The 57,147-nt window shown below is 66.2% G+C and carries 52 protein-coding genes and 2 pseudogenes (2 of these 54 only partly in view); 23 read left to right on the top strand and 31 right to left on the bottom strand.

Features of this window, described 5'->3' with window-relative positions:
- Positions 1–502 carry the end of a urocanate hydratase gene (hutU, locus tag XCC_RS08235; RefSeq protein WP_011036759.1) on the top strand. The gene continues 1,166 nt to the left of window position 1, outside the view, so 502 of the gene's 1,668 nt are visible here — the last part of the coding sequence; its start codon lies off the left edge, out of view; the stop codon is at positions 500–502.
- Positions 503–676: 174 nt separating this feature from the next.
- Positions 677–1,414 (top strand): hypothetical protein, encoded by a 738-nt coding sequence (locus XCC_RS08230; protein ID WP_012438658.1) that lies wholly within the window; start codon positions 677–679, stop codon positions 1,412–1,414.
- 220 nt (positions 1,415–1,634) lie between these two features.
- On the opposite strand, the gene XCC_RS08225 is transcribed toward XCC_RS08230, so the two are convergent.
- The 6 genes from XCC_RS08225 to ligA form a co-directional block, all read right to left on the bottom strand.
- The gene (locus XCC_RS08225; RefSeq protein ID WP_011036757.1) at positions 1,635–4,106 is read right to left on the bottom strand and encodes a membrane-bound PQQ-dependent dehydrogenase, glucose/quinate/shikimate family; all 2,472 of its coding nucleotides are present in this window, start codon (positions 4,104–4,106) and stop codon (positions 1,635–1,637) included.
- Between the two features lie 192 nt (positions 4,107–4,298).
- Positions 4,299–6,998 (bottom strand): DNA gyrase subunit A, encoded by a 2,700-nt coding sequence (gene gyrA, locus XCC_RS08220; protein WP_011036756.1) that lies wholly within the window; start codon positions 6,996–6,998, stop codon positions 4,299–4,301.
- A gap of 209 nt (positions 6,999–7,207) precedes the next feature.
- Positions 7,208–8,272 carry an S-methyl-5-thioribose-1-phosphate isomerase gene (gene mtnA, locus XCC_RS08215; RefSeq protein ID WP_011036755.1) on the bottom strand — a complete coding sequence of 355 codons (1,065 nt, stop codon included), beginning with the start codon at positions 8,270–8,272 and terminating at the stop codon, positions 7,208–7,210.
- A 47-nt stretch (positions 8,273–8,319) separates the two neighbouring features.
- On the bottom strand, positions 8,320–9,006 hold the full coding sequence (locus XCC_RS08210) for a DUF3011 domain-containing protein (RefSeq protein WP_012438660.1): 687 nt from the start codon (positions 9,004–9,006) through the stop codon (positions 8,320–8,322).
- 111 nt (positions 9,007–9,117) lie between these two features.
- Positions 9,118–10,092 carry an EF-P lysine aminoacylase EpmA gene (gene epmA / locus XCC_RS08205; protein ID WP_011036753.1) on the bottom strand — a complete coding sequence of 325 codons (975 nt, stop codon included), beginning with the start codon at positions 10,090–10,092 and terminating at the stop codon, positions 9,118–9,120.
- Entirely contained in the window at positions 10,089–12,590 is a 2,502-nt protein-coding gene (gene ligA / locus XCC_RS08200; protein ID WP_011036752.1) for an NAD-dependent DNA ligase LigA, read from the bottom strand. Before ligA ends, epmA begins: the two co-directional genes overlap by 4 nt.
- 186 nt (positions 12,591–12,776) lie before the next feature.
- On the opposite strand from ligA, the gene XCC_RS08195 reads away from it, so the two are divergent.
- Positions 12,777–13,901, top strand: a complete 1,125-nt coding sequence (locus XCC_RS08195) for a pyridoxal phosphate-dependent aminotransferase (protein WP_014507402.1) — start codon at positions 12,777–12,779, stop codon at positions 13,899–13,901.
- Between the two features lie 181 nt (positions 13,902–14,082).
- On the opposite strand, the gene zipA is transcribed toward XCC_RS08195, so the two are convergent.
- From zipA to XCC_RS08160, 8 genes and pseudogenes are all read right to left on the bottom strand, one after another.
- Entirely contained in the window at positions 14,083–14,817 is a 735-nt protein-coding gene (zipA, locus tag XCC_RS08190) for a cell division protein ZipA (protein WP_011036750.1), read from the bottom strand.
- Between the two features lie 56 nt (positions 14,818–14,873).
- Positions 14,874–18,377: a chromosome segregation protein SMC gene (gene smc, locus XCC_RS08185; RefSeq protein ID WP_011036749.1), complete on the bottom strand. Its 3,504-nt coding sequence runs from the start codon at positions 18,375–18,377 to the stop codon at positions 14,874–14,876.
- A gap of 178 nt (positions 18,378–18,555) precedes the next feature.
- Positions 18,556–18,840: a hypothetical protein gene (locus XCC_RS22395; RefSeq protein ID WP_225443929.1), complete on the bottom strand. Its 285-nt coding sequence runs from the start codon at positions 18,838–18,840 to the stop codon at positions 18,556–18,558.
- Between the two features lie 94 nt (positions 18,841–18,934).
- A pseudogene (locus XCC_RS22390) lies at positions 18,935–19,303 on the bottom strand (alpha/beta hydrolase); the annotation flags it as partial.
- A 576-nt stretch (positions 19,304–19,879) separates the two neighbouring features.
- The gene (rplI, locus tag XCC_RS08175) at positions 19,880–20,329 is read right to left on the bottom strand and encodes a 50S ribosomal protein L9 (protein ID WP_005991240.1); all 450 of its coding nucleotides are present in this window, start codon (positions 20,327–20,329) and stop codon (positions 19,880–19,882) included.
- Between the two features lie 292 nt (positions 20,330–20,621).
- Positions 20,622–20,852: a 30S ribosomal protein S18 gene (rpsR, locus tag XCC_RS08170; RefSeq protein WP_005991243.1), complete on the bottom strand. Its 231-nt coding sequence runs from the start codon at positions 20,850–20,852 to the stop codon at positions 20,622–20,624.
- Positions 20,853–20,863: 11 nt separating this feature from the next.
- Entirely contained in the window at positions 20,864–21,298 is a 435-nt protein-coding gene (gene rpsF, locus XCC_RS08165; RefSeq protein ID WP_011036747.1) for a 30S ribosomal protein S6, read from the bottom strand.
- A 348-nt stretch (positions 21,299–21,646) separates the two neighbouring features.
- On the bottom strand, positions 21,647–21,985 hold the full coding sequence (locus tag XCC_RS08160) for a HesB/IscA family protein (RefSeq protein ID WP_014507399.1): 339 nt from the start codon (positions 21,983–21,985) through the stop codon (positions 21,647–21,649).
- A gap of 188 nt (positions 21,986–22,173) precedes the next feature.
- Here XCC_RS08160 and asnS point away from each other — a divergent pair, with 188 nt between their 5' ends.
- The 13 genes from asnS (at position 22,174) to XCC_RS08095 (ending at position 34,556) form a co-directional block, all read left to right on the top strand.
- A complete protein-coding gene (asnS, locus tag XCC_RS08155; RefSeq protein ID WP_011036745.1) occupies positions 22,174–23,568 on the top strand; it encodes an asparagine--tRNA ligase in 1,395 nt (464 codons plus the stop codon).
- Between the two features lies 1 nt (position 23,569).
- Positions 23,570–23,824 (top strand): hypothetical protein, encoded by a 255-nt coding sequence (locus tag XCC_RS08150; protein WP_012438668.1) that lies wholly within the window; start codon positions 23,570–23,572, stop codon positions 23,822–23,824.
- Positions 23,821–24,126, top strand: coding sequence for a hypothetical protein (locus XCC_RS08145; protein WP_011036743.1), 306 nt, complete (start codon positions 23,821–23,823; stop codon positions 24,124–24,126). Before XCC_RS08150 ends, XCC_RS08145 begins: the two co-directional genes overlap by 4 nt.
- Complete coding sequence (locus tag XCC_RS08140; RefSeq protein WP_011036742.1) at positions 24,123–24,458, top strand: hypothetical protein; 336 nt, start codon at positions 24,123–24,125, stop codon at positions 24,456–24,458. The genes XCC_RS08145 and XCC_RS08140 overlap by 4 nt, the downstream gene beginning before the upstream one ends.
- 1 nt (position 24,459) lies before the next feature.
- Positions 24,460–25,098 carry an FMN-binding negative transcriptional regulator gene (locus tag XCC_RS08135; RefSeq protein WP_011036741.1) on the top strand — a complete coding sequence of 213 codons (639 nt, stop codon included), beginning with the start codon at positions 24,460–24,462 and terminating at the stop codon, positions 25,096–25,098.
- 93 nt (positions 25,099–25,191) lie between these two features.
- On the top strand, positions 25,192–25,854 hold the full coding sequence (gene can, locus XCC_RS08130) for a carbonate dehydratase (RefSeq protein WP_011036740.1): 663 nt from the start codon (positions 25,192–25,194) through the stop codon (positions 25,852–25,854).
- A 75-nt stretch (positions 25,855–25,929) separates the two neighbouring features.
- Positions 25,930–26,460 carry a 3-hydroxyanthranilate 3,4-dioxygenase gene (locus XCC_RS08125; RefSeq protein ID WP_011036739.1) on the top strand — a complete coding sequence of 177 codons (531 nt, stop codon included), beginning with the start codon at positions 25,930–25,932 and terminating at the stop codon, positions 26,458–26,460.
- Between the two features lie 62 nt (positions 26,461–26,522).
- Complete coding sequence (locus XCC_RS08120; protein ID WP_011036738.1) at positions 26,523–28,652, top strand: FUSC family protein; 2,130 nt, start codon at positions 26,523–26,525, stop codon at positions 28,650–28,652.
- A 32-nt stretch (positions 28,653–28,684) separates the two neighbouring features.
- The gene (gene kynU, locus XCC_RS08115; RefSeq protein WP_011036737.1) at positions 28,685–29,956 is read left to right on the top strand and encodes a kynureninase; all 1,272 of its coding nucleotides are present in this window, start codon (positions 28,685–28,687) and stop codon (positions 29,954–29,956) included.
- Positions 29,957–30,005: 49 nt separating this feature from the next.
- The gene (locus tag XCC_RS08110) at positions 30,006–31,376 is read left to right on the top strand and encodes an FAD-dependent oxidoreductase (RefSeq protein WP_011036736.1); all 1,371 of its coding nucleotides are present in this window, start codon (positions 30,006–30,008) and stop codon (positions 31,374–31,376) included.
- A 366-nt stretch (positions 31,377–31,742) separates the two neighbouring features.
- Positions 31,743–33,188: an exodeoxyribonuclease I gene (gene sbcB, locus XCC_RS08105; protein ID WP_011036735.1), complete on the top strand. Its 1,446-nt coding sequence runs from the start codon at positions 31,743–31,745 to the stop codon at positions 33,186–33,188.
- The gene (locus XCC_RS08100) at positions 33,185–33,871 is read left to right on the top strand and encodes a DUF2461 domain-containing protein (protein WP_011036734.1); all 687 of its coding nucleotides are present in this window, start codon (positions 33,185–33,187) and stop codon (positions 33,869–33,871) included. The genes sbcB and XCC_RS08100 overlap by 4 nt, the downstream gene beginning before the upstream one ends.
- A 112-nt stretch (positions 33,872–33,983) precedes the next feature.
- Positions 33,984–34,556, top strand: a complete 573-nt coding sequence (locus tag XCC_RS08095) for a DUF2939 domain-containing protein (RefSeq protein WP_011036733.1) — start codon at positions 33,984–33,986, stop codon at positions 34,554–34,556.
- 36 nt (positions 34,557–34,592) lie between these two features.
- Here XCC_RS08095 and XCC_RS08090 read toward each other — a convergent pair whose 3' ends face one another.
- The 10 genes and pseudogenes from XCC_RS08090 to XCC_RS08050 all read right to left on the bottom strand — a co-directional run bounded on the left by XCC_RS08090 (position 34,593) and on the right by XCC_RS08050 (position 44,472).
- The gene (locus XCC_RS08090) at positions 34,593–35,336 is read right to left on the bottom strand and encodes a transferase (RefSeq protein WP_011036732.1); all 744 of its coding nucleotides are present in this window, start codon (positions 35,334–35,336) and stop codon (positions 34,593–34,595) included.
- Positions 35,333–36,298 (bottom strand): 5'-nucleotidase, encoded by a 966-nt coding sequence (locus XCC_RS08085; protein WP_011036731.1) that lies wholly within the window; start codon positions 36,296–36,298, stop codon positions 35,333–35,335. Before XCC_RS08085 ends, XCC_RS08090 begins: the two co-directional genes overlap by 4 nt.
- Positions 36,299–36,498: 200 nt before the next feature.
- Positions 36,499–37,275, bottom strand: a complete 777-nt coding sequence (locus XCC_RS08080) for an NAD kinase (RefSeq protein ID WP_011036730.1) — start codon at positions 37,273–37,275, stop codon at positions 36,499–36,501.
- A gap of 211 nt (positions 37,276–37,486) precedes the next feature.
- Positions 37,487–39,622 (bottom strand): bifunctional 23S rRNA (guanine(2069)-N(7))-methyltransferase RlmK/23S rRNA (guanine(2445)-N(2))-methyltransferase RlmL, encoded by a 2,136-nt coding sequence (gene rlmKL / locus XCC_RS08075; RefSeq protein ID WP_011036729.1) that lies wholly within the window; start codon positions 39,620–39,622, stop codon positions 37,487–37,489.
- Positions 39,619–39,814: pseudogene (locus tag XCC_RS22760) on the bottom strand (hypothetical protein). Before XCC_RS22760 ends, rlmKL begins: the two are co-directional and overlap by 4 nt.
- On the bottom strand, positions 39,793–41,406 hold the full coding sequence (locus tag XCC_RS08070) for an ATP-binding cassette domain-containing protein (protein ID WP_011036728.1): 1,614 nt from the start codon (positions 41,404–41,406) through the stop codon (positions 39,793–39,795). The pseudogene XCC_RS22760 and the gene XCC_RS08070 overlap by 22 nt, the downstream one beginning before the upstream one ends.
- 365 nt (positions 41,407–41,771) lie before the next feature.
- Positions 41,772–42,731, bottom strand: a complete 960-nt coding sequence (locus XCC_RS08065; RefSeq protein ID WP_011036727.1) for an SAM-dependent methyltransferase — start codon at positions 42,729–42,731, stop codon at positions 41,772–41,774.
- A gap of 174 nt (positions 42,732–42,905) precedes the next feature.
- Complete coding sequence (locus tag XCC_RS08060; RefSeq protein ID WP_011036726.1) at positions 42,906–43,412, bottom strand: GNAT family N-acetyltransferase; 507 nt, start codon at positions 43,410–43,412, stop codon at positions 42,906–42,908.
- A 44-nt stretch (positions 43,413–43,456) separates the two neighbouring features.
- A complete protein-coding gene (locus XCC_RS08055; RefSeq protein ID WP_011036725.1) occupies positions 43,457–43,984 on the bottom strand; it encodes an alpha/beta hydrolase in 528 nt (175 codons plus the stop codon).
- A complete protein-coding gene (locus XCC_RS08050; RefSeq protein WP_011036724.1) occupies positions 43,981–44,472 on the bottom strand; it encodes an MOSC domain-containing protein in 492 nt (163 codons plus the stop codon). Before XCC_RS08050 ends, XCC_RS08055 begins: the two co-directional genes overlap by 4 nt.
- Before the next feature lie 23 nt (positions 44,473–44,495).
- Between XCC_RS08050 and XCC_RS08045 the strand changes: the two genes are divergently transcribed.
- The gene (locus XCC_RS08045; protein ID WP_011036723.1) at positions 44,496–45,071 is read left to right on the top strand and encodes an N-acetylmuramoyl-L-alanine amidase; all 576 of its coding nucleotides are present in this window, start codon (positions 44,496–44,498) and stop codon (positions 45,069–45,071) included.
- Between the two features lie 9 nt (positions 45,072–45,080).
- Here XCC_RS08045 and XCC_RS08040 read toward each other — a convergent pair whose 3' ends face one another.
- From XCC_RS08040 to XCC_RS08025, 4 genes are all read right to left on the bottom strand, one after another.
- Positions 45,081–46,031, bottom strand: a complete 951-nt coding sequence (locus XCC_RS08040) for a DUF1684 domain-containing protein (protein ID WP_011036722.1) — start codon at positions 46,029–46,031, stop codon at positions 45,081–45,083.
- Between the two features lie 73 nt (positions 46,032–46,104).
- Positions 46,105–46,992: a sulfurtransferase gene (locus XCC_RS08035; protein ID WP_011036721.1), complete on the bottom strand. Its 888-nt coding sequence runs from the start codon at positions 46,990–46,992 to the stop codon at positions 46,105–46,107.
- A complete protein-coding gene (locus XCC_RS08030; protein WP_011036720.1) occupies positions 46,989–47,786 on the bottom strand; it encodes a CoA pyrophosphatase in 798 nt (265 codons plus the stop codon). Before XCC_RS08030 ends, XCC_RS08035 begins: the two co-directional genes overlap by 4 nt.
- A 90-nt stretch (positions 47,787–47,876) precedes the next feature.
- Positions 47,877–48,575: an FKBP-type peptidyl-prolyl cis-trans isomerase N-terminal domain-containing protein gene (locus XCC_RS08025; RefSeq protein ID WP_004429231.1), complete on the bottom strand. Its 699-nt coding sequence runs from the start codon at positions 48,573–48,575 to the stop codon at positions 47,877–47,879.
- A 164-nt stretch (positions 48,576–48,739) separates the two neighbouring features.
- On the opposite strand from XCC_RS08025, the gene XCC_RS08020 reads away from it, so the two are divergent.
- Genes XCC_RS08020 through nth form a run of 3 tightly spaced genes read left to right on the top strand, consistent with a single transcriptional unit; the run spans position 48,740 to position 50,581 of the window.
- Positions 48,740–49,522, top strand: a complete 783-nt coding sequence (locus XCC_RS08020; protein ID WP_011036719.1) for an enoyl-CoA hydratase/isomerase family protein — start codon at positions 48,740–48,742, stop codon at positions 49,520–49,522.
- 10 nt (positions 49,523–49,532) lie between these two features.
- Positions 49,533–49,901 carry a hypothetical protein gene (locus XCC_RS08015; RefSeq protein WP_011036718.1) on the top strand — a complete coding sequence of 123 codons (369 nt, stop codon included), beginning with the start codon at positions 49,533–49,535 and terminating at the stop codon, positions 49,899–49,901.
- Positions 49,898–50,581 carry an endonuclease III gene (gene nth, locus XCC_RS08010; RefSeq protein ID WP_011036717.1) on the top strand — a complete coding sequence of 228 codons (684 nt, stop codon included), beginning with the start codon at positions 49,898–49,900 and terminating at the stop codon, positions 50,579–50,581. Before XCC_RS08015 ends, nth begins: the two co-directional genes overlap by 4 nt.
- A gap of 202 nt (positions 50,582–50,783) precedes the next feature.
- Here the strand turns inward: nth and XCC_RS08005 are convergent, their stop codons facing one another.
- From XCC_RS08005 to XCC_RS07995, 3 genes are all read right to left on the bottom strand, one after another.
- Positions 50,784–52,343 (bottom strand): SulP family inorganic anion transporter, encoded by a 1,560-nt coding sequence (locus XCC_RS08005; protein ID WP_011036716.1) that lies wholly within the window; start codon positions 52,341–52,343, stop codon positions 50,784–50,786.
- Between the two features lie 12 nt (positions 52,344–52,355).
- A complete protein-coding gene (locus XCC_RS08000) occupies positions 52,356–53,036 on the bottom strand; it encodes a carbonic anhydrase (RefSeq protein ID WP_011036715.1) in 681 nt (226 codons plus the stop codon).
- A 111-nt stretch (positions 53,037–53,147) separates the two neighbouring features.
- The gene (locus tag XCC_RS07995) at positions 53,148–53,468 is read right to left on the bottom strand and encodes a hypothetical protein (protein WP_029628989.1); all 321 of its coding nucleotides are present in this window, start codon (positions 53,466–53,468) and stop codon (positions 53,148–53,150) included.
- 339 nt (positions 53,469–53,807) lie between these two features.
- On the opposite strand from XCC_RS07995, the gene XCC_RS07990 reads away from it, so the two are divergent.
- The 3 genes from XCC_RS07990 to pstS (XCC_RS07980) all read left to right on the top strand — a co-directional run.
- Positions 53,808–55,058 carry an OprO/OprP family phosphate-selective porin gene (locus XCC_RS07990; protein WP_011036714.1) on the top strand — a complete coding sequence of 417 codons (1,251 nt, stop codon included), beginning with the start codon at positions 53,808–53,810 and terminating at the stop codon, positions 55,056–55,058.
- Between the two features lie 191 nt (positions 55,059–55,249).
- Positions 55,250–56,269: a phosphate ABC transporter substrate-binding protein PstS gene (gene pstS, locus XCC_RS07985; RefSeq protein ID WP_012438693.1), complete on the top strand. Its 1,020-nt coding sequence runs from the start codon at positions 55,250–55,252 to the stop codon at positions 56,267–56,269.
- Between the two features lie 177 nt (positions 56,270–56,446).
- Positions 56,447–57,147: the 5' portion of a phosphate ABC transporter substrate-binding protein PstS gene (gene pstS / locus XCC_RS07980; RefSeq protein ID WP_011036712.1), read on the top strand. Its footprint extends 391 nt past the window's final position; the window shows 701 of its 1,092 coding nt (coding positions 1–701); it begins with the start codon at positions 56,447–56,449; the stop codon falls past the right edge of the window.

Raw genomic sequence — 57,147 nt, 5'->3', positions numbered from 1 at the left:
CCGCTGGCTGGACATGGCCGCTGAAAAGATTGCCTTCCAGGGCCTGCCCGCGCGGATTTGCTGGGTTGGTCTGGGCGACCGCCATCGGCTCGGCCTGGCCTTCAACGCGATGGTGCGCAGCGGCGAGCTGAAGGCACCGGTGGTGATCGGCCGCGATCATCTGGATTCCGGCAGCGTGGCCTCGCCCAATCGCGAAACCGAGGCGATGGCCGATGGCTCCGATGCCGTCTCCGATTGGCCCCTGCTCAACGCCCTGCTCAACACCGCCAGCGGCGCCACCTGGGTCTCGCTGCATCACGGCGGCGGCGTCGGCATGGGCTTTTCGCAGCACGCCGGCATGGTCATCGTCTGCGACGGTAGCGAAGCAGCAGACAAGCGGATCGAACGCGTGCTCTGGAACGACCCGGCCACCGGCGTGATGCGCCATGCCGATGCGGGATACGCCATCGCCGTGGAGTGCGCGAAGGACCAAGGCCTGGATTTGCCGGGCATCTTGAGCTGAGCCTTGGCCGCGCTGACAGCGCCACGCGCTGTCAGTAGGCCGAAGCCACACGTAAGTCTCTAATTGGCGGTTGCCGCAAAGGCCGCGGCACCGCGCATCGAGCATCTTCAAGCGAAAGCGCTCAAGTCTGCCGATTCCTGGCCGACAAGATATGCATCGTTCCGAGGAGCCTCCATGGGCATCCTGATCTACCTGGTGCCTGCCTTCGCACTCTGGGCGCTCATCGCCACGGGGTTGGCGTTCGTGCGTGGGCGCCAGCTCACTGCCGAGTACGGGCAGCACGCCAGCACCCAGGACAGTCTTGCGCGCTATCAGGCGGCGCTGTCGCAGCTGAAAGCACGTGCGGCGGCGACCACGCTGGAGCTGGAGTCCCTGCAACGCAGCTACACGGTGTTGAAGCAATCGCTCGATCAGCAGGAACAGAATGCCTCGGCGCAGCAGTCTTCAGACACGCCCGACCAGGTGATTCCGATGGTGATGGTGCAGCGCCTGGATATCGCTGCGGAAATCGGCACGCTGTTTGCGCATGTCGCGCGCGTGGCACGCAGCCTGCGCCGTTACAGCGCTTACAGCCGCGGCCACAACGCGCCCGAACCCAGCACTGCACGCTACGACCTGCATTGGCTGGCCGATTGTCTGCACAGCTTCGACCAGATCGGCCATGCGCTGCTGCGTGGCAATGTGGCTGCGCTGATCACGGCGTGCCAGGATCTGCTGTCGATGTACGAGCACTACCTCAAGGATGGTTCCGGCTATAACAGCCGCGATACCTTCCAGCGCCTGAGCAGCGACATACCGCTGTCAGAGGCCACCGACGCCATTCGCTCGATTATCGTCAAGGCCACGCTGGCGCAGGACGTGCAGGATGCCGTGAAGGAAGAGCAAGACAGTCTTGCAAGTGCTGTGAACTGAGTGCCTGGGTTGAGTGCCTGAGGCGCGTGCGGCGCGGAATGTGGGACGTTTGCTTTCTTACAAAGCAGTCGCGCCGGCCATTCGTATCGTGCCTTGAATTGAGCGCTCGGGCTGACTATTCGAGCTGCGAGTCTGGACGGGTTGCGAGGAATGCGTGCTAAAGAAACGCGCCGCAAGCGGCGCGTTTCTGATTCACAGATCCATTGAACCGCGTTGCCGCTTACCGCTGCGGCAACGCGTAGGCCACCAGGGCATCGCCTGCCGGTGTTTCCATGAAGTGGTGACCGGCCGCCATGATCACCAGATACTCGCGGCCGCCGTACGCGTAGACCATCGGATTGGCCTGGCCACCGGCCGGCAGCTTGGCGTGCCACAGCTCCTTGCCGGTGGCCAGGTCGATCGCACGGATCAGGTCATCGGTTGCGGCGGCAATGAAGATCAGACCACCCGCAGTGACCACCGAGCCACCGTTGTTCGGCGTGCCGATTTCGATCGGCAGGCCGGAGCGAATCCCGAACGGCCCGTTGCCGCGCGCACTGCCAAAGGGACGGTCCCACAGGGTCTTGCCGCTCTTCAGATCGATGGCGCGAATGCCGCCATAGGGTGGCTGCTTGCACAGCAGCTTGGTGAACGGCAAACGCCAGCCGGCGTTGACGTTTACCGCGTAGGGCGTGCCGGCCTGCGGGTCGCCGGCGCCTTCGGCACCACCGGCATCGCCACGCACCTGATCGCGCGGAGCCCAGCCCAGTTTGTCCGCCTTGGCGCGCGGCACCAGGATGTTGTAGTTGGGCATGTCGTTGTAGTTGGCCACGATCACGCCACGGTGCGGATCCACCGCCACGCTGCCCCAGTCCGAGCCGCCGTTATAGCCGGGGTATTCGATGGAATGCCGGTCGGCTTCGGGCGGCGTGTAGATGCCCTTGTAGCTCGCCTTGCGGAACTGGATACGGCACACCAGCTGATCGATCGGGGTCATGCCCCACATGTCGCGCTCGGTCAGATCCGGCTTGCGCAGCGTGTGATACAGCGAGAACGGCTGGGTCTTGGAGCGCATCTGCGGCTCCACACCACCGCCGGGCACGGCGCGCTCTTCCACGCCAACCAGCGGCTCGCCGGTGCGACGGTCCAGCACGTACAACTCGCCCTGCTTGCTCGGCAGCAACACGGCCGGCACGTTGACGCCATCCTTGGGGAAATCGATCAGGCTGGGCTGCGAGCCGAGGTCGTAATCCCATGCGTCGATATGCGTGGTCTGGAAATTCCACACCGGCTTGCCGGTGGTCACATCCAACGCCACCAGCGAGGTGGCATAGCGGTTTTCCGGCGGCGTGCGCGAGCTGCTCCAGTAGTCCGCGGTGGAATTGCCCATCGGCAGATACACGTAACCCAGCTGCTCGTCGGCCGCTGCGGTGGTCCACATGTTGGGGGTGCCGCGCGTCCAGGTCTGGCCAGGCGGCGGTGCACCATTCCATTCGGGATGGGTCATGTCCCAGGCCCAGCGCAACTGGCCGGTGACCGCGTCAAAGCCCTGGATCACGCCCGAGGGCTCATAACGCTTTTGCCCGTCAAGGACCTGATGCCCGATGACCACCACGCCGCGCACGATGGCCGGCGGCGAGTTGATCGAGATGTAGCCCGGTGGCGTCTCGCCCATGCCGACGGTGATGTCGACCTGACCGTGAGTGCCGAAGTCCGCGCATGGTGTCCCGGTGCGCGCATCCAATGCAATCAGGCGCCCATCCAGCGTGCCTTCGATCACGCGCGTACGGCACAGCGCAGGCGCCGTCGCCGCCTGCGAAGCGGCTGCGTCATTTGCGGCCGGCGCCGCCGTCGGCACTTCGTAATACGACACCCCGCGGCAGGCCGCGGTGTATGGAATGGCCTCGTCCTTGACCTTGGGGTCGTAGCGCCAGCGCTGCTTGCCGGTGGAGGCGTCCAGCGCGATCACCTGATTGCGCGCGCTACACAGATACAGGCTGTCGCCGACCTTCAACGGTGTGGTTTCGGCGCCCCAGCGCTTGGTCGGCACATCGCCGGTATGGAACACCCACGCCTGCTGCAGCTGGCTGACATTGTCGCGATTGATTTGGGTGAGTGGCGAATAGCGCTGCCCAGCCTGGCTGCGTCCATATGCGGCCCAGTCGTCATCGACCGGCGCATTGGCGGGCTGTGCCGGCTGTGCGCCATCGGCGGGGCGATTGACCACACCTGCGGCGATGCCTGCCACCTGCGTCAATGCACCCTCGGCCTCGGTGATTCCGAACGGCACGAAGGCCAACGCAAAGGCCACCACAAACACCACTGCCAGTCCGCCAGCCACGCTGCGCGAGACGGCGCGCGACACCGGGCGCTCGAGCTTGGGCAACAGCAGCGCCAGCACAAACGCCAGGCCCACGATCAACCCGAGCCGCGGCACCCAGCGCCAGTAATCACTGCCCGATTCCCACCACGTCCACAGCAGCGTGGCGGCCACGACGGCGGCAAACCACCACGCGCCGGCATTGCGGCCGCGGAACAGCAACACGCCAGCGATCAGCATCGCCAGGCCTGCCGGTGCGTAATACCAGGATCCGCCCAGCGTGGCGAGCCACGCACCACCTGCCAGCAGCACCAGCCCCAGCAGCACAATCACGCCTCCCAGAATCGCCAGGGCCCAATGGCCGCGACGGGAGGGACGAAGCAATGTCGACATCAGTAGTTCCTCTTTGCATCTGCGGCCAACGCAACGTTGCCGCACCGCGAACTACCTTCGACCCGTTTTTGTGAAAGACCTGCGTTCTTTGCTGACATGTTCTGTCAACAATGCGTTACAGCCAAACACCGCAAAAAAAAACGCCGGCAATGCGCCGGCGTTTTTCATGACTGCACACATCGCACCGCGCGATCAGCCCTCGGCAGGCGGCGCATCGCTGGTGATTGCAACCGCCTCGTCCACCACATCCTCGGGCTCTTCCAGCGAGGCATCCAGGCGTTCGACGGCCTGCAGTTTCTCGCCCTTGGACAGCCGGATCAGCGTCACGCCCTGGGTGTTGCGGCCCACGCGCGAAATCTCCGAACCACGCGTGCGCACCAAGGTGCCACCATCGGATATCAGCAGCACTTCATCGGTGGAACCCAGCAGCACCGCACGCACCAACTTGCCGTTGCGCTCGGTGGTCTGGATACCGATCACGCCTTGCGTGCCGCGTCCCTTGCGCGGGTATTCGGCCAGCGGCGTGCGCTTGCCATACCCGTTCTCGGTGGCGGTCAGGATGTAGGCCACATCGCCGTTGTCGGCGACATCGATCACTGCCGGCTCGGCGCCGTCGGTGGTCTCCACGACCTCCTCGGCACTCTCGTCCTCGACCTCGTCTTCCACTCCGCCGGCACGCTCGGAAACGATCAGGCTGACCACCTCCTCGCCCTTGGCCAGACGGATACCGCGCACGCCAGTGGCGGTACGGCCCATCGAGCGCACGGTCGACTCGCCAAAGCGCACGGTCTTGCCGTTGGAAGCAAACAGCAGGACATCGCGGTCGCCATCGGTCAGCGCCACACCCACCAGCGCATCGCCTTCATCGAGATTGATGGCGATCTTGCCGCGCGCCAGACGGAACGCGAATTCACTCAGCGGGGTCTTCTTGACCGTGCCGTTGCGGGTGGCGAAGAACACGTAGCGGTTGTCGGCGTATTCGCGCACCGGCAACACCGCCTGCACGCGCTCGCCCGATTCCAGCGGAATCCAGTTGATGATCGGGCGACCGCGTGCATTGGAGCCGGCCTCCGGCAACTGATGCACCGGCAGCCAGAACACCTTGCCGCTGCTGGTGAAGGTCAACAGCGTGTCGTGCGTGTTGACCAGCCACAGCTGATCGATGAAATCTTCTTCCTTGGTCGACGCCGCCGAACGGCCACGGCCACCGCGGCGCTGCGCGCGATACGCGCTCACCGGCTGGCGCTTGGCATAGCCCGCGTGCGAAAGCGTCACCACTACGTCTTCCGGCGCGATCAGATCCAGGATGTCCAGGTCTTCTTCGCTGTGACGGATCTCGGTGCGGCGCGCATCGCCATACTCTTCGCGGATGTTGATCAGCTCGTCGCGAATCACCTGCAACAGCACGTCGGGGTTCTCCAGGATGCGGATCAGACCCTGGATGACTTCGAGCAACTGCTTGTATTCGTCGGTGAGCTTTTCCTGCTCCAACCCGGTCAGGCGATGCAGACGCATTTCCAGAATCTGCGAGGCCTGCACTTCGCTGAGTTGATAGAAGCCGTTGGACAGGCCCACGCCCGGCGCCAGATCTTCCGGCTTGGACGCCTCGGCACCGGCAGCGCCGAGCAGCGCGCCCACCAGGCCCGGTTCCCAGGTCTTGGCCAGCATGCGCTCGCGCGCTTCCTGCGGATTGGCCGAGGTCTTGATCAGCTCAATCATCTCGTCGATGTTGGCCAACGCAACGGTCAGACCTTCCAGCACATGCGCACGTGCGCGTGCCTTGCGCAGTTCAAAAATGGTGCGGCGGGTGACCACCTCGCGCCGGTGGCGGATGAACGCCTCCAGCATCTGCTTGAGGTTCATCAACTGCGGGCGGCCATCGACCAGCGCCACCATGTTGATGCCGAACACCGACTCCATCTGGGTCTGTTGGTACAGGTTGTTGAGCACAACCTCGGCCGACTCGCCGCGCTTGATTTCGATGTAGATGCGCATGCCGTCCTTGTCGGACTCATCGCGCAGCTCGCTGATGCCTTCGAGCTTCTTTTCCTTCACCAGCTCGGCGATCTTTTCGATCAGCCGTGCCTTGTTGACCTGGTACGGAATCTCGGTGACCACGATCGCTTCGCGGCCGTTGTCGGCCACTTCCACGTCGGCCTTGGCACGGATGCGCACCCGGCCACGGCCGGTGCGGTAGCCGGCGGCAATGCCGGCGGTGCCGTTGATGATGCCGGCAGTGGGGAAATCCGGGCCCGGGATGTACTCCATCAGCCCTTCGATATCCAGCTCCGGCGTGTCGATCAGCGCGATGCACGCGTTGATCGCTTCGGTCAGATTGTGCGGCGGGATATTGGTGGCCATACCCACCGCGATACCAGCCGACCCGTTGACGAGCAGGCTCGGGAACCGTGTCGGCATGACCGTCGGCTCGAGTTCCTTTTCATCGTAGTTGGGCTGGAAATCGACGGTTTCCTTCTCGATGTCGGCCATCAGCTCATGCGCCAGCCGCGACATGCGCGACTCGGTGTAACGCATCGCCGCGGCGGAGTCGCCGTCGACCGAACCGAAGTTACCCTGGCCGTCCACCATCAGGTAGCGCAGCGAGAACGGCTGCGCCATGCGCACCAGCGTGTCGTAGACCGACTGGTCGCCGTGCGGGTGGTACTTACCGATGACGTCGCCGACGATACGCGCCGACTTGAAGTAGGCCTTGTTGCTGTGCGCGCCCAACTCGTTCATCGCGAACAGCACACGGCGATGCACGGGTTTGAGGCCGTCGCGCGCATCGGGGAGTGCGCGCCCCACGATCACGCTCATCGCGTAATCGAGGTAGCTCTTGCGCATCTCGTCTTCCAGGTTGACCTGGATGATTTCCTTGGCGGTTTCTGCCATTCGGGTTCCGTAAGTGAGGTGGCGGGCGAGCCGGAAAGCCGCGTCGGGGGCGCCTCAGAGACAGGCTGCCGACCCCACGCTCCCGCCGATCGATTCAAGCGCCGGATTGTAGCATGAAGGGGCAACCCAATGCCGCCGGTTTACCAGCCAGAAACAAGCACTTGCAGGACTTTGCGGGGCACTTGCCGGCCCCGCGCCCGTGTGCTGGCTCAGTTGCCGAAGGCGGCCTGCATGCGCGCCAGGTCCGGCTGCGCGATGACGCCACGTTCGGTGACGATGGCATCGATCAGATGGCCCGGGGTGACATCGAACACCGGATTCCAGGCATGGATGCCGTCGGCCACGGTGCGCACGCCGCCCACGCCGAACAATTCGCCCGGATCGCGCTGTTCGATCTCGATCTGGTCGCCATCGGCGGTGGCCATGTCCACCGTGGACGACGGCGCCACCACCATGAACTTGACGCCGTGGTGGCGGGCGGCGATCGCCAGCTGGTAGCTGCCGATCTTGTTGGCGGTGTCGCCATTGGCGCAGATGCGGTCGGCGCCGACGATCACCCACTGCACCAGGCCCGATTTCATCAAGTGCGAGGCGGCCGAATCGGCGATCAGGGTGGCATCGATGCCATCCTGCTGCAGCTCCCACACCGTCAGGCGCGCGCCCTGCAGCCAGGGCCGGGTCTCGCCGGCAAAGACCTTGCTGATGCGCTGCTGCGCCATGCCGGCACGGATCACGCCCAGCGCGGTGCCGAAGCCGGCGGTGGCCAGCGAGCCGGTGTTGCAGTGGGTCAGCACACCGCTGCCAGGAGCGATCAGGCCGGCGCCGAGCGCGCCCATATGGCGGTTGGCGGCCAGGTCCTCGTCGGCGATGGCCTGCGCCTCACGGGCCAGCACATCGCGCCAGTCCGGCCCTGCGGCGGCGAGCACGCGCCGCATGCGCATCAGCGCCCAGGCCAGGTTGACCGCGGTCGGGCGCGCGGCATTGAGCCGCAACAGCGCCGGTTCCAGCTTCTGCAATGCCTCGCTGCCGCTGTCGGCGGCGATCTCGCGCGCTGCCAGCACCACGCCCCAGCCGGCCGCAATGCCGATCGCAGGCGCGCCGCGCACGGCCAGCGAATGGATGGCCTCGGCCACCGCATCGCTGCTGTCGCAACGCACGTGCTCCACCACGAAGGGCAGCTTGCGCTGGTCGAGCAATTCCAGGGCATCACCGGTCCACAGCAGCGGACGGATGTGGTCGTAGCGGGCGTAATCGATATGGGCGCTGTCGTTCATGCCGCCATTGTAAGGCGCGTGCGCCGGGCAGTCAGTGGACGGGCCCGTCAGTCGACGATGAACTCGGCCCGGCAGCCGTCGTTGACCCACACGCCATCGCGGCTCCAGCCCCAGGTCTGCCCTTCCACGCACGGCGAGCCGGATATCTGCTTGCGCAGGCGCACGCTGCGCTCCACCGACACCCCGCACATGCGGCGCGAGCGGCTCTTGGATTCACAGGTAAGCGTGCGCGGCATGTCGACGAAGCCGGAGCCATCCTCGGCGCCCACTTCGAATTCGCCATCGCACCCACGCGAGACCCAGATTTCATTGCGGCGGGTGCCCCAGCTGCGGCCTTCCTTGCACGGCCACACCGAGCGTTGGCGCAACAGGCGCACCGGCGCGCCGCGCAGGATCACCGGGCACGCCACCTTGCTGCCATTGGAATCACAGCGCACCACACGGCGCATCTGCGGGGCGGTCAGCACGCGGGCCGAGGCGAATTCCGCACGACAGCCCTGCTCCACCCACACGCCATCGCGTTCGATATCCCACTCGCTGCCGCGAATGCAGCTGGTCTCGGACAGTTGGCGCACCAGTTGCACGCCGTGTTCGGTGTCCATGTCGCAATGCACGCGCGCCATGTCCTTGGATTCGCAACGCACCACGCCGGAGCCACGCTCCGCCGCCTGCACATCGGCCAGCATCAGCAGCGGCAAGCCCCACAAACCGCATAAGCCGATCAGCCACTTCATGCTGAAAATCCTCACCCGAAACGATCAACGCCGCGCCCCCGTGGACGTGACGATGAGAGCACCATCGATGTGAAGAAAGCAATACGACGCCGATGACAGTGCGGTGGCGGCTCAGGCGTGCGCGAACGCAAATGCCAGCACATCGGCAATCTGCGTGGTTCCGCGCATGGCCATCAACAGGCGGTCCACGCCGACCGCCACGCCCGCGCAATCGGGCAGCTGCGGCAATGCCTGCAGCAGGCGCTCATCCAACGGCAACGGTGGCAGGCCACGCGCCGCACGCCGTTGGTTGTCGCGTTCGAAGCGCATGCGTTGCTCGTGTGCGTCGTTCAATTCGTGATAGCCATTGGCCACTTCATACGCGCCCAGGTACAGCTCGAAGCGTTCGGCTACCGGCGGGGTGTCGTTGCGAATACGTGCCAGCGCGCATTGGCTGGCCGGCCAGTCGTGCACCACGGTCAGCGTGTCGCGCGCAAAGCCTGGCTGGATGTGGTGGGTCATCAGCAGATCCAGCCAATCGTCGCGGGTCAGCCCGTCGGCAGCGATCGCCACATCGGCCAGTGGCGCGCGTAATACGTCCAGTGGCGCCAGCAAGGGGTCGATTCCCAGGTGGTGCAAAAACAGTTCGCGATACGTGAGCACGTTGACCGACGCGCTGCGCCCGACCAGCGCCAAGGCCCGTTCGATCAGCGCGATGGTTTCATTCGCCAGCGCGCGATGATCCCAGCCCACCCGGTACCACTCGAGCATGCTGAACTCGGGATTGTGGCGGCCACCGGCTTCGCCGTTGCGAAACACGCGCCCCAGCTCATAGCAATCGCCGACGCCGGCGGCGAGCAACCGCTTGAGCGGATACTCAGGCGAGGTCCGAAGCCAGCGCGTGGGCGCACCCGCATCGACATGGCCACTGAAGCGGGTGCTGAAACTCTCGATGTTCGGCTCGGTATTGCCTGCCGCCGAGAGCACCGGGGTTTCCACTTCCAGCACGGCGCGCTCGGCGAAAAACCCGCGAATCAGGGCATTCAGGCGCGCGCGCAGGCGCAACGCCTCCAGGTCCACCGGCAGTTCGCCGGGCAGCGTGCTCATACCGCTTGACCGTGCTCACTCAGGAACGCCAGCAGCCGCGCTTCATCCCAGATCTCCACGCCCAGGCTCTGCGCCTTGTCCAGCTTGGAGCCGGCTTCTTCGCCCGCCACCAGGAATGCGGTTTTCTTGGAGACGCTACCGGCCACCTTGGCGCCCAGCGATTCCAGGCGCTGCTTGGCGGCATCGCGCGTCAGCGCGGCCAGCGTGCCGGTGATGACCACGGTCTGGCCGTCCAGCGGCCCGGCCTGCACCGCATCGGCCTGCGGCAATTGCGCCAGCAACGCGTCCATGGCGCGTTGCGCGGCCGTTGCCAGTGCCGCGTTTTCCGGACGCGCCAACCACTGCTGCAGCGAGGCGATCACAGGTGCCGGCACACCGGCTTGCAGCAACGGGTCGGCCTCGGAGGCGATCAACGCATCGAAGGAGGCGGTTGCAGCGGCCAGTTGCTGCGCACGCACCGGGGTGACCTTGGGAATATCCAGGTCTTCGAGCAGCACCGCAAAACTCAGCGCGCCGCGCAGCTTGGGCGACGGCGGATGCGCATCGCCGATGCGCACACCACGCTGCAGCAGGTCATCGATCGCCTGCTGGTTCCCGGCCTGGTCGAAGAAATGCCCGAGCGAGCGCGCCACTTCACCGCCGATGTCCGGCACGCGCTTGAACAGCGGCCAGGGCAGATGACGGATCACATCCAGCTCCCCAAACCACGCCGACAACGCCTTGGCCGTGCTCTCGCCCACATGCTCGATGCCCAGCGCAAACAGGAAGCGCTCCAGCGTGGTGTCGCGCGAGGTCTCGATCGCCTCGATCAGGTTTTCGGCCCACTTGGTGGCGATTTTCTTGCGATTCCAGTCGAATGCCGGCAGGCCCGCGCGCAACAGATCGGCCTGCCAGGTCTGCGGCGCCGGCTGCACGCCGGCAAGATCCACACCGATGCCGACCATGGTTTGCTCGACCTGCGCATACGCACCGGCAGCCAGGTGCTCGCGTGCTTCACGCAAGAACGCATGCGGGCTGTCGGCGGTGCTGATCAAACGCAGCTGCAGCAGCTGGTCGACATTGAGCAGATACAGGTCGGCCACACCCTGCACCACGCCACTGTCGACCAGCACTTCAATGAATTTTTCGCCCAGCCCGTCCACGTCCATCGCGCGCCGCGACACAAAATGGCGGAAGGCTTCCTTGCGCTGCGCCGGGCACGTGAGCTCGCCCGAACAGCGCCACACCGCCTGGCCTTCTTCGCGCACGATCTCCGAGCCGCACACCGGGCATTGGGTCGGCATCTGCCAAGCGTGGGTGCCGGCAGGGCGCTGCTCGGCGACCACACCGGCCACCTCCGGAATCACATCGCCGGCGCGTCGCACGATCACCGTGTCGCCCACGCGCACATCCAGGCGCGCGATCTGATCGGCGTTGTGCAAGGTCGCGTTGGTCACCACCACACCGGCGACGTGCACCGGCTTCAAACGTGCCACCGGCGTTGCCGCACCGGTGCGGCCGATCTGGATTTCGATCGCCTCCACCGTGGTGGATTGCTCCTGGGCCGGGAACTTGTGCGCCAGCGCCCAGCGCGGTGCGCGCGAGACAAAGCCCATCTCGCGCTGGCCAGCCAGATCGTCCAGCTTGTACACCACGCCATCGATATCGAATGGCAGGCCGTCGCGTGCTTCACCGATGCGTCGGTAGTACGTCAGCAAGCCCTCGCTGCCCTGCACCACCTCTACCAGCTGGCTGACCGGGAATCCCCATTCGCGCAGCTGCGCCAACATCGTCGAGTGAGTCGGCGGCAACGCACCGTCCGCGACCTCGCCCACGCCGTAGGCAAAAAAACTCAACGGCCGTTGCGCGGTGATGCGTGCATCGAGCTGGCGCAACGAACCGGCCGCACCATTGCGCGGATTAGCCAGCACCTTGCCGCCCTGCAGGCGCATCTGCGCGTTGTAGGCCTCGAACGCGGCACGCGGCATGTAGACCTCGCCACGCACCTCCAGCACCTCGGGCCAGCCCGTGCCACGCAGGCGCAGCGGAATGGCCTTGACGGTGCGCAGATTGGCGCTCACATCCTCGCCGGTGGCGCCATCGCCGCGGGTGGCGCCCTGCACGAATTCGCCCTGTTCGTAGCGCAGGCTGATGGCCAGGCCGTCGAGCTTGGGTTCGGCGCAAAAGACCGGCTGCTTGCGCTCCAACCGTTCGCTGATGCGGCGCACGAACTCGGCCACTTCCTCGTCGCTGAAGGCATTGCCCAGAGACAACATCGGCAACACATGCCGCACTTCGGCAAACCGCGACGCGGCCAGGTAGCCCACGCGCTGGGTCGGCGAATCGGCAGTGGCCAGCTCCGGATGCGCCGCTTCCAGTGCCTCCAGCTCGCGCAGCAGCCGGTCGTACTCGACATCGGCGATCTGCGGCTCGTCGAGCACGTGATAGCGGTAGTTGGCGTCTTCGATGCGCTGACGCAGGGCATCGATGCGCTGTGCGGGATCCGGGCTGGCAGTCATGCGATCGCAGAAAGGATGCTGGGCCGCCCATTCTAACGGCCGCCGCCGATGCCGGACGTGGTGCAGGCAGACCGCTGCAGAGCACCGTCCGTCGGAAGCGGACGCGGCAGGGTGATTCCCGATAGGCAGACGGTCGCAAAACCGCTAGCGTTGCGCCCTCTTCGCCCAACCCCTCCGGAGCTCCCCGTGTCGTTGCCCGTCTCGCGCCGTTCCTTCCTCAGCCTTGCCACGTCCGGCCTGGCGGTGTCCGCCCTGGGGCTGACGCCTGCGGCAGAGGCGGCCCGCAAGCGCGCTGCCGCACCTGCAGCGCCGAGCGTGGCGCTTGCGGCCGGCACGGTGTACCTCAACTTCAACGAGCATCCCACCGGGCTGTCGCCGGCTGCACTGGATGCGGCAAGCCGCTCGCTGGCGCGCTCGGGCCGCTATCTGTTCGAAATGGAACAGGACCTGCGCAACCTGATGGCCGGCGAACTGCAGCTGCCGCACGACCACCTTGCGTTCTTTCCCGGCTCCAGCGACCCGCTCAACCGCGCCGGCACCTTGTTCACGTCACCGCGCGCCGGCTTGGTCATGGCCGACCCGACCTTCGAAGCACTGGCCGACCTGGCCGCCGCGCAAGGCGTGCCGGTCCGCAAAGTGCCGCTGCGTGCCGACGGCGCGCATGACGTCAAGGCCATGGCCAAGGCCGACCCGAGCGCCGGGCTGATCTATCTGTGCAACCCCAACAACCCGACCGGCTCGATTACCCCGCGCGCGGAGATCGAATGGCTGCTCGCCAACAAACCCGCCAGCGCCGTGCTGGTGGTGGACGAAGCCTACATCCACTACAGCACCGAGCCATCGGTGGCCGATCTGGTGCGCCAGCGCCAGGACCTGATCGTGTTGCGCACGTTTTCCAAGCTCTACGGCATGGCCGGCATGCGGCTGGGTGCCGCACTCGCCCCCCCGGGTCTGCTGACCAAGCTGGCCAGCCTGGGTGGCAACCCGCTGCCCGTCCCGGCGATGGCCGCGGGCATTGCCAGCCTGCGCGATCCGATGCTGGTGCCCAGCCGCCGCGCCGACAACGCCCGTGTCCGCGACGACACCATCGCCTGGCTGAAATCCAAGGGCTACACCTGCCTGCCATCGCAGGCCAATTGCTTCATGGTCGACGTCAAGCGCGACGGCAAGGTGTTCGCCGACTCGATGCAGAAGCAGGGCGTCATCGTCGGCCGCAGCTGGCCGATCTGGCCCAAGCGGGTGCGTGTCACCGTGGGCAGCGAGGCAGAAATGCTGCGCTTCCGCGAGGCGTTTGCTAAAGCGAAGCGTTGAGCACTAAGCACTGAGTGGCAATCCCTTCTCCCCTCGGGAGAAGGTGCCCCGCAGGGGCGGATGAGGGTGCGAGCGAAGCCTCGTGCCGCCCAGCCGCGCCAGGGCTTCGCCCCGTACCCTCAGCCCAACCCCTCTCCCGCAGGAGAGGGGCTTTGATTCCCTCTCCTGCGGGAGAGGGGAATCACCAGCGCGGCGACTTGGTCAGCGGCGGGGCCTGATGCTGGCGGTCGTAAGCACGCAGTTCGTCGCGGATATGCGCAACGCGCTGGCGACCCAAGGCGTTGCGGCTGTCGTCCAGCACCACGCCGTCGAGCAGTTCGGCCATGCGTTGCACGGTGGGCAACATCTTTTCCCAGGCATCGAGCGCGGTCATCGGTGCCGGCAAGGTCAGGAAGAAGGCGATCGCCGGCGTCTGCATCTCGCGGATGTTGGCCATGTCGAAGCTGCCCGGCTTGAGAATGCTGGCCATGCTGAAGATCGGGCCGCGCTCGGGATGCCCTTCCACCAAGCGGTGAAAGACATTCATGTGGCCAAACACCAGGCCGGTCTTTTCGGCGGCAACCACCACGTCTTCACCACGCAGCACCTGGCCGGCCTTGGCCGCCACGAACAGCGACACGATCTTGTCGAAATCCTGATTCGGACGCTTGCCGACATCGTTGCCGCCAGCGCCGTCCTGGTCATCGAGTTCCAGTTCGCTCTGCTCGGCGCCGGTGTCGCTGCGCTCGAAGGGCATGCCGTCCGCGTCCACACCGCTGGAAATGACCGGCTCACGGCGTTCGCGCGGCTGGGTGTCGTCCTTGTCCACCCGTCGCCCCTGCGGCGATTTTTTCGGGCGGCCAAACAGGAAGATGGCCGCGACCAGCAGCAGTCCAGCGATCAGGATCCCGATCCGGATCATGGCCATGTCGGACATTCAGCGTGCCTCCGCGCAAGAGTGACAGGTGTAATCATTCCAGCAAGCATGGCACGTCATGCCGCGCCCGCCAAACGTGCGGCCTCTTCCAGGTCCACGCTCACCAGGCGACTGACGCCGGGTTCGCGCATGGTCACGCCGGAGAGCTGACGCGCTGCTTCCATGGTCGCCTTGTTGTGGCTGACGAACAGGAACTGCACCTTCTCGCTCATCTCCTTGACCATGTTGGCCAGGCGGCCGACGTTGGCCTCGTCCAGCGGTGCGTCCACCTCATCGAGCAGGCAGAACGGCGCCGGGTTGAGCTGGAAGATCGCAAATACCAGCGCCACCGCGGTCATCGCCTTTTCGCCACCGGACAGCAGCGAAATGCTCGACACGCGCTTGCCCGGCGGGCGCGCCATGATGGTCACGCCGGTGTCGAGCAGATCTTCGCCGGTGAGCTCCAGATACGCGTGCCCACCGCCGAACAAGCGCGGATACAAGGCCTGCACACCCGAGTTGACGCGGTCGAAAGTGTCCTTGAAGCGGCCACGGGTTTCGCGGTCGATCTTGCGGATCGCTTCTTCGAGCGTTTCCAGTGCGGTCGTCAGGTCCACGTTCTGCGCGTCCAGATACTCGGAACGCTGAGCGGCTTCGCCGTATTCCTGGATCGCGGCCAGGTTGACCGGCTCCAGCCGGCGCATGCGGGCATCGATCTGCCCCACCGCCGCGTCCCACTCGGCCGGGTTGGCGGCCTCCTCCAACCCATTGACCACGTCTTCGAGCACGAAGCCGGCCTTGACCACCGCGGCGGCCAGTTGTTCGGCGTTGAGCACCAGCGCCTGCTGGTCGAGCTTGCGCTGGGAGATGCGCTCGCGCTGCGCCAGAGCCTGCTCGTCGCGCTGCTGGCGGGTCTGTTCGAAGCTGCGCAGTTCGCCGTCGATGCTGTCCAGCATGGTGCGCGCCTCGCCGAGCACGCGCTCGGTGCGCACGCGCTCGCTCAAGGCTGCCTGATGTTCGTGTTCAAGCGTTTCGACCGGAGAATCGCCTTCGCTCAGCTGCGCCACCAGATCTTCCAGGCGCGTGTCGAGCTGGCCACGCTGGCTGTCCATGCGCTCCAGGGTCTGGCTCAGCGAGGTGATCTGGGTGCGCTGGGATTCCAGCGTGAGTGCCAAGGCGTGCATCGCATCGCGTACGCCGCGCGCGGCATCGCGGGCCTGGTCGCGTGCATCGGTAAGCTGGCGGCGTTCGCTTTCCAGCGCTTCGCGGGTGCCTTGCAGGTCGCCCATGCGCACCACCGCGTCCTCGAGTTTGGCGCGCGCTTCGCGGGCCTGCTCGCGGCTGGTGTCCAGGGTTTCCAGCAACTGCCCTAATTCGGCCTCGATCCGCTCGATGCGCCCACGTGCCGCGTCCACCTTGCCCTGCTGGCTCTGCAGCTGGCCGGCCAGTTCGGACACGCTGCGGTGCGCCATGTACAGCTGGCGCTGCGCGTCTTCGCGCTGTTGTTCGGCGGCCAGCAGTTGCTCGCGGAAGCTGGCCAGTTGTTCTTCCAGGTCGCCCTCCCGCTCCTGCAGCGTGTCGATCTGCGAGCGCAGCTCCTGGATCTCGCGCTCGCGCAGCAACGCGCCCTGCTTGGCCGCGCCGGAGCGCGACACGCGCACCCAGCCCTCGCCCAGCCGCTCGCCGCTGCGGGTGATCACCGAATCGCCGTCCGGCAGGTTGCACTGCAGGCTGCGCGCGGCATCCAGGTCTTCGGCGGCATGCAGGCGCGCCAGCAAGCGGCGGATCGCAATCGGCCCCTGCACCTTGGCGGCAAGCGAGGTCGGCGCGAACTGCACGTTGTCGGTAGCCGACGACACCAGCGCGATGCGCCCGTCGCCCAACTCACCCAGCGCGTCGACCAGTTGTTCCGGCGCCTCCACCAGCACGCCTTCGATCAGCTGGCCCAACGCGCCTTCCACCGCGTTTTCCCAGCCGCTTTCCACGCTGATGCGCTCGCCCACACGCACGGCCGAATCCAGCCCGCGCGCCTTGAGCCAGGCCACGGCGGCGCCCTGCTCCTGACCCAGCGCTGCCTGCTGCAGCGTTTCCAATGACGACAGCCGGCCGCGTGCGGCCTGCGCCTGCTTGCGGACTTCGGCCAGTTCGCCCTGGCTGGCGCGTTGCTGTTCCTGCAAGCCACCCAGCGCGTGCTTGCGCGCTTCGACCTGCTCGGTCAGCCCGTCCAGCGAGGCCTTTTGCGTTTCATGCCGCAGTTCGATCTGTTCGAACGCTTCGGCTAACGCATCCAGATCCAGCCCGGCGCGTTCGTTGACCAGCGCCTCGCGGCGACGGTCGGCTTCCAGCGATTGCCGGTCCAGATAATCGACGCGGGTGCGCTCCACTTCGCCGGCGCGCGAGGCTTCGCCGGTGTCGCGGTTATGGGTTTCCCAGCGCTGCTGCCAGTCGGCCAGGCGGGCTTCGGCCTCGCGCAGTGCGTCCTGGCGGAATTCGTGATCTTCGCGCAATTGCTCCAGCTGCGGTTCGGCATCGGCCACCGCCTCGCGCAACACCGCCAGCTTGGCGGAGTCGCCGCTGATGTGCTGGGTGAGCTCCTGCAGCTGGCTCTGCGCTTCGTCGCGCGCCTTGTGCAGGCGATGCGAGAGTTCGCGCTGGTGCTGGATCTGCTGCTCGATACGCGCCAGTGCGCCACCGACCTGGTAGACATCGGCCTGCGCCTTGGCCACCGCTTCGGCGGCCTCTTCGCGGCGCACACGGCCGGTTTCGATGCGCGCTTCGGCATCGCGCTGCTCGGCGATCAACTGCTGCAGGCGGGTTTCTTCCTGATTCAACTTTTCACGCAGGCCTTGCAGCCGGCCATCCAGGCCGCGGTATTCCAGCGCCTTCCACTCCGCATCCTTGATGCGGCGTTCTTCCTGTAACGCCTGGTACTGCTCGGCCTGCCGCGCCTGGCGCTGCAGATGCGCCAGCTGCTTGGTGATTTCCTCGCGCAGGTCACCCAGGCGATCGAGGTTTTCGCGCGTATGGCGGATGCGCGTTTCGGTTTCCTTGCGGCGTTCCTTGTACTTGGAAATGCCGGCGGCTTCTTCCAAGTAGACGCGCAGATCTTCCGGGCGCGCCTCGATGATCTGGCTGATCATGCCCTGCTCGATGATCGAGTAGCTGCGTGGCCCCAGACCAGTGCCCAGGAACAGGTCGGTGATGTCGCGGCGCCGGCACTTGGTGCCGTTGAGGTAATAGGCGCTGGTGCCGTCGCGGCTGACCAGGCGCTTGACCGAGATCTCGTTGAACGAGGCGAACTCGCCGGAGATGGTGTGATCGGAGTTATCGAAGATCAGCTCCACCGTCGCCTGCGACACCGGCTTGCGCGCCGAGGAGCCGGAGAAGATCACGTCGGTCAGCGAGTCGCCGCGCAGACGGCTGGCCGAGCTTTCGCCCATCACCCAGCGCACCGCATCGATGATGTTGGACTTGCCGCAGCCATTGGGGCCGACGATGCCGGTCATGTTGGTGGGCAGGTGCAACGTGGTCGGGTCGACGAACGACTTGAAACCGGACAGCTTGATCGTGGAAAGACGCATGGACGCTAGAGATCTCGGTCAACGGCGCAACAGGCGCCGTCGGGACGGGTTTGCGAGGGCTTCGCCCCTGGCTGGCAAGGCGCCGGCGGCAGTACACGAAGCGAACGATTGATGGCGAGTATAGCCGGGCAGGCACGGCCGGCATGGCCGCCGCGCAGGCCATGGCGGCCGGCGCGGTTCAGGACCGGCGCGGCCGGCGGCCACGCACCGGCAGGCCCGCAAGTTGTTGCAGCGCGGCCCGCAGTGCGGCGCGGAACACTGCCGCATGCTGCAATGCGGGAAATTCCTGGTAGCGCACCGCCAACCGCGGCACCGTTGCCAGGCGCTCGGCCAGGCGTGCGGCGGCATCTGCGGGCGCGCCGGCAATGGCCTCCAACAAGGCGGCACGGTGTGGATCCTGCCGGGCATGCGGATCGATGTACCCTGCCCGTTCGGCACCGCCGAGAAACAGCCACAGGCGCATGGCGCGCGCCGGCCCCCTCACGGCTGAAACGTTGCTCCGGATCGCCCAGCAACGCTCCCTGCGACCACCACAGCGACGGGCTCGCGGCCGCGTATTCGGCGAACGGCCGACGCCCGGAGTAGAGCGCGTGCAGCACGAACAGCCCGGCCAACGAATGCCCCCAGAGTGCCTGCCGCTCACGGTCCAGCGGCACACGCCGCGTCAGCGCGGGCATGGCCTGCCCTGCCAACACCTCCAGCAGCGCGTCGGCGCCGCCGCCCACCGGCCCGGGTGGCGCCGTGGGCGCGGCCAGGAACGGATGGTCCGCTGGCTGGAACGTGTAGTCATGCGCACGCCTGGGCAGATCCACCAGCAGGTCGTTGTCGGGCCCAACGAACACCAGTACCCACGGTGTCGGCGCAGCGGCCAGGCCCTGCAGCCATGTGTGATCGAACTGCGCCAGCGCCCGGTTACCGTCCAGCATCCACAACGCCGGGAATCCGCGCCGCGGCGGCCGGGTCCGCGGAATGCCGATGCGCATGCGCCAGCGGCCGCCGTGACCGTCACCGACCTCGAACGTTTCGAAGCGGTAGAACGGCGAGCGCGCATCGAGTACCGAACGGCCAAGCCGTGCCGATGGCCGACCACCGCGCGGCCGCGTTCCGGAGACAGCGTATCGATGCGACCGCATGCATTGCGCCTCGAATCCTGCAAGGAACGCCGAGCCTGCAACGCAGCACGCCACGCGGCAAGCACAGGCGTCGCACCGGTTTGGTCGCGAATCAGAAAGGTGCGCCTGCGCCTGGTCTGTTCAACACGTAGTAGACAAGCTTGGTCGCATCGTCGATGCAGCACGCAACGCGGCAAGGTCAAGCGTCACGCCGGTTTGGCCGCGAATCAGACAGGTCCGCCTGCGCCTGGCCTGTTCAACGCGTCAGCAGACAAGCCTGATCGCACCGTTGATGCAACTAGCGCCCATCACCGCCTTGCGCTGTCTATTTTCCGCCCATAAAAAAAGGGCGCCGTGAGGCGCCCTTCTTGATGCAGACACGTATCGCAATCAGGCGTCGGATTCGACGATGACCTTGACGGTGGTTTCCACATCGGCGTGCAGGTGCAGCACAACGTCGTACTCGCCGACATTGCGGAATGCGCCTTCGCCCAGGATCACTTCGCTCTTTTCCAGCGGCAGGCCGGCGGCGGTGAACGCCTCGGCGATGTCGCGCGGGCCGACCGAACCGTACAGCTTGCCTTCCGTCGACGCATGCGCGCCGATGGTGACGCTGGCGCCTTCGAACTTGGTGGCGCGGCTCTGTGCATCGGCCAGGATGGTGTTGGCCTTGGCTTCGTACTCGGCGCGCTTGGTTTCGAACGCTTCAACGTTCGCAGCGGTGGCCGGCACGGCCTTGCCCTGCGGCACGAGGAAGTTGCGGCCGTAGCCCGGCTTGACGCTGACCTTGTCGCCCAGGTTGCCCAGGTTGGTCACTTTCTGCAGAAGAATCAGATCCATGGTGGTGCTCCGTTATTCGTTAGCGCCGGCCTGTGGCCGCCGCAACGGGTGCTGTCCGAATAGGAGAAGCCGGGAATCGGGATTGGGGAATCGGGAATCGTAAGAACCCCGACCAACACCGCACACACGAACTACCGGCTTCTATCAATTTATCAACCCGCACATGGATGTGCGGGCCTTTGTGAAGGACTCACATCAGACCGTGCGGGCCTTTGTGAGCGACTCACACAGAAAAACCGTGTGGGCCTTGCGAAAGGAGCCGCGCCAGTGGCGGGCTCCTACGCAGCACTACTTAGACGTCGTGATTGTCCGTGTACGGGATCAGCGCCAGGAAACGCGAGCGCTTGACGGCCGTTGCCAGCTGACGCTGGTACTTGGACTTGGTACCGGTCACGCGGCTCGGCACGATCTTGCCGTTCTCGGTGAGGTACTGACGCAGGGTGTTGAGATCCTTGTAGTCGATCTCTTTGACGCCCTCGGCGGTGAACTTGCAGAACTTGCGACGACGGAAGAACTTGGACATGACAGCGCTCCTTAAGCGGCTTCGGCGTTGTCGCCGTCGGTATCGGTGGCGGCAGGTGCAGCATCGCCTTCCTCGTCGTCACGACGACGACGCTCGCTACGCTCGGGCTTGTCGCCCTTCTCGTCCTTGCTCTTCATGATCAGCGACTGCTCGGTATCCGGGCCATCGCGCTTGATCACCAGGTGACGCAGCACCGCATCGTTGAAGCGGAAGCTTTCCACCAGCTCGCTCAGCACGGCCTGGTCGACTTCGATGTTGAGCAGCACGTAGTGCGCCTTCACCAGGTTCTGGATCGGGTAGGCCAGCTGACGACGGCCCCAGTCTTCCAGACGGTGGATGGTGCCGTTACCGCCCTCGATCAGCGACTTGTAGCGCTCGATCATGGCCGGGACCTGCTCGCTCTGGTCCGGATGGACCAGGAACACGACTTCGTAATGACGACTCATGTTGTTTTACCTTTCGGATGTGGCCACGTGGGCCGGACAGCTCCCCGGGAACCCGCACAAGGCGGACGGTGGAGCAAGGGTTTCCCGCCCAAACGGGCAGGAAGCCGAAAATTATGGCAGTTCAAGCGCTTAGCCGCAACCGGGCCATCCCAACAGCCAAGCCAACGAGTGCGGCGACTGCTTAAGCCCCTCTCCCGCCGGGAGAGGGGTTGGGGTGAGGGTACGGGGCAAAGCCACTCGTGTCGTTCAGCCACGCGAGGCTTCGCCCGTACCCTCATCCGCCCCTTTGGGGCACCTTCTCCCGGTGGGAGAAGGAAACACGCCGGCGCCGCTTGGCTCAAGTCGCGCTCAGCGATGCTCGGCTTCGGTAGTGAAGCTTTCCCCGCAGCCGCACTCGGCCGTGGCATTGGGGTTGCTGAAGGTGAAGGTCTCGCTCAGGCCGTGCTTGCCGAAGTCGATGCAGGTGCCATCCACCAGTGGCAGGCTGGTCGGGTCGACAAAGATGCTGACCCCGCCCTGCTCGAATACCGCGTCGTCGTCACGCTTTTCGCGCGCCAGGTCGGTGATGTGGCCCCAGCCGGAGCAGCCGGTCTTGGTCACGCCAAAGCGCAGCCCCAGCGCACCCGGGGTCTGCTGCACGAAACGCTGCACGCGCTCCAGCGCGGCGGGGGTGAGGCTGATGGTCATACGGGCACTCCAACACAATAGCGGCAAGTATAGAGGCCGACCGGCGCGATCGGCATGCAGGCCAGATGGGGCCAGCGTTGCCCGTAGACAAGCGCGGCGCGCCTGCGCCTGTTCAGGTGCTCGCGCCGGCGCGGTCGCAGCCAGTAAACTCGCAGGTCACTCCAAGGTCGCTACGGCGAGGAATAGTCATGACGGTGGTCAGCGTTGAACATGCGCTTGCGGGGAAGATCCCGGAAGGCGGCGAAGTTACGGTACGCGGGTGGGTGCGCACGCTGCGCGGGTCTGCCGGACTGGCCTTCATCAACGTCACCGATGGCTCCTGCTTCGCGCCGATCCAGGTCGTGGCCACCGACACGCTGCCGAATTTCGACGAGATCAAGCGGCTGACCAGTGGCTGTTCGCTGATCGCCAAGGGCGTGCTGGTGAAGTCGCAAGGCAAGGGGCAATCGTTCGAGATCCAGGCCAGCGGCGTGGAGATCGTCGGCTGGGTCGAAGACCCGCTGACCTACCCGATCCAGCCCAAGCCGATGTCGCCGGAGTTCCTGCGCGAAGTGGCGCATCTGCGTCCGCGCACCAACCTGTTCGGCGCGGTCACGCGGATCCGCAACTGCCTGGCGCAGGCGGTGCACCGCTTCTTCCACCAGAACGGCTTCAACTGGATCAGCACGCCGATCATCACCACCTCCGACGCCGAAGGCGCCGGGCAGATGTTCCGCGTCTCCTCGCTGGACATGGTGAACCTGCCGCGCACCGCGCAGGGCGAGGTGGATTTCAGCCGCGACTTCTTCGGCAAGGAAACCTTCCTGACCGTGTCCGGCCAGCTCAACGTGGAGGCCTACTGCCTGGCACTGAGCAAGGTCTACACCTTCGGGCCGACCTTCCGCGCCGAAAACAGCCACACCACCCGCCATCTGGCCGAGTTCTGGATGATCGAGCCGGAAATCGCCTTCGCCGATCTGGCCGAAGACGCGCGCCTGGCCGAGCAGTTCCTCAAGTACCTGTTCCGCGCGGTGCTGGACGAACGTGGCGACGATCTGGCCTTCCTGGCCGAGCGCGTGGACAAGAACGCCATCAGCAAGCTGGAAGCCTTCATCAATGCCCCGTTCGAGCAGATCGACTACACCGAGGCGGTGAAGCTGCTGCAGAACTCCGGAAAGAAGTTCGACTTCCCGGTCGAATGGGGCCTGGACCTGCAGACCGAGCACGAGCGTTGGTTGACCGAAGAACACATCGGCCGCCCGGTGGTGGTGACCAACTATCCCGAGCACATCAAGGCGTTCTACATGCGCCTGAACGATGACGGCAAAACCGTTGCGGCGATGGACGTGCTGGCGCCGGGCATCGGCGAGATCATCGGCGGCAGCCAGCGCGAAGAGCGCCTGGACGTGCTCGACGCGCGCATGGCGCAGTTCGGTCTGGATAAGGAGCACTACAGCTGGTACCGCGACTTCCGCCGGTATGGCTCGGTGCCGCATGCCGGCTTCGGCTTGGGGTTCGAGCGCCTGGTGGTTTACGTGTGCGGCTTGAGCAATATCCGCGACGCGATCCCCTACCCGCGCGCGCCGGGCAGCGCGGAGTTCTGATGTGAGCCTGTTGGCCGCCTCCACGCTGCAGGTGCTGGCCTTCGTGCTGGCATTGCTGGCGGCCGGCATCGCCGGCATGCGGGGCGTACGACTGGCGCGGCAGTCAGCCATGCAACTGGATTCCGCTGCATGGTGGCAAAGCGAGCCCGCACGCAAGGCGATCAGCCACGCAGTGCGCCCGCTGTGGTGGACCATTGCTGCGCTGCTGGTTGGCGCAGTCCTTCCCAAGCTGGCCTTGCTGATGGCGGACACATGACCCTGTTCTTCGCGCTATGTTTCGTGGGTGTTGCGGTCGCCGGGCTCACCGCCCTGCTGATCTTCTGGCCACTCACCCTGGTGCACCTGCGCGACCGCCACCCGGATGCGCTGGACAGCTTCGGCGAGCCGGCCTTCATCAGTCCCACCGCGTGGCGCTGGTTGTTGGCGCGCCGCTACCGCAGCTACCGCGACAGTGCGCTGTCCGGTCTGGCCACACCCGCCTGGCTCTCGCTGCTGACCATTTTCTTCGGCCTGGGCATGGCGGCCCTGCTCGGGCTGCTTTCCAAGGTACTGGCATGAACATCATCGACATCGACGCAGCGCACAGCTCTGGCAGCCACGATCAGTGGTGGCTGGCCACCATCGGCCGCACCCTGATCTGGGCGCGCCTGCGCATCAAGGAAGCCGGCACTGCCGAAGTGATGGACAGCGATGGCAAGACGTTGGCCTACGACAGTGAGGACACCGCACGCGCGGCCTTGTTCGATGCCGAATTCGTGGCACTGGACGGGCTGGACGAAGAAGACGCGCTGATGCGCGGCTTTTCGCTGCATGAGGTGTCGCCACCGCGCGGCGACAGCGATGCCGACCTGCGTGAGCGCATGGTGGTGACGATGGGCGGCCGCGCCTGAGATGTACGCACCGCGCGCGTTCGCACAGACCGATCTGGCGTTGCTGGACGGCCTGATCGCGCATGACCCGTTCGTCACCTTGATCACGCCGGGCGAGACTGGGCAACCAGTCATCTCGCATCTGCCGGTGATCTATCGGCGCGATGCGGAGGCGATCGTCATCGAAGGGCATTGGGCCCGCCCCAATCCGCAGGCGCGCCATCATGGCGATGCAGTGATGCTCGTGCACGGCCCGCATGCCTATGTGTCGCCCACCTGGTATCCGGACAAGGAAGCCGCCGCACGCGTACCCACCTGGAACTACGCGGTGGCGCATCTGCATGGCCAGTGCAGCGTGGTCGAGGACGAGGCGGCGGTCGGCGACTTGATCGGGCGCATGAGCGCGCAGTTCGAACACAGCATCGGCAGCGACTGGCTGTTCGAGATGAACCGCGACAGCCATCGGCGCCAGCTGCGCGGACTGGTGGCATTCCGCTTCGTGCCCAGCCGCATCGAACTCACCTTCAAGCTCAGTCAGAACCACCCGGTGGCCAATGTGCGTGCCGTCAGCGCTGCGCTGTCCGCCCAGGCCTCGGCCGAGACGCAGGCGGTGGCCGCGCTGATGCGCGATGCACTGCAGGCGCGCAGTAGCCATGACTGAGCAGCGCCGCCAGCGTGGCGTTCCTGCACCACGGCTTTACGCCACTGCGGTGGCACCTACGCTCTCTTCCCCACGTTCTGGAATACTGCGCGCATGAACGAGCTCAACCATTTGCTTGAAAACAACCGCGCCTGGGCCGATCGCATCAATCGCGAAGACCCGGAATTCTTTGCCAAGCTGTCCACCCAGCAATCCCCGGAATATCTGTGGATCGGCTGTTCGGATTCACGCGTTCCGGCCAACCAGATCATCGACATGGCGCCGGGCGAAGTGTTCGTCCACCGCAACATCGCCAATGTGGTGGTGCATACCGATCTGAATTGCCTGTCGGTGATCCAGTTCGCGGTGGACGTCCTCAAGGTCAAGCACATTTTGGTCGTCGGCCACTACGGCTGCGGCGGCGTGTTTGCCAGCCTGACCCAGAAGCGCATGGGCCTGGTGGACAACTGGATCCGCCACGTCACCGATGTGGCCGACAAGCACGAGGCCTGCCTGCATCAGGCCGGCGACCTCTCGGTGCAGCACGCACGCCTGTGCGAGCTCAATGTGCTGGAACAGGTAGTCAACGTCTGCCGCACCACCATCGTGCGCGACGCCTGGGACCGCGGCCAGGACCTGCGCGTGCATGGCTGGGTCTACAGCCTGCGCGACGGGCGGGCGCACGATCTGCGCATGTCGGTCGATCGTGCGGACATCCTGCAAGAGCGCTACGACGCGGCGCTGGCGCAGATCCAGGCCGACCATAGCGAACGCTGAGCGCAGCCGGCTGCGCGGCACCCATCGGTGCCGCCGGTTGGCTATGCTGGGCGTCTTCTTCGCCAAGGAACGCCGATGCTGGTCCCGCCGATCAACCTGCACGCCTGGGTCGAGCAGCACCGCCACCTGCTCAAGCCGCCGGTAGGCAACAAGTGCATCCAGCAGGACGGCTTCATCATCATGATCGTCGGCGGGCCGAACGCGCGCACCGACTATCACTACGACGAAGGCCCGGAGTGGTTTTTCCAGCTCGAGGGCGAGATGGTGCTGAAGGTGCAGGACGACGGCACCGCACGCGACATCCCGATCCGTGCCGGCGAGATCTTTCTACTCCCGCCCAAGGTGCCGCATTCGCCGCAACGCGCCGCCGGATCGATCGGCCTGGTGATCGAGCGTGAGCGCCTGCCGCATGAGCAGGACGGCCTGCAGTGGTATTGCCCGCAGTGCAACCACAAACTGTATGAAGCGATGTTCCCGCTGGAAAATATCGAAACCGACTTCCCGCCGGTGTTCGATCATTTCTATCGCTCGCTCGCGCTGCGCACCTGCACGCAGTGCGGGCATGTGCACCCTGCGCCGGAACGCTATGCCGCCGTCGAGGCCTGAGCCGCGGGCCGTGGGGTGTACCCGCATCTGCCAACCACCTTGTTTCTGCTGACCTCCACGCCATGCTGCGCGCACTGATCGACCTCAAGCCGCGCGACGTGCCTTTGCGCGTTGCGCTGCGCAACACCGCCGCGGTGGTGTTGCCGCTGCTGATCGGCGTGGCGACGGGGCATGTTGCGGCCGGCCTGGCGGTGTGCAGCGGCGCGTTGAACACCATGTTTTCCGATCAGCCCGGCCCGTATCGGGCGCGCCTGCAGCGCATGCTGATGGCGGCGCTGGCTGCCGGCGGCGCCGCGCTGCTGGGCATCTGGGTCGGCCATAACACCCCCGCCCTGGTGCTCGCCGGGCTGCTGCTCGGCCTGGGCGGCGGCCTGCTGGTCGCATTGGGCCCGGTGGCGGCGCGGGTGGGCCTGACCAGCATGATCCTGTTGGTGGTCAGCGCCGACATGCGCCTGCCAGTAGCGCAGGCGCCAGGCGTTGCGCTGCTGATCTTTGCCGGCGGCGTGCTGCAGGTCCTGCTGGCGCTGGCTGCATGGCCCCTGCAGCGTTACCGGCCCGAGCGCTTTGCATTGGCAGAGCTGATGCGGCAGCTGGCCAGCATTGCGCGGCAACGCCCGGAAGCCAGCGCGCCGCCGCCGGCCACGCAGGAAGTGCTCGATGCCATGGTCATGCTGCATGGCGAGCACCGTTCGCGCGCAATCGCGGTGCAGAGCTTCCGCATCATTGCCGAGCTGTGCGACCGCGTGCGCCTGGAGCTGCTGTCGCTGGCCGATGCCGACACCCGCCTGGGCCAGTCGCAGGCGCGGCCGGCGATCGAACGCGTGCTTGAACGCAGCGCCATCGTGCTGGAACAACTTGCCCATGCGATGACCGTGGGGGAAGACCCCGCCGCCGCCACGGCCTCGATGACCGACTTCGACGACCTGGTGGCGGCGCTGGCGCAGTTCCAGCACGACAACGCCGATACCCGCGAGCGCCGCCTGGTGCGCGTGGCGGTGGCGCGCGCGCAAGGCCTCGGCGGCCAGCTGCGCGCCCTGGTCCGCAATGCGCACTGGGCCAGCAGCCGCGGCGAGATCCAGGCGCAGCTGGCCGAAGCGCGGCTGCCTGCGGCGCTGCGCCCGGCCGCCACCTGGGCCACGCTGCGGGCGAACCTGGACCTGTCTTCGGTGGCGTTTCGTCATGCGTTGCGCTGCGGCGTGTGCCTGGCGCTGGCGATCGCCTTCCAGCGCTGGCAGCAGATTCCGCACGGCTTCTGGATCCCGATGACCACCGCGATCGTGCTCAAGCCGGATTTCGGCGGCACCTTCAGCTTTGGCGCCTTGCGGGTCGCCGGCACCTTCATCGGCTTGTTGCTGGCCACACTGCTTGCGCATCTGGCAATGGACGGTGCCGGCATCCGCCTCAGCCTGTTGGCGCTGTTTTGCCTGGGATTTCGCCTGTTGACGCAGGTCAACTACGGCATCGGCGTGGCGTTTCTGACCGGCATGCTGGTGCTGCTGCTGTCGTTCGAAGGGGTGTCGCCGGGCGAGGCAGTCGGTGCGCGTCTGCAGGCCACCGTGGCCGGCAGCGCACTGGCGCTGATCGCCTACGCGCTGTGGCCCACGCGCGAACGCCGGCAGATCCGCGCCTCGCTGGCGCAATTGCTCGATGCCTACCGCGCGCACCTGCGCAACCTGCTGCTCGGCCAGCTGGATGCCTTGAGCGACAGCCGCGCTGCCGCGCGGGTAGCGCGCACCAATACCCAGGCCTCGATCGAACGGCTGCGCGGAGAACCCCGCAGCCGGCGCAACCTGGACGAGCTCAAGCGCGCCGAATCACTGCTGGCCAATGGCAACCGCTTGATCCGCGCCACGCTGTCACTGGAAGCGGTGCTGCGCGATGGCCACCCGCTGCCGGCACTGAATGGATTGCCTGCGTTCGCAGAGCAGGCCGATCAGGCCCTGGCCGAGTTGAGCGCCTGCCTGCGCGAAGGACGCGTGCCGGCGCCGGCCACGTTGCGCACCGCCGAGCGCGGGGTGTCCGATGCGCTGGCGGCGCTGCCCGATGGCCTGCCCGCAGCGGCGGCGCTGGCCGACACCATCGACCGTATCACCGACAGCATCGGCACCCTGACCCACCTGTTGCGCCCCGCCCGCCGCGCCACTGCCGAAGCCCAGGCCGTGCATGACGGCGCACAGGGCGCCGGCAGGTAAACTGCGGCATTGACCTGCGCCGCGAGCCGATGATGACCGATCCACTGTCCCGCTCCCATGCTGCCGCACTGGACGCTGCCGACCCGCTGCGCGCGCTCCGCGATGCGTTCGTGTTTCCGCAACATGGCGGCCAGGATCAGACCTATTTCGTCGGCAATTCACTGGGCCTGCAACCGCGCCAGGCGCGTGCGATGGTGTCCGAAGTGCTCGACCAGTGGGGCGCGCTCGCGGTGGAAGGCCACTTCACCGGCCCCACTCAATGGCTCACCTATCACCAGCTGGTGCGCGACGGGCTGGCACGGGTGGTCGGCGCACAGCCGGACGAGGTGGTGGCGATGAACACGCTCACCGTCAACCTGCACCTGATGATGGCCAGCTTCTACCGGCCCAGCGCCGAGCGTGCCGCGATCCTGATCGAAGCCGGCGCGTTTCCGTCCGACCGCCACGCCGTGGAGTCGCAGTTGCGCCTGCACGGGCTGGACCCGGACACCCACCTGATTGAAGTGGAGCCCGACGCAGCCGACGGCACGCTGTCGATGGACGCGATTGCCGCGACCATCGCGCAGCACGGCCCGCGGCTGGCGCTGGTGCTGTGGCCAGGGATCCAGTACCGCACCGGCCAGGCGTTCGCGCTGGGCGAGATTGCGCGGCTGGCACGCGCCCAGGGCGCGGCGGTGGGTTTCGACCTGGCGCACGCGGTGGGCAACATCCCGCTCAGCCTGCACGACGATGGCGTCGATTTCGCCGTGTGGTGCCACTACAAATATCTCAACGCCGGCCCGGGTGCGGTGGGCGGCTGCTTCGTGCATGCGCGGCATGCGCACAGCAATCTGCCGCGCATGGCCGGCTGGTGGGGCCACGAACAACCGACGCGCTTCCGCATGGAACCGCAGTTCGTACCTTCGCCCGGTGCCGAAGGCTGGCAGCTGAGCAATCCGCCAGTGCTGGCGCTGGCGCCGCTGCGCGCGTCGCTGGAATTGTTCGACCAGGCCGGCATGCCGGCGCTGCGTGCCAAATCCGAGCAGCTCACCGGGCATCTGGAACAGCTGATCCACACGCGCGTGCCGCAGGTGCTGCAGATCGTCACCCCGGCCGATCCCGCGCAGCGTGGCTGCCAGCTGTCGCTGCGCGTGGCCGGTGGCCGCACGCAGGGCCGGGCCCTGTTCGAGTACCTGCAATCGGTGGGCGTGCTGGGCGACTGGCGCGAGCCGGATGTGATCCGCATCGCGCCGGTACCGCTGTACAACCGCTTCTGCGATCTGCACCAGTTGGTGGAGCACGTGGAAACCTGGGCCGCTGCCTGAGCCCTTCCTCCTTGCCGGCGCCCCTGTCCGGCCGCTGCCGGATACCGCATTGAGCGCTGCTGCCTCCCCTCGTTCCCTGACCCTGATCGGCGCCGGTTTGGCCGGTTGCCTGCTCGCCATCCTGCTGTCGCGACGCGGCTGGCAGATCACCTTGTACGAACGCCGCGGCGACCCGCGCATCAAGGGCTACGAGTCCGGGCGTTCGATCAACCTGGCCTTGGCCGAACGTGGCCGGCATGCCTTGCGCCAGGCCGGCGCCGAAGACGCGGTAATGGCCAAGGCGGTGATGATGCGCGGGCGCATGATCCACCCGGTCAGCGGCGAGCCGCAGCTGCAGCGCTACGGGCGTGACGACAGCGAGGTGATCTGGTCGATCCACCGCGCCGCCTTGAATGTCACCCTGCTCGATCTGGCCGAACAGGCCGGCGCGCGCGTGCATTTCTATCGGCGCCTGCACACGGTGGATTTCGACGCCGGCTACGCGCGCTTCATCGACGACCGCGACGACCAGCCGCACGAGATCCACTTCCAGGCACTGGTCGGCAGCGACGGCGCCGGCTCGGCCTTGCGCGCGGCCATGCAGCGCAAGGCGCCGGTGGGCGAACACATCGCCTTTCTCGATCATTCCTACAAGGAACTGGAAATTCCACCGCGGGCGGATGGCGGTTTTCGCATCGAACGCAATGCGCTGCACATCTGGCCGCGCGGGCGCTACATGTGCATCGCACTGCCCAACGACGGCGGCACCTTCACGGTGACTTTGTTCCTGCCCAACGAAGGCATGCCGAGCTTTGCCACCACCCGCAGCGGCGACGAAGCGTTGGCCTTGTTTGCCCGCGACTTTCCCGATGCATTGCCGCTGATCCCGCAGCTCAAGGAACACTGGGAAGAGCACCCGCCCGGCCTGTTGGGCACGCTGACCCGCGAGCGCTGGCATCTGGATGGCCGCGCCGTGCTGCTGGGCGATGCCGCGCATGCGATGGTGCCGTTCCACGGCCAGGGCATGAACTGCGCGTTCGAAGATTGCGTGGCGCTGGCCGAACAGCTGGATGCACACAGCGACCTGAGCGAGGCGTTCGCGGCCTTCGAAGCCGCGCGCCGCGACGATGCGGCCGCGATCCAGCAGATGGCACTGGAAAACTATCTGGAGATGCGCGATCGCGTGGGCGATGCGCAATTCCTGCTGCAGCGCGCACTCGAACAGCAACTGCAGGCACGCTGGCCCACCCGCTTCGTCCCGCACTACACCATGGTCACCTTCCTGCGCACGCGCTACGCGATCGCACTGGCACGCAGCGAGATCCAGCGCGAGATCCTGCTCGAAGCCACCCACGGCCACACCGATCTATCTCGGATCGATTGGGTAGCACTCGAAACTGTGGTGCATGCCCGCCTGGAGCCGCTGGAAGGCGCGCACTGAGCGCAGGGATGCGGCGGCGTTGCCGATGACGTAGTGGCAGGACCGTGGTGGCGCGCAGGCGGCCACGACCCGAGCGACGCCTCGGCCGCGACCTTCGCATGACATGTATGCGCGCGGTGGTCGCTATCTCGCGTGCGGCGCACGGGCAGCAGCGCTGGGCCATGACGTCAGCCGTTTGTCCGCGCCCGCTGGCATCGACGAGCGCACAGCGCCTCTCTGCCGCGCCTGAAGCATCGCAGCGTATTCCACTGCACCTCACAGCGCCCCCGCACAGCCGCGCCTCAGCGAGCCGGCGGGAGGATGAGGGATACTAACCAGCACCGGCGGCGCCTTGCAGCGCGCCGCAGCTTTGGATTGTGATACGGCATGCCTGACAGTTTTCTCTTCTACGACCTGGAAACCTTCGGCCAGGATCCGCGCCGCACCCGCATCGCGCAGTTCGCGGCCGTGCGCACCGATGCGCAACTGCGCGTGATCGAAGAGCCGATCAGTTTCTTCGTGCAGCCGGCCGACGATCTGTTGCCCTCGCCCTACGCCACCATGGTCACCGGCATCACCCCGCAGCACGCGCTGCGTGAGGGCGTGAACGAGGCCGAGGCATTCGCGCGCATTGCCGAGCAGATGGGCCGCCCGCAGACCTGCACGCTGGGCTACAACTCGATCCGCTTCGATGATGAGTTCGTACGCTGCGGCCTGTTCCGCAATTTCTACGATCCCTATGAGCGTGAGTGGCGTGGCGGCAACTCGCGTTGGGATCTGCTCGACGTGCTGCGGTTGGTGCATGCACTGCGCCCGGACGGCATCGTGTGGCCGCAGCGCGAGGATGGCGCCACCTCGTTCAAACTGGAGCATCTGGCCGATGCCAATGCCGTGCGCGAAGGCGATGCACATGAAGCCCTGTCGGACGTGTACGCCACCATCGGCATGGCGCGCAAGTTCCAGCAGAGCCAACCCAAATTGTGGGACTACGCGCTGCGTCTGCGCGACAAGCGCTTTGCTGCCAGCTTGCTGGACGTGATTGCGATGCAGCCGGTGCTGCACATCTCGCAGCGCTACCCGGCCACGCGCCTGTGCGCGGCCGCGGTGTTGCCGCTGAGCCGTCACCCGCGCATCGACAGCCGCGTGATCGTGTTCGATCTGGACGGCGACCCGGATGCGTTGTTGCGCCTGAGCCCGGACGAGATCGCCGACCGCCTGTACATTCGCGCCGCCGATCTGCCCGAAGGCGAGCAGCGCATCCCGCTCAAGGAAGTGCATCTGAACAAGGCCCCCGCCCTGGTGGCCTGGCAGCATCTGCGTAGCGATGACTTCCAGCGCCTGGGCGTGGACCGCGCCGCGGTGGAAGCCAAGGCCGCGCGGTTGCGCGAACTGGGCCCGGAGCTGGCAGAAAAAGTACGCCAGGTCTACGGCGCCGAGCGCGCCGGGGCAGCAGCGGTCAACGACGCCGACGCCTCGCTGTATGACGGCTTCCTGGCCGAGGGCGACAAGCGCCTGCTGACGCAGGTGCGCAGCAGCGCGCCGGGCGAACTGGGCGCAATGGAAGCGCGCTTCCGCGACCCACGCCTGATCGAACTGCTGTTCCGCTACCGGGCGCGCAACTGGCCGCAGACACTTTCGCCGCACGAGCACCAACGCTGGAACGATTATCGTCGGCAACGTCTGCTGGAAGACCGCGGCCTGGGCGAAGTCACGCTGGAGCAGTTCTACGCGCAGATCGCCGATTTACGGCTTGCTCACCCCGACGATGCTACCAAGCAATCCCTGCTCGACCAGCTCGCCGCCTGGGGTTCGGACCTCCAACGCACGCTATGACCACCTATTTTTCCGACGCCAGCTTCAAGTTCCTGCGCGCCCTGGCCCGCCACAACGACAAGACCTGGTTCAACGACCATCGGCATCAGTACGAGGCGCATGTGCGCCAGCCGTTCCTGCAGCTCATCACTGACCTGCAACCGGACCTTGCGCAGGTCAGCGAGCACTATCGCGCCGATCCCAAAACGCAGGGCGGCTCGCTGTTTCGCATCTATCGCGACGCACGCTTTTCCAACGACAAATCGCCCTACAAGAACTGGCAAGGCGCGCGGCTGTTCCATGCGCGGCGGCGCGAGCTGCCGGCACCGTCGTTCTACATCCATCTGCAACCCGGCGAGAGTTTCGTTGGCGCAGGGCTATGGCATCCGGAGCCGGAGACGCAACGCAAGCTGCGGCAGTTCATCTTCGATAACCCGGGCAGCTGGAAAGCCGCCGCGCACGCGCCCAAGCTGACCCGTAAATTCGCACTCGACGACAGCGAAAAACTGGTGCGTGCGCCGCGCGGTTTCCCTGCCGACTTCGAGTTCATCGACGATCTCAAGCACCGCAACTGGGCGTATCTGCGTCCGCTCGACGACGCCACCATGACCGGCAATCGGCTACGCCAGACCATTGCGGCTGATCTGGTGGTGTTGGCGCCGTTCGTTGACTACCTGTGTGCCGCGCTGGATCTGGAATTCTGAGCGCAGGCACGCCACGCATGCCCGCGCACTGCCTGCTGCTGTGCGCACATCCGCCACGCCTTCCAACACGTGCACCCGCTGTAATGTGCCTACCAATCCAGGAGTGGCGGCAATGAAAAAATGGTGGTGGTGGCTCCCGCTGTTGATCGTGCTGGCACTGGCCGGCTATGTGGTCGGTGGGCCGTATCTGGCAATCCGCGGCATCAGCCAGGCGGTGGCCAACCGCGACACCGCGCAACTGGCGCGGCACGTGGACTTCCCGACGCTGCGGGTCAACCTGAAAGCACAACTGGACGACTACGTGGTGCGCGAGGCCGGCAGCGGCCTGCAATCGAGCCTGCTGGGTGGTTTTGCATTGCAGCTTGCCAGCCGTCTCGGCGGCGCCGGTGTGGATACGCTGGTGACGCCGTTAGGCATCAGCGCGTTGCTGCAAGGCCATCAGGTCTGGAACCGCGTGACCGGCGACACCGTCAGCCCGGACACCTACGCAGCACCCTCGCCTGCGCGACCACTGGACGGCGCCGAGCAACGCTTCGAATCGACCCGCCGATTCACCGCCACCACGCACACCGCCAGCGGTGCGCCGGTGGTATTCGTGCTGAGCCGTCAGGGCCTGCGTTGGCGCCTCACCGACATCCAACTGCCGCTGCGCGATGCTGCCGGCAGCTCCCCTGCCGGCGGCTGAGTCGCGCCAGCATGCACATTGGTCGGCACGCAGCGTTTAGCTGAATCGCCAGGCCCGCTCCGTCCACGCCGCCTGCAGGCGCTGCATGGACGGACGCAGCTGCCGCGCCGCTGACCACGGAAGTGACCGCAGTGCATCGGCGACGCTGCCGGGCGTGCGTTTACCGTCCCAGCAAAACACGATCTGGTTACGCAGATCCGGCTCGGGCAGCACCAGCATGTGTCCATCGAACAGCGCGCGCAGCGTGCCCAGGTGCTCGGCGGTCGCCACCTGGAACAGGTTCAACACCAGCACACCGCCGGGCCGCAGCGCCGCCTGGCACGCCGCGTAGAACGCGGTAGTGCACAGCGCCGGCGGAATGCCGTCGGCATCGTAGGCGTCCAGCAATAACAGGTCATAACGTTGCGGACGATGGGCGATCCAGGCCGCGCCATCGTCCAGGCTGACCTCCAGGCGTGCGTCATCGCGCGGCAGGCGGAACACATCGCGCAAGGCCAGCACCTGCGGATCGGCCTCCACTGCTTCGACACGTGCCCAGGGCAGATACCGGCGACAGAACTTGGCCTGCGCGCCGCCGCCCAGACCAATGATGCCGATGCACTGCGGGCGCGGCTGTAGCCATAACGCGGCCAACATGCCGCGCGTATAGGGCACCACCAGCCGGTGCGGCGCCCAGCGCGCCATGCGCGTCTGGATGGTGTCCTCGGCGAAGGACAGCTCCACCGCGCGCCAGCTCATCCGCAGCGCGGCGCGAACCGGCGTGCGCTGCGGCCCGCTCATCCGATCGGTGGGTCGTTGGCCACGCCGTGCGGCACGTGGCCGGCGGCCACATGCTGGTGCTGGCGTGCGCTATCGATGTTGTGTTGCGAATCGTCGAAGAAGATATCCGCGCCAAACGCTTCCAGGAACGGCCCCTTGTGGCGCCCGCCCAGGAACAGCGCTTCGTCCAGCCGCACACCCCACTCGCGCAGGGTGCGGATCACCCGCTCGTGCGCGGGCGCCGAGCGCGCGGTAACCAGCGCGGTGCGGATCGGCGAGGCCTCGCCCGGCGGGAACGCCGCCTGCAGCGCATGCAGGGCGGAGAGGAAATTACGAAACGGACCCACCGACAACGGCTCGCGTGCGCGCTCGCGCTCGTGGCGGCCAAACGCTTCCACGCCCTGTTCGCGCGAGATGCGCTCGCTCTCGTCGCCGAAGATCACCGCATCGCCGTCGAAAGCGATCCGCAGCTGCGTGGACAAGCGGGTATCGTCGTTGTCGACGATGGCCGCAGCCGCCTCGGCCCGTTCGCCCGGTGCGCGCGGCATGATGGTGGCCGCTGCGATGCCATGGGTGAGCGCGCGCCGCACCGACTCGGGATTGGCCGACAGGAACAGATCGGTGCCGAACGGTTTGACATAAGGCCAGGTCGGCTGACCAGAGGTGAAGGTCGCGCGCACGATGCCCAGGTTGTAATGCTGGATCGAATTGAAGATGCGCAAACCGGTGTCGGCGGAATTGCGCGACAGCAGGATCACTTCAACGCGCGGCGTTTCTTCCGGCGTGTCGTGGTTGAGCGCCAGCAACTTGCGCACCACCGGAAACGCCACGCCCGGCTCCAGGATGTCGTCCTCGTGCTCGCGCTGGAACGCGGAATACGCCTCCACCCCGTTGGCCTCGAACAGCGCGTGGCCTTCTTCGAGATCGAACAGTGCGCGGGAGGTCACCGCGACGGTCAGCAGCCTGGGGGAGTTGTCAGCCATTTAAATGCCGGGATTGGGGATTGGGGATTGGGGATTGGGGATTGGGGATTGGGGATTGAGGATTCGGGGATTGGTCCAAGCGCCAGCGCGGTTTTGCTACAGCGTCAGCGCTGCATCCTACCGTGTCCACCTTATGCACCGCGGAATGCCGCGCTGTTGCTGTTGCCAATCCCGAATCTTCACTATCCAATCCCCGCCCCTCACACCGCAAACTGCTCGCTGAAGATGCGTTCTTCCAGGTTGTGTTCGGGGTCGAACAGCAAGGTCACGCGGCGTTCGGTGGATTCGCGGATGGTCACTTCGACCACGTCGCGGATTTCATGCGAATCGGCGGTCACGCTGACCGGGCGCTTGTACGGATCCAGCACGCGAAAGCGCACTTCGGTATCGGCCTTGAGGATGGCGCCGCGCCAGCGCCGCGGCCGGTATGGCGCGATCGGGGTCAGGGCCAGCGTGTGCGACCCCAGCGGCAGGATCGGGCCGTGCGCGGAGTAATTGTAGGCGGTGCTGCCGGCCGGGGTTGCCACCATCACCCCGTCCCCGATCAGCTCGGCAATGCGGGTCTGGCCATTGAGGTCCACGCTCAGGTGGGCGGCCTGGCGCGTCTGCCGCAACAACGAGACCTCGTTGTAGGCCAGCGAACCGGCACTGGTGCCGGATTCGGTCTGTACCAGCATTTCCAGCGGACGCAGGTGGGCCGGCTCGGCGCGTTGCAGGCGCGCCAGCAGGTCGTCCTCGTCGTCGCGGTACTGGTTCATCAAAAACCCGACCGAGCCCAGCTTCATGCCGAACACCGGCTTATCGGCGGCACCGTGCCGGTGCAGGGTCTGCAGCATGAATCCGTCGCCGCCCAGCGCGCAGACAATGTCGGCATCGTGCAAGGCGTGGTCGCCGTAGCGCTGCACCAGGCGCGCGCGTGCGGCCACCGCCGGCTCGGCGGGGCTGGCAAGAAAAGCGATGCGGGGCATTGCGGTCATCGTTGACTCCAGAGCATGCGAATCAGCATACCGCAGCGCCGTGGTGGGCTTGTGCGTGGGCCGCTGTCACGGCGTGCGCGCCGCAGCGGACGCGTTGCTGCGCGTCAGCCGCGGCGCGTAGCAGGCCGCCCCGCCGCCAGGGTGCATGGATCCGGCGCACGTCGTCCAAGCCCTGCGCTGCGCCGTCATCCGCCGCAGGCGCGGTGTGTCATCACGCTGTCAAACGCCAGGCGCGGTGGATGCGCGCATGCCGCTCGAAGTCCGGGTCGATGGTGCGCGGGCTGATCTCCTCGCATTGCGCAAACTCGGACACCGCCTCTTCATCCAGCTTGAACCGGCGGAAGTTGTTGGAAAAATACAGCACGCCGCCCGGCGCCAGGCGCGCCACTGCCGCGCGCAGCAAGCGCACATGCTCACGCTGGATATCGAAATCCTCGGCGCGTGCGGAGTTGGAGAACGTCGGTGGGTCGCAGAAAATCACGTCGAAGTGCGCACGCTCGGCTTCCAGCCAGGCCAGCGCGTCGGCCTGCACCAGCTTGTGCTTGCTGCCGGCCTGGCCGTTCAAGGCCAGGTTGTCGGCGCACCACTGCAGATAGGTACCGGACAGATCCACGCTGGTCGTGGCGCTCGCGCCGGCCACCGCCGCCTGCACGCTGGCCACGCCGGTGTAACAGAACAGGTTGAGGAAGCGTCGCCCCTTGGACTGTTGCGCCATGGTGCCGCGCAACGGGCGGTGATCCAGAAACAGGCCGGTGTCCAGATAATCGAACAGGTTCACCCGCAGCAGCGCGCCGTGCTCGCGCACGTTGACGATTTCGTTACGCTGCTCGAAGCGGCCGTACTTGCTGCCACCCTTGCCACGTTCGCGCGACTTCAACGCAACACGTTCAGCCGGCACCTCGAACACCTCGCGCGCAGCGGCCAACAATTCGCCCAGGCGACGGCGCACATCCGCCTCGGGAATGGTCGCCGGCGCGGCGTATTCCTGCACATGCAGGAAGATGCGGCGGTCGCCATCGGCTTGCTGATACACGTCGATGGCAGCGGAATATTCCGGCAGGTCGGCATCGTAGACGCGGAAGCACTCGATGCCTTCGCGGGCGCGCCACTTCTTGAATTTCTGCAGGTTCTTGCGCAGGCGGTTGGCCACCATCTGCGCGCCTTCGCTGAGCGCCGTCGGTGCCGCCAACGGAGTCCGGCGCGGTACCGCGATCGGGTCGCAGACGATCAACGCGCACTCGATCGCGCCATTGAACAACTGGTATTTCTTGCCCGCACGCAGGCCGGTGGCGTACGCCAGCTCGGCATTGCCGCACAGCAGGCTCGCCCGCCACTGCGGCACCACGCGCTGCAGGGTGTCGCCAAGTTTGCGATACAAGGCCGCGTCGGCGGCCAGGCGCTCGTCGTACGGCGGGTTGCACACCACCACGCCGGTGGCCTGCGGCCGAGTCTGCAGGTCGCCGACCTCGCGCACGCCGAACCAGATGGCCTCCGCCACGCCGGCCACCTGGGCATTTTCCTTGGCGGCGCGAATCGCATGCGGGTCCATGTCGCTGCCATGGATCACCTGCTTGAGCGCGGCACGGCCAACGCTGTCGCGCTCGCGTGCCTCGGTCACCAGCTGCTGCCAGCTGTCGCGGTCGAACCCGCGCCAGCGGCTGGGAATGTCGCTGCCGTAGCGCTGCAGGCCGGGCGCGACATCGGCCGCCATCAGCGCGCCTTCGATCAACAAGGTGCCGCTGCCGCACATCGGGTCCAGCAAGCCGCCGCCATCGGCATAGGCGCGTGGCCAGCCGGCGCGCAGCAGAACGGCAGCGGCCAGGTTTTCCTTCAATGGCGCTTCGTTCTGCGCCATGCGCCAGCCACGCCGGTGCAGCGGCCCGCCGCCCAGATCCACCGAAATAGTGGCGCGGCCCTTGCGCAGCGACAGGTTCAGGCGCAGGTCCGGGCTTTCCACGTCCACCGACGGGCGCTCCAGCCCCTGCCGGCGGATGGTGTCCACCACCGCGTCCTTGATGCGCTGCGCCGCATAGCGTGCATGCGTGATGGCGGTGCCGGACACGTGCGCATCCACCGACAGCGTGTGCCCGGTGGACAGATGCTCATGCCAGGGCAGCTCGGCAACGCCGGCATACAGGGCGTCTTCGTCCGGGCAATCGAACTCGGTCAGCGGCCACAGCACCCGGCTGGCCAGCCGCGACCACAGCACGGCGCGCTGGGCATCGCGCAAGGCGCCCTCGACGTTGACGCCGGAAATGGTGGCGGTGGCCTTGCTGGCACCGAGCGCGAGCAACTCGTCGGCGAGCAGGTATTCCAGGCCCTTGGCACAGGATGCGAAGAATTTCACGTAGGCAGGTATCGATGGAGACGATGACCGCGCAGCTGGCGGCGACCGTGGAAGCAGGACAGCGGGCCGGTGGCGGTGAAGCGCTGCCGTGGCCGCCGCGGGCGGGGGCAAATGGTCGGCCATCGGGGCCGGCATTACCAGCCCGACGGCCTGCCCTGCCCGTGCGCGGTTCACCACGGCGCCAGCCGCCACTGCGGCTGGGCCGTGTCCAGGCGCTGCTGCAGACCCAGTCGTTGCAGGAAGGCGGCGTCGTGCGAGACCACCATCAGGGCGCCGCGATAGTCCTGCAGCAGCGCTTCCACCGCCTCCACCGAGGCCAGGTCCAGATGGTTGGTTGGCTCGTCCAGCAGCAGCAACTGCGCCGGCCGGGCCCGATACAGCGCACCGGCCAGCGCCACCTTCAGCCGCTGGCCGCCGCTGAGCTGGCCGGTGGGCAGGTCGGCACGGGCCTGGTCCAGGCCCAGCAGCGCAAGCCGCAAGCGCTGCGCGTGGGCCTGGCCATCGGGCTCGGCAGCGTGCAGGTGCTGCGCGGCAGAACGCGCCGGGTCCAGCTGCGCCAGGTCCTGGTCCAGATAGGCCACTGGCACGTGGATCGCGCACTGCCCGGCTGACGGCAGCAGTTGCCCGGCCAGAAGCAGCAGCAACGACGACTTGCCGCTGCCATTGGGCCCGACCACCCCGATGCGTGGTTGGCCGTGCAGCAGCAGGTCCACCCGCCGCCCACCCAGCCGCCCATCCGCCAGCGCCACCTGCTGCAACGTGGCGAGCCGGTGCGCCGCGGTGGCCGGCGAGGACGGCGGCAGCAGCGCGACCGCCTGCGCGTGATCCACCTGCAACGCCGCATCGATGACGGCAGTGGCCAGGCGTGCGCGCTCGGCGCTGTGCTGCTGGTGCAGGCGCCCGGCGCTGGCCTCGCTGCGCTGCTTTTGCCGGCCAAGCAGGATCGGCGCCTGATTGGCCTGGCTGGCGGCACGGCTGCCACGCGCCTGGCGCTGCTGCTGCCGTTGCTGCTGGCAGCGCAACGCCTGCTCACCCCGCTGCCGCTCTAGCTTGCGGCTGGCCAGCAGGTCGCAGGCGGCCTGCCGTTCCAGCGCCCGCTGCGCGGCATAGGCGCTGTAGTTGCCGCCGTAGCTGCGCAGCCCCTGCGGCGACAGCTCCAGAATGTGCTGCATCGTCTCCAGCAACGCGCGGTCATGGCTGATCACCAGCAGCCCTCCGGTCCAGGCCTGCAACTGCGCCAGCAACCGCGCTCGCTGCACGTCATCCAGATGGTTGCTCGGCTCGTCCAGGATCAAAAAGTCTGGCTGCGCCAGCCATGCGCCCGCCAGTGCCACCCGCATCGCCTCGCCACCGCTGAGCGTGTCCGCCGGCGCAAGCGCATCGCGCCCGCCCAGGCCGTGCTGTTCCAGGGCAACGGCGAATGTCTGATGCGCGGTCCAGCGCTCGCCCACCCGTTCGAAATCAGCCGCTTCCACGCTGCCGTTCGCAATGCGGTCCAACGCATCCAGGAGCGGCGCCACGCCGGCCAGCGCGGCGATGCTCTGCCCGGGCGCGGCGCTCACCCGCTGCGGCAGGTAATGCACGCTGCCGGTACGGACGCAGCGCCCGGCACTGGGCGCCAGCGCACCGGCCAGGATGCGGCAAAGCACACTCTTGCCCACGCCATTGCGACCGACCAGGCCGGTGCGGCGCTGATCGATGTGCGTGGTGAGATCAGAAAACAGCGGGCTGCCATCGGGCAGCAGGTACGTAACGCTTTCCAGCGTCAGCGAAGGACAGGTCATCGGTTACTCCATTGCATGCCAGCACGCGCGCCGATCCAACCGGAACGGCAGCGGGTTCGGCCGTCATCACGACGGCGGCATCAATGGCGCATTGGACCAACCCTCAAACGGTGAGCAATGGTGCAAGTGTAGGCCGGTGCGTGGACATGGCGGAACCCTCTGGCACGTTTGCGCCGCTGATTCCATTCAAGTTGCGCGTCATGTGAGCGCGGCTAGTGCGCGTCGTCTCCAACGCCCGGCGTTGGATGCGCACCGCGATCCATCTTGCAGATCAGCGCGCGCCGCCTGATGGCCATGCACCCACCGAGGCCACGTTGCACACGGCCAAGAACGGGCAACCAGGGCCTGCACTCGGGAGTTACATCTCAGTCGCTCATCGGTTTCCGCGCAATCACCGTCGGAAAGATGCTTGCGCGATCATCGATAAAACGCACATCGGTAAACCCCGCGCTCTCCAGCTGCGTGCGGGTCTGCGCATGCGTACGGAACGACGCCCAGCGCGCCTGCACCACATCGATGAATACCTGGCTCTGCAGCACCAACGCAGCGCCGTCGATCAGGTCCAGTTTCCAGGGCGACTCGGCACACAGGCTCGGTGGCGGCGTGAGAAAGCTCGCCACCAGCGTGCCGCCCGGCCGCAGCCTGTCAAAAAATGCGCGGTACAAGGCAATCACGCGCGCATCGTCCGGCTCATAGAGATTGAGGCCGTTGCTGCTCAACACATCCACGCTGTTCGGCTCGCCCGGCGCCCACGCATCCTCACGTTGCAGCGTCAACTGGCCTTCCAGGCCATACTGCTGCGCAAGCCGCAATGCACCGTCCAACGCCTGCGGGTCGAGATCGATACCGATCAGCCGCACATCCGGGCACTGCCCGTAGTCCAGGCTCAGCACATCGGCCATCCAGCCGCACGGCAGCGAGGCCAGCGTCATGCCGGGCCGCAGCAACGCCTGCAACTGCGTGCGGAAGATGCCAAAGCGCTCGCGCGTTGCGAGCACGGCAGGCGTCTTTTCGAAGAGTTCGTACTCCAGCGCAGGCGTCGTCTGCTGCACCAGGGTTCCTGCCTGATACGTCACCAGCTGATGCGTCCAATTCGCATTGAGCCCACGATTGCGCAGCAGGAACCGGCCCAGCTCCATCGCCCACAGCGCATCGACCAGTTGCAGCAAATGCTCCATTTCTGCAGCAGAGCGATCGTTGTGTTGACGCAGCCGCGTCTTGATCGACGCGAGCAAGGTCGCGTCATCGGTGTCCGTCTCGCCCAGATGCGAAATCACCCGGCCGTGCGGTGCCGTCTGCGGCAGTGGTTGATCATCATGTTGCATCGTTCACCTCGGCAAGCGCCAATCGCTTTCTGCCGCCATGGTGGCGCGTGCGGAGCTGCGATGCGGCCCAAAGGGCGAGGCAAGATGCCGGCGAGCGAATGCGCACGATGCGAGCGCGGCGCGGCTGCGCCGTTACCTGTGCGCAGCGACCACAGCGCAGCGAACGCGAAAAGCTCAGCCCAGTCCGAAGGCCGGGTGATAGGCCACATCGGCCAGCGGCAGCAGCCGGTCGCCGAAGGCCAGCGCCTGCAATTCCGATGCGGGCACGTCGGGCACGCTCAACCCCGGCTCCACCGCAAATCCCAACCGCCGGAAAAAGCCGGGTTCGCCGTGGGCCACGCACCCGGCCGCACCGCGCTCGCGCAAGGTGGCCAGGGCCGCCTGCACCAAGCGCGTGCCGAGCCCCTGACGTTGATGGCCTGGGCCCACTGCCAGCGGTCCGAGTGCGAACCAGCCGGAAGAACCGTCGGACAAAGCCACCGGCGACACCGCCAGATGGCCGACCACATAGCCGTCGTGATCGGCGACCAACGACAGCGCCAGCGCATCGTCGTTACGCAGCGCGGCAATCACATGCTGCTCGTCATGCCGGCTATGCTCGGCGCGCATGAAGGCCACCATCGTCAGCACCTCGATGGCAGCGGCGTCGCCGTCGCTCGCCTCGCGGATCAGCACACTCATCGGCGCATCGGTCTGCGCCGAAGGCATATCGTGGTCGTCGTGCATCACAGGCTCTGCAGCAGTTCGGCGAAGGCGCGCGAAGCGGCCTGCACATGCGCACCCAGGCGATGCCCGTCATCGACCAACAGCAGCCGCGCCGAACGGGCCTGCGCCCAGGCAATGACGTCGGCGGCCGGAATCAGTTCATCGTGCCAGGCATGCACGATGGAGATCGGCACCGCAGCGGCATCCAGCGCCGGCAGCGGCCCCATCTTGGTCGGCGGCACCATCAGGAACAGCGCGCGTGTCGGCACCTGCAGCGAGACCTGCGCGGCGATGTAGGAGCCCAGACTGGAGCCCGCCAGCACCACCGGGCCTTTCTCGGTGGCGGCACGTGCAATCTCCAGCAAACGCTGCAACCGGCCGCGCACATCGCCCAGCTGACCCAGGTCGCGGCGTGCGTCCAGGTCGGTGAAATCGGGCCGCTCATGCGTCCATCCCAGGCGCTCGGCCACTTCTGCCAGCGCGGTGACCTTGAGCGCATCGGGCCCGCTTTCGAATCCATGCGCCAGGATGCAATGGCCGCGACTCATAGCGCCTGCACCGTATCGCCGATGCGCAGCACACCGCCGCGCAGGATGCGTGCGCACAGCCCGCCGTGGCCGCGCATCGCGTTATAGCCGCCTGGCCCCAGCGCCTCTTCCATGCGCGAACACGGGTCGCACGGATCGGTGCCTTCCAGCTCCACCTCCCCGATGCGGAACCGCCGTCCTTTCAGTGCAATCAACGGAATGCCGACTACCACCAGGTTGCGGCGCAAGGTTGCCGGCGCCAGTGCCGCCTGGCCGGCCAATGCGGCGATCACCGGCAGGTGCTCGGCCTGGAGCAGGGTGATACCGCGCTTGCCGCTGCCGCCCTTGTAGCGATCGCCCACCAAGCCAATACCGGTGGTGGCCTGCGCCGCATCCACTTCCAGCATTGCCACATCACGCGCAGGACGCACGCCGATCCAGGTCACCTGCCCGGTCTGCGGCAGCGTCGCCATCAATTTGCCCAGCGGGCTGTCGGGATTCAAAGCCATCGTCGAATGCTAGCATCCGCACCATGTCCGATGCCGTCCTGCCGTCGCCCCCGATCACCTACGCGCCGTTGTCCTACGAATCGCGGCTGGCCCGGCGCACGCTGCGCAACATCGACATGGTGGTCATCCATTGCACCGAGTTGCCGGACATGGCGATGGCGCGCGAATACGGCGAACGCGTGCTCTACGACAGCGGCACCGGCAACAGCGGCCACTACTACATCGACCGCAATGGCAGCATCCAGCAGTACGTGGCGCTGGAGCGCGTCGCCCACCACGTGCGCGGCCACAATCCGCACACGCTGGGCATCGAACTGGTCAACAGCGGGCGTTATCCGCATTGGCTGGATTCGCGCCATCAGCAGATGCGCGAACCCTACCCCGACGCGCAGATCAACGCGCTGGTGACCTTGCTGCAGTGGCTGGAGCAACAGCTACCGTCAGTACGGCGGATGGCCGGTCACGAGGCATTGGACACCACCCAGGAAGCGGCCAGCGACGACCCCTCGCGCAAGATCCAGCGCAAGCGCGACCCCGGGCCGTTGTTTCCGTGGGAGCGCATCGAAACTGCCGTGCGCTGGGTGCACGCGCCGCGCTGAGCGCCGCGCTCAGCGACCGGATGGGCGATAGGTCTTCTCGCCAGCATTGACCGCCAGGTCCAGGCGATTGTCCGGCGGCGCAATCGGGCACACCACATGCGGCGTCAGCGCGCAGGGCGGGTTCTCGGCCAGATTGAAATCCAGCACAACGCGGCCGTCGCGCGGCGCGTCTGTGTAGAGATAGCGCGCGCCGCCGTAGCTTTCCTTGCCGCTGGTACGGTCGGCGAACACGAAGAACAGCCGCGCATCCCCGTCCTGCGCGATCGGACGCAGGCGATAACGCTGGCCGTTGCGGGTGAACACCGCTTCGCCCGGCACCTGCACCGTCAACGGTGTGCCGATCGAGGTCAACAACGTGGTGGCACGTGGCGCGTCATACGGCTGCCACTGCGCGTCGATACGCCAGTGCGCATCGGTAGGGAAATAGTCCAGCTCCCCGAACTGTGCCAGCGCTGCCGGGTCGCGAAACCGCCACCCGTACAAGGCGCCGGTCTGCACCACATAGAACTCGCGCGCATCGATGCGCAGACGGTCGCCCGGCTGCCCTGCCCGCTCGGGCGCCAGCACCACCTCTGTCACGGGCTTGCCGTGCAGCGTCACTCCGGTGCCGGCCGCGGCCTGGAAACGCAGCTGGCCTTCGGGATCCAGCGTCAGGTTGCCCAGCTGCGCAGGCCCCGCCGGCAGCACGATATCGGCATGCGGGTCGGCCCCCACCCGATAGCGGCCCGGGCGCACGCGGCCGGAGCCGGTGTAGCTCAACCAGCCATCCGGAGCATGCAATTGGGCACGGCGCGCCGCACGTGCGTGCGCAAGCGCTGCAGCGTAGCCGTCACGATCGGCACGCGCGCTCGACGGCTCAGCCGCTGCACCACTGCCCTGCGAGGTCGACCCGGCCGAACATGCAACCACCAGCACGATTCCCACGACGCCTATCGCGCCACGCTGCAACTGCCACCGCATCAGCACACCCAACACTGCGAGAACTGCGCTCCGCGCAGCGAGCCTGCGTCCCCACAGGCCACCTTTCCTGCGGCTATTGTGCCTGCAATTGGCTAGCGACCGCGACCGGGCGGCTGCGATCCTGCAACCAGCCGCTCCACGATCCGGCATACACGCGCGCACCGGAGAGCCCTGCCACCTCCAGCGCGAGCAGCAGATGGCAGGCGGTCACACCCGAGCCACACATCACCACGGCCTGCTCCGGCGCGTAGTCGCACAGCAGCGCGCCCAGCTCGGCGCGCAACTCCGCCGCCGGCTTGAACCGCCCATCGCGCAGGCTCATGCCGAGCGGGCGACTCACCGCGCCCGGCACGTGCCCGGCCACCGGGTCGATGGGCTCCACCTCGCCACGAAAGCGCTCACCGGCACGTGCGTCGAGCAGCCAGCCCGGCGCCGCGTCCAGGCGCGCCAGGATCGCCTCGGCGTCCACCACCGCATCCGCATCGAAACTGCCCGGGTACGCGCCGCTGTCGGCCGGCGAAGGCACTGCCGTGGTCTCGGGCAACCCGGCCGCACGCCAGGCGGCCAGGCCGCCATCCAGTACCGCCACGCGGCGATGGCCCATCAGCCGCAGCATCCACCATGCACGTGCGGCCGCCATGCTGCCGTCGGCCGCGTCATAGACCACCACCTGGCTGTCGGGCGTGATCCCCCAGCGGCCGAGCTGGGCCGCGAAGACATCACTGTGCGGCAGCGGATGACGCCCTTGCCCAGGGCGCGACACATCCGCCAGCGCGTCGTGCAGATTGGCGAAATGCGCACCCGGCAGATGTCCTTGTGCGTAGTCGCGCTGTGCGGCGCCCGGGTCCGGCGCGGTTGGCGGTGCCGCCCGCGCATCCAGCAGACGCAACTGCGGGTGCTGCAGCGCTGCTGCCAGGGTGGCGCTGTCCACCAGCGTGGTCCAGTCGGGTTCGGCACTCATGCACTCTGCTCCAGACGACGGCGAAGATTGAGAAGAATGGCCGCGGTGGCACCCCAGATCCGGTGACCGGGCCAGTCGTATTCGAGCACGCGACGTGGCCGGCCGCGGTACTCCAGCTCCACGCTGCGCAAGTTGTCCGGGTCCATCAGATAGGCCAGTGGCACCTCGAAGACGTCGGCCACCTCGTCCGGCTGCGGTACGGCCACAAAGGCCGGGTCGATCACCGCTACCACCGGAGTCACACGGAATCCGCTCACGGTCAGAAACGGGTCCAGATAGCCCAGTGCGTGCACCTGCTGCGCGCCCAGGGCGATTTCCTCGCAGCTTTCGCGCAACGCCGCCGCCGCCGCATCGGCATCGGACGGCTCGATCCGGCCACCGGGGAAACTCACCTGCCCGGCGTGGTGGCGCAGGCTGTCGGTGCGCCGCGTCAGCAACACCATCGTGCCCTGCGTGCGCGGCACCAGTCCGCACAACACCGCCGCTTCGGCCGAGGCGCCGCCTTCGGTGAGATCGATCAACTCGGCATGGTTCCAGCCGGGCCCGTCCGGCGCGGTGTGCAGCGGATACAGCGCACGCTGCAAGGCCGCGCACTCGGGCAGCTGCGCCGCCAACGCGCGCGCGGGCAGCACCGTTTGCAGATACTCCAGGCGTTCACCGTCACTCATGCTCATCCAGCGTGCAATTTCATCCAGGCTCCGCAGGCAACCGACACAGCTCCCCTGCGCGTCCAGCGAACATACACCGATACACGGGCTGGCCAGGCCACCGCTGTTCGAATCCTCGCCCTGCATCGTGCGGCCTCCGCGCCTGATGTCCTTCCGATACCTGAAACGACAACGCCGGCCTGGTGGCCGGCGTTGTCACAGCAACAGCAAACGCAATTACTTGACGCTGACCAGCTTGATCTCGAACTGCACAGCCACGTTCGGCGGGAACGGGGTACGCGGGTCGGCACCATAGGCCTTTTCCGGCGGCAGGGTCACTTCCCACTTGGAGCCGGCCGGCATCTGCAGCAGCGTATCGCGCATGGCCTGCATCTCGACTTCGCTGACCTTGATGGCCGGGATCTGCTGCGCAGGACGTGCCTTCTCGCGGTCGCCGAAGGGGAACGGACCGGCGACTTCAAGTTGCACGGTGCTGGCCTGGGTCGGCTTGGCGCCCTTGCCGGCTTCGATCACGCGGTACTGCACGCCGCTCGGCAGCGTCTGCACGCCAGCGGTGCTCTTGTTCTTGGCCAGGAACGCATCGCTCTTGGTCTTGTTGGCGGCAGCGGCCTTGTCGTACTCGGCCTTAGCCTGCTGGGCACGGCCCTGCTCACGCTTCTGGAACGCTTCCACGGCCGGCTTCAGCTGGTCGGCAGTGATGGCCGGCTGCTTCTTGGCATAGGCGTCCTGCAGACCCTTCACCACCGAGTTGATATCCAGCTGTTCACCACGTCCGGTGAGCTCGGCAAGGTTGTTGCCGTAGTCATAACCAAAGTAGTAGCTCAGCTTGCCCTTCTCGGACGTTGTGTCCTGGGCCAGCGCATTGCCCGTCAGGGCCAGGGCCGCCACAGCGACCGCGATCGAACGCAACTTCATCAAACAATTCTCCAGGGTGGTGGCACAGGACGGGTCTGCCGCCTGAGATGACGCGCTAGGATAGCGGCCGCGATAGCGAACCGCTACTTATCACGAAACCTATGACCAGCAAGGGTTTCAGAAGTTCCGCATTTACTTTTTTTTTACGTTAGCCAGGAAGTTCGATGTCCAATCACGTCATTCTGATCGCAGACCACGCCAATGTCCGGACCATTACGGTCAATCGCCCGGACAAACTGAACGCCTTGAACCAGCAGACCATGCAGGCGCTGGATGCGGCATTTGCAGAGGCGGCAGCGGCCGAAGACGTGCGCGTGGTCGTGCTGACCGGCGCCGGCCCCAAGGCTTTCGTGGCCGGCGCGGACATCGCCGAGATGAGCGAGCTCTCCGCAATGCAGGGCCGCGAGTTTTCGCTGCTGGGGCAGCGGCTGATGCGCAGGATCGAACGCATGCCAAAGCCGGTGATCGCCATGGTCAGCGGGTTCGCGTTGGGCGGCGGGCTGGAACTGGCGATGGCCTGCCACCTGCGCATTGCCGCCGCCACTGCACGGATCGGGCAACCGGAAATCAATCTGGGCCTGATCCCGGGCTTCGGCGGCACGCAGCGCCTGCTCCGCCTCACCGGCCGCGCCGCCGCATTGGAGCTGTGCCTGCTCGGCACGCCGATCGATGCCGCGCGCGCCCTGCAACTGGGCCTGGTCAATCGCGTGGTCGAACCAGAGGCCTTGCAGGCAGAAACCACCGCACTGGCCGAGCGCCTGGCCGGCTCCGCACCGCTCGCACTGCGCGGCATCCTGGATGCGGTGGTGGTGGGCGGCGAATGCGGCATGGAAGAAGGCCTGCAGCTGGAAACCGCGCAATTTTCCCTGCTGTTTGCGACCGACGACATGCGCGAAGGCACACGTGCGTTTCTCGACAAGCGCCCCGCGCAGTTCCGCAATCGCTGATCGCATCGCCATGAACCCCGATGCAGTTTCCTCGCCGCATGCACTGCCTTTGCAGTTGTTCGAACGTGTGCTGGCGGACGATCTCGATGGCGCGCTGGCGCTCGGGCTGATGGAGTACTGCCCTGAACAGCACGACGCAGTGGATCCCGCTGTGACCGCCACCCTGCTTGCCGCACAGCAACGCCTACAGACCGCATGGGCCGCGCGTCAACGCTATCAAGCACGCACCGCGCGCTTGCAACGACGCGCGGCCGAACGTGACGCGCGCCGCGCGCCTGCGCCCACGCCTGCGCAACCCGCAGCGCCAGCCTTGCCCCCGCTCGCCGCCGCGATCCTGGCGCGCGCGAAAGCCAAAGCCAGCGGTGGAGCGTCCACATGAGCAGCGCACTTTCCGCACCGCCCCCGCGTCGCGGCAGCACCCTGCGCAAGCCGGAGATACAGGAGCTGTTTGCGCGGCTGCGCGAACTCAACCCGCATCCCACCACCGAGCTGGAATACACCACGCCGTTCGAACTGCTGATTGCGGTGCTGTTGTCCGCACAGGCGACCGACGTGGGCGTCAACAAGGCCACGCGCAAGCTGTACCCGGTTGCCAATACACCACGCGACATCCTGGACCTGGGCGAAGAAGGCCTGAAGCGTTACATCTCGACGATTGGATTGTTCAACGCCAAGGCCAAGAACGTCATCGCCACCTGCCGCATCCTGCTGGAGCGTTACGGCGGCGAGGTGCCGCACGATCGGGCTGCGCTCGAGGCGCTACCTGGCGTGGGCCGCAAGACCGCCAACGTGGTGCTCAACACCGCGTTCGGCGAACCCACCATGGCCGTGGACACCCACATCTTTCGCGTCGCCAACCGCACCGGCCTGGCACCCGGCAAGGACGTGCGCGTGGTCGAAGACAAATTGGTCAAGGTCATTCCGGCCGAATTCCTGCACGACGCCCACCACTGGCTGATCCTGCACGGGCGCTACGTCTGCAAGGCACGCAAACCGGATTGCCCGAATTGCGTGATCCACGATCTATGCCGCTACCGCGACAAGACGGTGGCTGCCTGATCGCCAAAGGAAGATTGCGGAAGCAAGGATCGGGCTGCGCGCAATAACCGGCAGTCGAAAGCCGCCATTGCGAATCCCCTATCTGCAAATCCCCAATCCCGGCCCAAAAAAAATCGTGACCGGATGATGCGTCTTATCGGCGCCATGCATCATCCGGTCACGACAGGACACACCCGGCGCGAACGCCGGGTGGCTATCAGGGTCAGGCCGCTTTGCGCGGTTCCTGCGTCGGCACGGGATCCACCTTGCGCTGGCCCTCCACGCGACGATCCAGCTCATTCCAGTCCACGGCCAGCTCACAGCCGCGCGACGCTGCATTGCGGCTCCAATCACGCAGCAACTCGATGCACGCATGGTCGACGTGATGCAGCTTGGCCACGTCCAGATGCAGCACCGTGTTCGGCGGAACGCTTTCCAGCGTGCGCGCCATCGCCGGCACCTTCAGGAACGTTGCAGAACCCTGCAGGGTCAGATGCATTTCGTCCTTCTTGTCGGCGTGCTCGCGCACCTCGACCTTCAGGCGCGAGGAATGCAGGGCCAGACGGAACAGCGACAGACCGAAACCAATCAGCACACCGGTCAGCAGGTCGGTGGCCACGATCGCAAACGTGGTGGCCAGATAGATCGCGGCGGTGCCGCGGCCATAGGTCGCCAGTTCCTTGACCTGACCGATCTTGATCATCTTCACGCCGGTGTAGACCAGGATGCCGGCCAGACAGGCCACCGGCGTCATCCGCAACAGCCACGGCAGCAGCATCGCGAACACCAGCAGCCAGCTGCCGTGCAGGATGGTCGACACACGCGTGGCAGCACCGGCCTGCACATTGGCCGCACTACGCACGATCACGCCGGTCATCGGCAATGCACCCAGGAAACCGCACAGCATGTTGCCCACGCCCTGCGCCGCCAGCTCACGGTCGTACTGCGTCCGTGCGCCCTGGTGCATCCGATCCACTGCCGCTGCCGACAACAAGGTCTCGGCACTGGCGATGAAGGCGAAGGTCACCGCCGACACCAGCAAGGTGTGATTGAACACCCCGAAGATGTCGGAAAGGCGGGGAATACTGATCGCCGAGAACAGGTTGGTCGGAACATCGACCTTGTTGACGTTCAGTCCCTGCAACTGCACGGTCGCCGTCACCACCACCACCGCGATCAACGCACCCGGCAGGAAGCGCAACCGCTGCGGACGCAGCTTGTCCCAGGCCAGGATGATGCCGATGGTCGCCAGGCCCACCAACAAGGCGGTGCGGCCGGTGCCTTCGCTGATCGCCTGCCACAACACGGCAGGCAGTGCAGCGAAGTTCTCCAGACCGCGCGCCTTGGGCGCTGCATCCATCAACACGTGCGCCTGCGAGGCCACGATCAGGATGCCGATGCCCGACAACATACCGGCCACCACGGCCGGCGACGTCATCCGGAACCACACCCCTGCCCGGCACAGACCGGCAACCAGCTGGATCGCGCCAGCCACCAGAATCACTGGGCCGAGCGCAGCAGCGCCATGCTCGCGCACCAGTTCGAACACCAACACAGCCAGGCCGGCGGCCGGGCCGCTCACCTGCAACGGTGAGCCCGCCAGAAAACCAACAACCAGTCCGCCGATGATGCCGGTGATCAGACCCGTTGCCGGCGGCATGCCGGATGCAATCGCGATGCCCATACACAAGGGCAACGCGACAAGGAAGACCACCACTGACGCGAGCAAATCACGCCCGAACAGCCCCTGACGGAAATATCCGCCGATACCTGCTGTGTTCATGAGTGTGCTCCGTCAGACGAGTTCAGCCCGCACCGCTTGCTGCAAGCGCGGGCGAGGAGTGGCTTCGGGAGTCGTCTCGCCCAGGAGCGGGCGGAAGCCCCCCTTTTCGGCATCGAAGGCGCGGATCTCTCCGTGGGCGATATCGTAGATCCAGCCATGGATCCGCAACGTGCCTGCCGCCAGGCGTGCTGCCACGACCGGTTGCGTCCGCAGATGGTCCAGCTGCGAGACCACGTTCTCTTCGGTCATGCAGCTCAGCGCCTCCTGGCTGGCCGGATCATGGCCATGGTGGGCGGTGACGTGACGCGCTGCGTCGGTGTGCTTCAACCAGGCAGCTACGGACGGCACATCTTCCAGCGACTCGGGCTTGAGCACGGCCTTCATGGCGCCGCAGTCGGTATGGCCGCAGACCACGATGTGGCGCACACCCAACACGGCGATGGCGTATTCGATCGCCGCAACCACGCCACTGACGTGCTGCGAGTAAGGCGGCACTACATTGCCGATGTTGCGGTAGACGAACAATTCGCCGGGCTGCGCGGAGAAGATCAGCTCCGGCATGACGCGCGAGTCGGCGCAGGTGATGAACAGCGTGTGCGGCTTTTGGCCGGCAGCGAGTTCATGAAAGCGCGCACTCTGGCGCGGATACACTTCCTTACGGAAATGACGAAACCCTTCAAGCAAACTTTCCATGGGAGATAACCTCTAGGCAACGGATAGCGATCCGCGGCGCAAACCGCGAATTGCGAAATTGAACAAATCAAGAGAATCCGGCGGAAACGCCGGGTACAGCGACAGCTGGGATCAGGCGCGCAGGGCGTTTGGAGGACGCAGTTGCGGGATCAGGTCGCGTTTGTGATTTGCCGGCGCGTGATGCGCGTACCAAGAAGGTGAATACCGCGCCAGCACAGGCCATGCTTGGGAGAGCAAGGGGATATCGTCTGCAGGCTGTGTATCGACTTGGGTCTGGGAGTCCCCATCGTCCTGCGGATCTTCGGTGGCATCGCGTTCTTCGCCAGCATCCACCATCACCGCCAGGCCGTCGCCCACCACCGCATTCTGGATGCGGGTGTGCGCATTGGCTGCCGACCACGCGGTGAGCGCGAGCAGACAAACCAGCAGCAATTGGAGGAATCGCGGAAACATGGTCTCGAAACTAACAATTTAGAACCCGGCAGCGCAAGTGGTGCGATGCACAAAGTGCGATGGAACGCGCCACTTGCAGATTGCGGTTCAGCTCGCCATTAACTAAGTCACGCAAATCGCCGGGTTTCAGCGCCCACCAGAACTGTCATAAACGCGACTTTGTTCAGACTCATGACACACACTGACAAAAACAAAACACGCGTAAATCTTTGTCTTGATTGACAAAAAGTGTTCCGATGAGTGGTTGCGGAATTGTCACATTAACGCAACTTTCACGGCCTAGCCTGCGCCCACTTTCTCGTCAGGTCGCAAGGCACCATGAAACTTTCTCCTACCCTGCTTGGCTCCGCATTGCTGGTGGCGCTCGCCGCGCCGGCAGCCCACGCCGAAATCGCCATCGATGTGATCGGCGGCTCGGAAATGTCGCTGGAAGGCCTGGTCCAGGCCGATGGCAACTGGTTCCACAACGACGTGCAGGATCTCAACGGACCGATCGGCGCCAACGGCGACAATTCCGAATTCAGCATTCGCCGCGCCGAGTTGGTACTCAAGGGCAAGGGGCCGGGCAACTTTGAATGGGTCGCCGGCTACGACCCCAGCGTGCTGAAGGAAGTCACTGTGCGAGGCACCACCATCCGCAGCACCGGACGCTTCCTGGACAACAACATCAAGTACAAGTTCGGCGGCAACGCCAACAACTACCTGCAGTTTGGCCAGTTCAAGCAGCCCAACAGCCTGGAAGAGCTGTCCAGCACCAAGAACAATGACTTCGTGTCCAAGGCCGCGGTCACCAATACCTACGGCATCTCGCGCCGGCTCGGTGTGGCGTACGGCATGGGCGACAACAACTGGAGCCTGACCGCCAGCGCGTTCGGCCGCGAACTGACCCGCAACCAGGCCCACGGCAGCGGCTACGGCGCACGCGGCACCTGGGCGCCGATCAATGAGACCGGCAATGTGCTGCACTTCGGCCTCAGCTATCTGGCCTACGACACCGACGACGACACCCTGCGCCTGCGCGCGCGCCCCGACGCCGACCTCACCACCGTGCGCCTGATCGACAGCGGTGCCATCACCAATGTCGACAACGTGGGCGTGGCCGGCGCTGAAGCGATGTGGATCACCGGGCCGTTCAAGCTGCAGAGCGAGTACTTCCAGGAAAACGCCAACCGCATCGGTGCCAACGCAAACGACTATAAGAGTGACGGCTGGTACGTCAGCGGGGTCTGGAACATCACCGGCGAGACCTGGGGCTACAAGGCCGGCGTGCCGACCACCCCGCTGCCCAACGAACCGGCATCGGGCATGTGGCAGCTGGCAGTGCGCTACGACACCCTGGACCTCAACGACGGCCATCTGGTCGCCAACGGCAACACGCCGTTCGTCGATGGCGTGCTGGGCGGCAAGATGGATGTGTGGACCATCGGCGCCAACTGGTACTGGCGCTCCAACTTCAAGTTCGCACTCGACTACGCCAAGGTCGAAAGCACCCGCTACAACAGCGCCACCCGCGGGCTGGTCGACGACAACCCGTCGATCATCGAGGCACGCGCGCAGTTCTACTGGTAAGCCATCGCTGCGGCAGGCCTCCGCAGACACCGGCCGCAGGCACTGACAGCACGTGGCCCTGTGCGTCGCTGTGACAGGCGCCACTTCCGCCCCGTCATCTTCGTGTCATCTCCCCGACATTGCGCAGGACGCCATTGCCCTGCAATGGCGTCCTGCGGGACGTCATCCCTATCGCTACAAGGAGCTGTTCCGTGATCTCTTCCATCAAATCCCGTCTGGCTGTCGGCGTGCTCGCTGCCGCACTGGCCATGGGCGCCCAGGCTGCCGATGTCACCGGCGCCGGCGCATCGTTCATTTACCCGGTCATGTCGAAGTGGTCGGCCGACTACAACACCGCCACCAAGAAGCAGGTCAACTATCAGTCGATCGGCTCCGGTGGCGGCATTGCGCAGATCAAGGCCGCCAGCGTGGATTTCGGTTCTTCCGATGCCCCGCTCAAGCCCGAAGAGTTGGCTGCCGCCGGACTGGCGCAGTTTCCCTCGGTGATCGGCGGCGTGGTGCCGGTGATCAACGTGCCGGGCATCGCTGCCGGTGCGGTCAAGCTGGACGGCAAGACCCTGGGCGATATCTTCCTGGGCAAGGTCACCACCTGGAACGATGCGGCCATCGTTGCGCTGAACCCGGGCGTGAAGCTGCCCGACAGCAAGATCACCGTGGTGCATCGCTCCGACGGTTCGGGCACCAGCTTCAACTTCACCAACTACCTGTCCAAGGTCAATCCGGACTGGAAGAGCAAGGTCGGCGAAGGCACGGCGGTGCAGTGGCCGACCGGCATTGGCGGCAAGGGCAACGAAGGCGTGGCCGCCTACGTGAAGCAGATCAAGGGCGGCATCGGCTATGTCGAGCTGTCGTACGCGCTGCAGAACAAGATGGCCTACACCGCGATGAAGAATGCGGCCGGCAAGTTCGTGCAGCCGTCCGATGAGACCTTCGCTGCGGCCGCCAACAGTGCCGACTGGGGCAGCAGCAAGGACTTCTACCTGGTGATGACCAATGCCGCCGGCGACAACGCCTGGCCGATCACCGCCACCAATTTCATCCTGGTGCAGAAGAAGCCGAAGAATCCGGCCGGCCTGAAGAACACCCTGGAGTTCTTCCGCTGGGTCTACAGCAAGGGCGATGCGCAGGCCAAGGCGCTGGACTACGTGCCGCTGCCGGACACGCTGGTCAGCCAGATCGAAGCCTACTGGGCCAAGACCCTGCCCCGCTAAGTGCACAGGACCGACGCCGTCTCTCTCCCCGGCGTCCGGACCGGGACGCGGACTTTCGGGTCCGCGTCTTTTTTTGTGATGCCAGTGCCCGGATGGCGCTGTCATGCACGTGTAACAAAAACATCATTTCATAGCTGCGTCTGCCGGACACCCGGCCAATCCTGCCTCGGAGCCACCATGAAACTGCAGTCGGCCAGCCTGACCGCCCTGTCCCTCACCATCGCCCTTGCCCTGGCGGCCTGCTCGCCCGGCAAGGACGCGCAGTCCGGCGATCCCGCACAAGGCGGTGCCAACGCAGGCGCGGCGGCCGGCGAGAGCAAGAGTGCGGAGATCGCCGGCGCCGGTGCGTCCTTCATCTACCCGCTGGTGTCCAAGTGGTCGGCCGACTACAACGCCGCCACCGGCAACAAGGTCAATTACCAGTCGATCGGTTCGGGCGGCGGCATTGCGCAGATCAAGGCCGGCACCGTGGATTTCGGCTCCTCCGACAAGCCGCTCGATAGCGCCGAGCTGCAGCAGGCCGGCCTGGGCCAGTTCCCCTCGGCCATCGGCGGCGTGGTGCCGGTGGTGAACATCGAAGGCATGGCGCCCGGCAAGCTGCGCCTGACCGGCGCCCTGCTCGGCGACATCTTCCTGGGCAAGGTCACCATGTGGAACGACGCGGCGATTGCTGCGGCCAACCCGGGCGTGACCCTGCCGGCGACCAAGATCAACCTGGTGCATCGCTCCGACGGTTCGGGCACCACATTCAACTTCTCCAACTACCTGTCCAAGGTCAGCCCGGAGTGGAAGACCAAGGTCGGCGAAGGCACCTCGGTGCAGTGGCCGGGCGGCGTGGGCGGCAAGGGCAACGAAGGCGTGGCCTCCTACGTGCAGCA

Source organism: Xanthomonas campestris pv. campestris str. ATCC 33913 (genome assembly GCF_000007145.1).
Taxonomy (GTDB): domain Bacteria; phylum Pseudomonadota; class Gammaproteobacteria; order Xanthomonadales; family Xanthomonadaceae; genus Xanthomonas; species Xanthomonas campestris.
Note: the sequence above shows the minus strand (reverse complement) of the source record. Positions and strands in the feature narration are given on the sequence as shown.

Bases quoted from the DNA above. Each gene is read 5' to 3' on its own strand.
- XCC_RS08230 (WP_012438658.1), top strand. From the start codon at position 677: ATGGGCATCCTGATCTACCTGGTGCCTGCCTTCGCACTCTGGGCGCTC.
- XCC_RS08225 (WP_011036757.1), bottom strand. From the start codon at position 4,106: ATGTCGACATTGCTTCGTCCCTCCCGTCGCGGCCATTGGGCCCTGGCG.
- gyrA (WP_011036756.1), bottom strand. From the start codon at position 6,998: ATGGCAGAAACCGCCAAGGAAATCATCCAGGTCAACCTGGAAGACGAG.
- mtnA (WP_011036755.1), bottom strand. From the start codon at position 8,272: ATGAACGACAGCGCCCATATCGATTACGCCCGCTACGACCACATCCGT.
- XCC_RS08210 (WP_012438660.1), bottom strand. From the start codon at position 9,006: ATGAAGTGGCTGATCGGCTTATGCGGTTTGTGGGGCTTGCCGCTGCTG.
- epmA (WP_011036753.1), bottom strand. From the start codon at position 10,092: ATGAGCACGCTGCCCGGCGAACTGCCGGTGGACCTGGAGGCGTTGCGC.
- ligA (WP_011036752.1), bottom strand. From the start codon at position 12,590: ATGACTGCCAGCCCGGATCCCGCACAGCGCATCGATGCCCTGCGTCAG.
- zipA (WP_011036750.1), bottom strand. From the start codon at position 14,817: ATGTCCGACATGGCCATGATCCGGATCGGGATCCTGATCGCTGGACTG.
- smc (WP_011036749.1), bottom strand. From the start codon at position 18,377: ATGCGTCTTTCCACGATCAAGCTGTCCGGTTTCAAGTCGTTCGTCGAC.
- XCC_RS22395 (WP_225443929.1), bottom strand. From the start codon at position 18,840: ATGCGCCTGTGGCTGTTTCTCGGCGGTGCCGAACGGGCAGGGTACATC.
- rplI (WP_005991240.1), bottom strand. From the start codon at position 20,329: ATGGATCTGATTCTTCTGCAGAAAGTGACCAACCTGGGCAACCTGGGC.
- rpsR (WP_005991243.1), bottom strand. From the start codon at position 20,852: ATGTCCAAGTTCTTCCGTCGTCGCAAGTTCTGCAAGTTCACCGCCGAG.
- rpsF (WP_011036747.1), bottom strand. From the start codon at position 21,298: ATGAGTCGTCATTACGAAGTCGTGTTCCTGGTCCATCCGGACCAGAGC.
- XCC_RS08160 (WP_014507399.1), bottom strand. From the start codon at position 21,985: ATGACCATCAGCCTCACCCCCGCCGCGCTGGAGCGCGTGCAGCGTTTC.
- asnS (WP_011036745.1), top strand. From the start codon at position 22,174: ATGACGGTGGTCAGCGTTGAACATGCGCTTGCGGGGAAGATCCCGGAA.
- XCC_RS08145 (WP_011036743.1), top strand. From the start codon at position 23,821: ATGACCCTGTTCTTCGCGCTATGTTTCGTGGGTGTTGCGGTCGCCGGG.
- XCC_RS08140 (WP_011036742.1), top strand. From the start codon at position 24,123: ATGAACATCATCGACATCGACGCAGCGCACAGCTCTGGCAGCCACGAT.
- XCC_RS08135 (WP_011036741.1), top strand. From the start codon at position 24,460: ATGTACGCACCGCGCGCGTTCGCACAGACCGATCTGGCGTTGCTGGAC.
- can (WP_011036740.1), top strand. From the start codon at position 25,192: ATGAACGAGCTCAACCATTTGCTTGAAAACAACCGCGCCTGGGCCGAT.
- XCC_RS08125 (WP_011036739.1), top strand. From the start codon at position 25,930: ATGCTGGTCCCGCCGATCAACCTGCACGCCTGGGTCGAGCAGCACCGC.
- XCC_RS08120 (WP_011036738.1), top strand. From the start codon at position 26,523: ATGCTGCGCGCACTGATCGACCTCAAGCCGCGCGACGTGCCTTTGCGC.
- kynU (WP_011036737.1), top strand. From the start codon at position 28,685: ATGACCGATCCACTGTCCCGCTCCCATGCTGCCGCACTGGACGCTGCC.
- sbcB (WP_011036735.1), top strand. From the start codon at position 31,743: ATGCCTGACAGTTTTCTCTTCTACGACCTGGAAACCTTCGGCCAGGAT.
- XCC_RS08100 (WP_011036734.1), top strand. From the start codon at position 33,185: ATGACCACCTATTTTTCCGACGCCAGCTTCAAGTTCCTGCGCGCCCTG.
- XCC_RS08095 (WP_011036733.1), top strand. From the start codon at position 33,984: ATGAAAAAATGGTGGTGGTGGCTCCCGCTGTTGATCGTGCTGGCACTG.
- XCC_RS08090 (WP_011036732.1), bottom strand. From the start codon at position 35,336: ATGAGCGGGCCGCAGCGCACGCCGGTTCGCGCCGCGCTGCGGATGAGC.
- XCC_RS08085 (WP_011036731.1), bottom strand. From the start codon at position 36,298: ATGGCTGACAACTCCCCCAGGCTGCTGACCGTCGCGGTGACCTCCCGC.
- XCC_RS08080 (WP_011036730.1), bottom strand. From the start codon at position 37,275: ATGACCGCAATGCCCCGCATCGCTTTTCTTGCCAGCCCCGCCGAGCCG.
- XCC_RS08070 (WP_011036728.1), bottom strand. From the start codon at position 41,406: ATGACCTGTCCTTCGCTGACGCTGGAAAGCGTTACGTACCTGCTGCCC.
- XCC_RS08065 (WP_011036727.1), bottom strand. From the start codon at position 42,731: ATGCAACATGATGATCAACCACTGCCGCAGACGGCACCGCACGGCCGG.
- XCC_RS08060 (WP_011036726.1), bottom strand. From the start codon at position 43,412: ATGAGTGTGCTGATCCGCGAGGCGAGCGACGGCGACGCCGCTGCCATC.
- XCC_RS08055 (WP_011036725.1), bottom strand. From the start codon at position 43,984: ATGAGTCGCGGCCATTGCATCCTGGCGCATGGATTCGAAAGCGGGCCC.
- XCC_RS08050 (WP_011036724.1), bottom strand. From the start codon at position 44,472: ATGGCTTTGAATCCCGACAGCCCGCTGGGCAAATTGATGGCGACGCTG.
- XCC_RS08045 (WP_011036723.1), top strand. From the start codon at position 44,496: ATGTCCGATGCCGTCCTGCCGTCGCCCCCGATCACCTACGCGCCGTTG.
- XCC_RS08040 (WP_011036722.1), bottom strand. From the start codon at position 46,031: ATGCGGTGGCAGTTGCAGCGTGGCGCGATAGGCGTCGTGGGAATCGTG.
- XCC_RS08035 (WP_011036721.1), bottom strand. From the start codon at position 46,992: ATGAGTGCCGAACCCGACTGGACCACGCTGGTGGACAGCGCCACCCTG.
- XCC_RS08030 (WP_011036720.1), bottom strand. From the start codon at position 47,786: ATGCAGGGCGAGGATTCGAACAGCGGTGGCCTGGCCAGCCCGTGTATC.
- XCC_RS08025 (WP_004429231.1), bottom strand. From the start codon at position 48,575: ATGAAGTTGCGTTCGATCGCGGTCGCTGTGGCGGCCCTGGCCCTGACG.
- XCC_RS08020 (WP_011036719.1), top strand. From the start codon at position 48,740: ATGTCCAATCACGTCATTCTGATCGCAGACCACGCCAATGTCCGGACC.
- XCC_RS08015 (WP_011036718.1), top strand. From the start codon at position 49,533: ATGAACCCCGATGCAGTTTCCTCGCCGCATGCACTGCCTTTGCAGTTG.
- nth (WP_011036717.1), top strand. From the start codon at position 49,898: ATGAGCAGCGCACTTTCCGCACCGCCCCCGCGTCGCGGCAGCACCCTG.
- XCC_RS08005 (WP_011036716.1), bottom strand. From the start codon at position 52,343: ATGAACACAGCAGGTATCGGCGGATATTTCCGTCAGGGGCTGTTCGGG.
- XCC_RS08000 (WP_011036715.1), bottom strand. From the start codon at position 53,036: ATGGAAAGTTTGCTTGAAGGGTTTCGTCATTTCCGTAAGGAAGTGTAT.
- XCC_RS07990 (WP_011036714.1), top strand. From the start codon at position 53,808: ATGAAACTTTCTCCTACCCTGCTTGGCTCCGCATTGCTGGTGGCGCTC.